Origin of the sequence: Peptoniphilus mikwangii, from assembly GCF_000468535.1 — a bacterium.
In the GTDB taxonomy this organism is placed as follows: Bacteria; Bacillota; Clostridia; order Tissierellales; family Peptoniphilaceae; genus Anaerosphaera; species Anaerosphaera mikwangii.
The window spans coordinates 692057-749727 of sequence record NZ_AUQY01000002.1 but is presented as its reverse complement, the minus strand read 5'-3'; the positions used below and the strand labels follow the sequence as shown (position 1 = coordinate 749727).

Below are 57671 nucleotides of genomic sequence, written 5' to 3'. Positions count from 1 at the left end.
TCCAACAGAATTTGATTTTGAAGTTAGAGATAAGGATGATAATTATATATGTGAGAAAAACTTAACGCCGATTGAATTTTTCAATAAATATGTAAAGATGAATTTAGATGACTATATTTCAATTATAAATGCACCTACAAAGGATAAGCCGTATAACAGAACATTTACGGTAAAATATCTTGGAAATGTTGTTGAGGGAAATAAAGTAAAATATTTGAATCTGCCTATTGAAGAATTGAAGAAGGCTGCAATATCCCAAATGAAGGATGGAGAACCTGTATGGTTTGGTTGCGATGTAGGACAATTTTTCTACAGATCGGGTTCTGTTCTTGATACAGAAACGATAAAAATGGATGATTTATTTAATGTGGAATTTGATATGACAAAAGAAGAAAAACTTGATTACGGTGAATCTCTTATGACTCATGCAATGGTATTTATGGGCGTTGAAGTAGATGAAGACGGAATAAGTAAGAGATGGAGAGTTGAAAATTCTTGGGGAAAAGACAGCGGAAAAGATGGATATCTTGTAATGAGTGACAGATGGTTTGATCAATATATGTATCAAGTTGTTGTAAATAAAAAATATTTATCGGAAGAAATATTAAAGGCGTGGGATACGGAAACAATTGAGCTTGAACCATGGGATCCGATGGGATCACTTGCAAAGGAAAGATAAAATGTTTTTATTTAACAGAAAAATTTTTAAAGAAGAAGATTATAAGAAAGCTTTGAAGCTTATAGAAGAACTTGTAAAAAAATCACAAGCTGAAAAGGGATGTATAGTATATAAAGCTTTCAAAGATATTGACAATAAATACGGGTTGTGTATTTATGAAGAGTGGGACAGTAAAGAGAGCCTTGAAGCTCATCAAAGTACAGAGCACTTTAAAAGAATCGTTCCACAAATTTCTGAAATTGCATATGAAAGAAGTCCGCTGTACAGATTTGAAGATTTAGATTAATGAGATGTTAGAGGTAAGGTATTTCTTACCTCTATTTTTATATGCAGATAGTATGAACTTAGATAAATCTTAGACTTTTATTTGTTATTATTTAAAAATGTTGCGTATAAGATTTTAATATAAGGGTATATAATTAATTATAATATTGAAAAATTTAGGAGGATATTATGACAAGAATCTTGGGATTTTTTAAAAGACGTAAAAAACCCGTCATTGTCGCGGGAATTTTTTTATTGTTAATAATAGGATTTTTTTCTTTTAGAAATAAAGGAGGAAACTATCAACCTATTTTAAAGAATGAAACTACAGAATTAAAAAAGAAAGAGTTTGTAAGTGCGGTAAATGAATCCGGAAAAGTATTGAGCGAAGATTCAGCGCAAATTTATGCTGAGAAATCACTACCTGTAAAAGAAATTAATATTGAAGTCGGAATGCAGGTAAAAAAAGGTGATGTGATAGCAAGACTTGATGATACAACTATAAAACAGCAGATAGCTATTAAGAGTGCAATGATAGGAGCAACAAATAAGTCTACATCACTTCAAGTTAAAAATGCTCAAGATAAGTTGGATGAGGCGTTAAAAAATAAATCTGACGGTACTAATGGAAGTGTTGTATCTGCAAATAATGCAGTAACTGCAGCTTATGATGCGTGGATTACTGCGGAAAAAACTTATAATAACTATAAAAAAAGTCTTGAAGAAGGATATAATGAACAGCTTGTTGCCAATAAGAGCACAATGGATTCATTACAAAATGGAGCGAATAGTGCAGGATTAAACTATGCTCAATCTAATGACAGATTGAATAAAGAAATTCAGTCACTTAACGAAAGCGGAAGACTTGCTTATATGAAATCGGTAGAGCTTGGAAATTTGAAGGCGAGAGATTCGGAAAATGACAGAAGAATTGCCGAACTTCAGAGAAAACAGGAAACATTAAAAGCGCAAAGTACGGCACCTCAAATTGATCCGGTGTTATCTGCGAGACTTACTCAGGCTAATTCGGATATGGTTAATCTGAAAAATAGATTAGAATTTGAAAAGCTTAGAGTTCCGAAAGATGAAAATGAAATAAATATTTTACAATTAAGTGTAGAGAATCAACAAAAGCTAATTGATTCAATTCAGGCAGAAATTAAAAATTCAATGATAGACAATTCCTCTTTAATTAAAGAGCTTGAGAATGTTACAAATCAAATTTCTGAATTAAATACTATTTCAAAAGATTTGAAGGCGAAAATAGTTGAGCTTGAATCAGATATTAAAAAATATCAGGCAGAGGTAGAAACAGGTAGAAAGACAATTGATGAAAAGAAAAAAGACTTTGAACAACAAAGGCTTGCGCTTGAAAATGCAAACAAAAATATTTCATCAAATGTAGAACAAAAAAATCTTTCAGATAAATCAAGACAAGATATGCTGAAGTCTTATAGAAAGAATGCTGATGATTTAAAACATGCATATGAAAATGCGATAAAAAATGTAAAAGTTGCTGAAGTTGCACAGGATAATGAGATAAATGCATTGAAAAACAACTTAAAAACAGCGGGTGCTAATGGAGATACTACTGTAAATTCAATTGAACTTAAAAATTTATATCAAGATTTAGAAAGAACAGTTATAAAGGCACCAATGGATGGAACAATTACAGAAAAGAATTTAATACAAGGGCAAGTGCCGACAGATTACGTTGCAAAAATTGAGACAATAGACAGAACAATAGTGGAAAGTCAGATAAAGGAATTTGATTTAAATAGAGTAAAGGTTGGAATGAATGTAGAGATAACAAGTGATGCATTTGGTAAAGACAAAATATTCAAGGGGAAAGTTGAATCTATAAATCCTACTCCATCAAAGAAGAGGGACCAATCTCAAAATTCAAATGAAGTTGTATATACTACAAAAATTTCGTTTGATGATACATCAGTAACAGATTTAAAACCCGGTATGAGTATTAGAGTTAAATATGTTATGGAGAAAAAACAAAATGTATTTGTAGTTCCATCTGATGCAATATATGAGAAAAATAAAAAATCATTTATATTAGCCGTTGACGGAGACAGTGGAGTTTTTAAAATCAGAGAAATTGAAGTAACCGTTTCATCCGGAAATGATTTTGAGTCTGTTATAGAGTCTAAAGAATTAAATGAGAAAATGAGAGTTATAAATTCTCCTGATAATTATAGTGCAGGTGTAGATGTAAATGTAGTAGATATGCAAACAGGTGTGTAATATGCAAAAAATAATAGATATGAAGGGTATTGTGAAGAGATATTATATTGGCGAGCCCAATGAACTTGAAATACTTCACGGGATTGATATAGAGGTTTTTGATTCGGATTTCATATCAATTGTAGGAGCATCCGGTAGCGGTAAGTCTACTTTGATGAATATAATAGGTCTTTTAGACAGGGCCACAGAGGGCTCATATATACTTGGAGGACTTGACATAAATAAGGCGGTTGATACTGAGCTGTCAATAATCAGAAATAAAAAAATAGGATTTGTATTTCAAAATTTTAACCTTATACCAAGACTTTCTGCACTCGGTAATGTTGAATTACCCATGTTATATGGTAAAGTACCCAAAGCTGAAAGACAAGAAAGAGCTATGGAACTGTTAAGGCTTGTTGAAATGGATACAAGGGCAAATCATAATCCGAATGAATTGTCAGGAGGACAAAAACAGAGAGTTGCGATAGCAAGAGCCATGGCAAATAATCCTGAAATTATTCTTGCTGATGAACCAACAGGAGCGCTTGATTCAAAAACCGGAAGAATAGTAATGGATTTATTTCATAAATTAAATGATGTTCAAAAAAAGACAATTATTTTAATAACTCATAATAGAGAACTCGCAGATGAAACTCCAAGGATTTTAACGATGTCTGATGGAAGAATAGAGGTGTCTAAATGAGTATATTTGAAAATATAAAGATAGCTATTGAAGGGCTTAGGTTAAATAAAATGCGAAGCTTTTTAACTATGCTGGGGATAATAATAGGTATATCTTCGGTAATAGGGATTTGGACAATAGGTCATGCAATGTCAAATTCTGTATCAAAAGGCTTCGACTCATTTGGGAATACGGTTATAAGTGTATCTGTTACTGCGAGAGAAAAAGATCAGAATTTTGATTATACGCCCGATATAAATGACAGAGATAAAATTAAACAATATCAAATTGATGAAATGTTAAATAGATATTCGGATTATATAAAGTCAATAAGTATTTCGGGTATGGGAGCATCGGGAAAAGTTTTTGCGGGTAGAGTAAAATCAAATGTAAGAATAGAATCAGTAACAGCCGGGGCAAAGGATGTAAACAATTTAAAGATGGTGTCGGGAAGATTTATTGATGATAAGGATGTGAATCAACAAAAAGAAGTTGCTGTAATTTCAGACAAAGTTGTAAATAAAATTTATGGCGGGAAAGTTGAAAATGCACTTGGGTCAGAAATTGAGATAAATACAAATAATTCCGGAATACGAACATACCTTGTAGTAGGGGTATATAAATATGAACCTATAGATTTTGGAATTTTTGGAGGAGATACCTCGGGAGAAACAACAAACGTATATATTCCTATGACAGTAGGCAATAGGCAATTTGGAACAAGTAATACAGTAACTGAATCTTACCAGACAATTAATGTAAATGCCAAGAGCCGAGAAGTCATATCACAAACTTCAGCTATGATTGAAAAGTTTTTTAATGATAATTACTATAATGAAAATGAAAACTATAAGGTAACTTGTCAAACAATTGAATCTCAAATATCACAGATAAATAAAGTTATGGGAACAATAAAACTTGCAATAGGAGCAATAGCTGCCATATCTCTTATTGTAGGAGGCATAGGAGTAATGAATATATTACTTGTATCAGTTACGGAAAGAACAAGAGAAATTGGAATTAGAAAAGCGCTTGGGGCTACAAATTCTGATATAAGAGGTCAATTCATTATAGAGAGTATAATAATTTGCTCAATAGGCGGCTTAATTGGGATTCTATTTGGAACATCTTTGGGATATGGAGGAAGTATTTTATTAAAATCGCCTACACTGCCATCAGCCGTATCAGTTTTAGTTGCAGTAGGATTTTCTATGGTAATAGGGATATTTTTTGGATATTATCCTGCAAATAAAGCTGCAAAATTAAATCCGATTGATGCATTAAGATATGAATAGTTATTTAAAATTTAATATATCAAAGAAAGAAAATAGAATAAAAAATTCGGTTGTCAAATAACAACCGAATTTTTTATATAATGATATATATAGTTGAAAACAGTTGAATTAGTATTTTCAATATTCTCATATTATTAAATATGACTGCAGCTAAAATAATTTCAACTATACCAAATTGTAATTATTTTAGTTCAAATTATTAATTAAAATAAGTAGTAATATAAATTAAAATATATAGTATAATAAACTTTGAGCGTAATTTTAACTATTTTTAATGAGGAGAAGTATAATGAGAGAATTAAGACAATTTTTAGAGAGAAAAGACATTGAAATATCCATAAAGAGATATGGAATTGATGCTTTGGGTGCGATGGCACAAGGGCTATTTTGTTCATTACTTATAGGAACTATTATAAATACCATAGGAATGCAGTTTAAAATTCCATGGCTTATGACAACTGTTGCGACGATAAACGGAACAGATTATACAATCGGATCACTTGCTTCGGCTATGAGCGGTCCTGCTATGGCTGTTGCGATAGGTTATGCACTTAAATGCCCTCCGTTGGTTTTGTTTTCACTTATTACTGTAGGATTTTCTTCAAATGCTTTAGGAGGAGCGGGAGGTCCGTTGGCAGTTTTATTTGTTGCGATAATTGCAGCTGAATTCGGAAAGGCGGTATCAAAAGAAACAAAGGTGGATATTTTAGTTACACCTATAGTTACTATAGTAATAGGAGTTGCATTATCCGCATGGTGGGCACCGGCACTTGGCAGTGCGGCTATGAAAGTTGGGAATGTAATAATGTGGGCTACAAATTTAAGACCGTTTTTAATGGGAATACTGGTTTCTGTTTTGGTTGGTATAGCGCTTACACTTCCAATATCATCTGCTGCAATTTGTGCGGCTTTAGGACTTACAGGTCTTGCCGGAGGAGCGGCACTTGCGGGATGCTGTGCACAAATGATTGGATTTGCATTTATGTCATATAGAGAAAATTACATAGGAGGATTAGTTTCTCAAGGAATAGGAACATCAATGTTGCAAATGGGAAATATAATTAAAAATCCTAAGATTTGGATCCCGCCTATTATAACATCGGCAATAACCGGACCGATAGCAACTTGTATATTTAAGCTTGAAGTAAATGGACCGGCAGTGGCGTCGGGTATGGGAACTTGCGGTTTTGTAGGACAACTTGGAGTATATACAGGATGGCTGAAGGATATTGAAGCGGGCATAAAAACAGGAGTAACTACAAATGATTGGCTGGGGCTGATTTTAATTTCTTTTGTACTCCCGGCAGTGATATCTGTTTTAATATGTAAAATTTTGAGAATTATCGGTTGGATAAAAGATGGAGATATGAAATTAGATTAATAATATCAAACAAATCAAAGAAATAAAAATATATGTCTAAATAAATCTTAAGAGCTTTTGGAAGCTTTTGAAGAAACATCAGATGATGGCAAATATATTTGAATAGACTTGGAGAATATTATCTAAGCGAACGGTGATGATATATGATAATTTTCACAAGATCTAAGAAAATGTGAACAAAGAAGTACTTTCAAAAGATTTGCATTATTGTGTGGTGATGGTAGCCATAATATTGCAATTGGAATGATGTATATTGCACTTAATTAATTAAAAATATTAAAATAAATAACTGTCTGTAAAGCGGATAGTTATTTATTTTATATTTGAAAAAAATGAATTATATTTAGAATATTAACAATTTCTTTTAATTTTTATTACTGATTTTATTTTAATATTAAGGTATAATTTTATTGAGGTGTAAAATGAATAATATAAAAATAATTGCAACTGCAAATTTTGGGCTTGAAGCTGTTTTGAAAAGAGAGCTTATAAATATGGGATATGAAAATCTTGAAGTAAGCGATGGAAGAGTAAGCCTTATCGGAAATTTGACAGATGTGGCAAAGCTGAATTTAAGACTTAGAACTGCAGAGAGAGTATTAATTGAGCTTGGTACATTTGAAGCGTATACATTTGAGGAGCTTTTTGACAACACATATAAAATATCGTGGGAAAATATAATTTCGGAAAAGGGAAATTTTTTAGTACAAGGCAGAAGTGCAAAGTCAAAGCTGTATTCAATATCGGATTGTCAAAGAATAGTTGAAAAGGCGATAATTAAGAAACTTCAAACGAAGTATGATATATATCGTTTTGAAAAATCTGAAGAAAGGTACAAAATAGAGGTTTCAGTTTTTAAAGACATTGCAAGTATAACTCTTGATACATCCGGAGACGGACTTCATAAGAGAGGTTATAGAGAAGTATCATATAAAGCTCCGATATCGGAAACTATAGCAGCAGCTATGGTTATGTTGAGTTATTGGAAAGAGGATAGAATTTTATGCGATCCGTTTTGTGGAAGCGGAACAATACCGATTGAAGCTGCAATGATCGGAAAAAATATTGCACCCGGAATTTCAAGACATTTTGACAGTGAAAAATTTATATTTATGGATGAAAAAATATATAAAGAAGAGAGAGCAAAGTGTTATAGTGAAATAGATTATGATAAAAAGTTACAAATATTTGCAACAGATATTTCGTATAAGGCGATAGAAGTTGCAAAGAACAATGCGGAAATATTAGGACTTGATGAAGATATAAAATTTTTTGTAAAAGATATAAGAGAATTGGACTTACCTGACGATTATGGAGTGATTATAACAAATCCTCCTTACGGAGTTAGAATTGGAGGAGACGAAGTAAAAGAGCTTGAAGAAGAACTTGGTAAATTGTATAAGACAATTCCGACCTGGTCGTTGTATGCAATATCATCAGATGAACAATTTGAAAAGAACTTTGGCAAAAAATCAGATAGAAATAGAAAATTATACAATGGAAAAATAAAGACATACTACTATCAATATTATGGACCACGTCCAAAATAGATTAATCAGAGATAGTATGAGTGAGGTATTAATCATGAACAAACCATATAAAGATTCAATTTTAAATAAAGATAAACTGAACTATAAAATATTAGATGGCATAGTTGATTTAGTTCGTGTACTTAATACTGATAATGATGTTGTATTTGCAAACAAAGCCATGAGAGAAATGCTCGGTCATGATAATAACAATATGGTATGTAAGCTCAATGAATCTATATTAGACCCGAGAATAACAAAGAGAACACTTGAAACGGGGGAAGTGATACAGAGAGAAGAAATGATTGATAATAAATATTTTTCTGTAAAATGTTCTCCGGTAATAGGAATGAATAATGAAATACTCGGAGTAGTTGAAGTATTTAGAAATATTTCAATGGAACGAAAGCTTGTTTCGGAAATAATTGAAAAGAATGAAATGATGACAGTCGAAATGACACATGCACAAAAAATTCAACAGGCGCTTTTACCTGAAAAGGGAATGTTTGAAAATTTAAAAATAGACTATATATACAGACCGTCAAATATGCTTAGTGGAGATATGTTTGATATTATAAAGATAAATGATGACAATGTCGGTATATATATTGCAGATACGGTAGGACATGGTTTTGCATCATCAATGGTGACAATGTTTATACGACTTGTAATGAGAAACATACCGAATTCAAAGTTACTTTATCCGTCCAAGACATTAACTGAGATATGGAATAGATTTTCCGCCCTTAAACTTGATATAGAACTATACTTTACATGCTTTTATGGAGTATATAATATAAAAACAAATAAACTGACATATTCAAATGCAGGACACTTTCCATATCCGATAATATTTAGAGGCGATGAGATAATAGAACTTGAGGCTAATGGATTTCCTATAACAAGATTTTTAAAAGGAGTAACTTATGCTGATGACAGTATAAAATTAAGTGAAAATGACAAGCTTTTATTTATGACTGACGGTATAACTGAAACTAAAAATAAGAACTCAACTCCGTTTGGAACATCAAGGGTAAAAAAAATAATAACGGAAAATAATGGAAGTGAACTTACTGCACTTGAAAAAGGTGTATACAAATTTATGTGGGGAGAGCAAAAAGATGATATAACAGCTCTCTTGATAGAATTACAAAATCTACAAGAAACAGAAAAATAAAATAATATTAATATAATTTATAATCTATTATTTTAAAAAAAAGACATCTGCTTGAAACGCAGGTCTTTTTTTTATGTTAAATTAATGGATGTCAGCATAGGATATTTAAAAATACTTTTTGAATCGAAATATAAAATATACTTGAATGATGATAAAAGTTTTATTAAACATAATAAATATTGATAATCATTATTGATATTGACTGATTATGATAGTATAATAATTATGTTGTAAAAAAAGCTGAGGGGAAATTTTAAGCAAAAATTTATATTCGGAGTTTGATATTTTAAATTAAAATCAGAATGTTAAATAAACAGACAGCTTATTATGGAGATGATAAAAATTGCAATACTCTATTTTAAAAAATAGAAATATAATAATGGACAGAAGGTTAAATCCACTTAGCATTATTTTGATAAATGCTTTTATTCCTGTTGTAAATACTCTTTTTCCAACGAGCAAAGCTATATTTTTAGATTTAGCTGTTGCCTTATTTATTTTGTTTTTTACAGGATTATACAGCAAAGCTATAAAGGCAATCCTTTATTTAACTGTATTTTTCGGTTTATATGTTGTTAGTTTAAATTATTTTAATAGTGAAGTTATAATATCTTTTTTTAGAATGACTACTTTATTTGTGCCCTGTATTGTTTTTGCATACTTATTAATAACACAATATAATTCATCGGAGATATTATCAAGTTTACAAAAATTAAAGCTTCCTAAAATATTTATAATCGGGCTTACTGTTACGATAAGATACATTCCGACATTTAGAAGAGAATTTAAGACAATAAAAGAGGCTATGAGTATAAGAGGTGTGGATTTTTCCATAAGAAGACCGATAAGAACTTTTGAATATTTAATTGTACCGCAACTTTTCAGATGTTTAAGTTTAAGTGGTGAATTGACATCAGCCGGACTTACCAGAGGAATTAGTGCTCCTAATAAGAGAACAGGTTTTTTTGATAGGAGATTTAAATTTTTAGATTTTTTAATTTTTTTTATATTGATTATGGGATATGTATTAATTATAGGTGAAGTAATATGATTGAAAATGTAATAGAATTAAAAAATTTAAGTTTTAAATATTCGGAAGATAAAGTCAATGCTATAGATGGAATAAATTGCACTGTGGATAAGGGAAAGGTTATATTCATAGCCGGAGATAGCGGTTCAGGGAAATCGACTTTACTAAATATAATAAATGGTATTATTCCTGAAGTTATCGAAGGAGATTTAAACGGGAAAGTATATATAAATAAAGCGGAAAATTTAAAGATATATGAACGGAGTTTGATTTTAGGAAATGTATTTCAGAATCCGAGAAGTCAATTTTTTACAACAAATACTACATCCGAATTAGTTTTTGCTATGGAGAACTATGGGAAAAGTTATGAAGAAATGAAAGAAAGGCTTATCCGGATAGTAGATGAATTTAAAATTGAGAAATTGCTTGATAGAGATATATTCAGTATATCCTCAGGTGAAAGACAATTTTTAGCATTACTTACAGTTCTTATTATGAACCCGAATGTAATTATATTTGATGAACCGTCGGCAAATCTTGATTATGGGAATGCAATGAGACTTAAAAGGCAAATAGAGGAACTTAGAGAAAGTGGAAAGACAGTGGTAGTTGCAGATCATAGATGTTTTTATTTGAGGGGAATAATAGACAAGGTTCTTTTAATTGAAGATAAAACTGTAATAGAATTTGGTTCGGAAGAGGAATTTTTTAATTGTGCTTATGGCAAAAGAGTTTTTGATTTATTTACTCATAAATATAAAGAGAGAAAAATTGTTAAATCAGAAATTGAAACTGTAAAACTTCAGGATGTTTATTATAAAAATATTTTAGAAAACATTAATGTTTCTTTTAATAAAAATGAAACGACTGTAATTGTGGGGACCAATGGAGCGGGAAAGACTACACTTGCAAAATTGATTTCTAAAATAGAAAAGGCGGATAGAGGTAAAATAGAAATTGAAAATAGAGCATTATATATAATGCAAGATGCGGATTTTCAACTTTTTGGGGCAACTTGTTTAAAGGAACTTGAAATAACAAGTAAAAATGAAGCAGAAAATATGGAAATATTAAGATTATTAAATCTATATGATGTAGCTGAAAAACATCCTCAGTCTTTAAGCGGAGGACAGAAACAGAGGTTGCAGATGGCAATAAGCCTTGTAAGTAAAAATGATGTTATCATCTTAGATGAACCGACGAGCGGGCTTGATAAAAATTCTATGAATAGAGTTATTAAGTTGATTGAAAAATTAAAGCAAAATCGAACATTAATTATAATATCCCATGATTATGAATTTATAAGAAAGAGTGCGGATAGAGTAGTTTATTTAAAAGATAAAAAAATAGAAGAAGATTTTTATTTAGAACACGAAAATGTTGAAAGATTAAATAATATTTATAAACAAATGGAGGAGTATTATGAATAAAAAATTAAAGATAAAAGATGTTTTATTAATTGCCTTATTAACAGCGGTTTATATGATTATATATATGGCAACAATGGTGATTATTACACCTCTTGGTGCTTTAGGACATGCAATAAGTCCGGGTATATGTTCCTTATTTTCAGGTATTGTAATTTATTTCATGTCAAGAAAAATTGGAAAAATGTGGCAATATAGTTTAATGACTTTATTAGTTATGGCGAATTTTGCACTTATGGGCGGTGGATACATACCTTGGTTGATTTCATCCGTATCTATGGCGGTAATCGCAGATTTTATAGCATCAAAATCAAGAGATGTAAGTGTATTTAAAGTTGCAACGGCATCGGGTATTATGCATGTGGGGCAAGCGTGGGGAGCAATAATTCCATCGATTTTCTTTGTAGAAAGTTATAAAGAAACTTGGATTAAAAGAGGACAAACACTTGAATCGATGAATGAGCAGATAAAATATACGGCAGGTATTTGGGGAATTATATCTACAGTACTCGTATTTGTACTTGCATTTATAGGAGTTTATATCGGGTATTTAATTCTAAGGAAGCATTTTAAAGAAAATTAAAGATAATTATTAAAAATTTTAAAATACAGACAAGTAATATTTGTCTGTATTTTAATTTATATTTTAGTATTAACTTTTAATTTTTGCTAAAAATTTATGCATATAGTATAATCATTTGTAATATAAAGTGTTAAAGGAGGAGGCTATATTTAAAATGGATATCTTATTTCTACAAGTAGTTTTATATTGCTTATTATTCACATTATTAGTGGCTTTATCATTTAGAGGTAATGCGATTAATATTGTATATTTTTATCCTAAATCCGTTATAGATAAGGTTGTTGAATTTGGTTATACAGATTATAAAACAATTAAAAGAAATAAGATTATATTTTATTCTTTATTTATTGTTTTAATGTTTGGAAGTTTGATATTAATTGTTGGCTCATGGAATGGAATCAATGATTTTAAACAAGCATTTATTCAATTAAATATTTTTCTTCAATCTTGGAATATCTATGATGGATTAGTTATGGATATTTTATGGACCAGTAATAGCAAGAGTTTAAAAATCAAAGGTATAAAGGATAGTGAATATATACCTGGAGTTATAGATGTAATTAAAAAGAGAATTATCTTTATTCCTGTTTTATGGGTAGCATCTTTAATCTTAGCTAAATTCATAGTATTTATATATTAAATTATTTGGAAGTATAGAATGAATAGCTTTTTTTAGAATGAATCAATGAAATCATAGAAAAGATATATGGTTATGACAAGAATAAGATTGAGATTGTTTGGAAATTTGATGGATGAATTTTTGAAAATAATAGTAACATAACAGGCGGATATTATTGGATGAAAATTGAAAAAACATGTATCAGGTACTTGACACAAGGGTGAAATCTAAACAGAAAGGAGGAGCTATGTTTAAAATTTTATGTAAAGATGATTTAGATATTTTAATCAAAAATTATATTTTATTTCAAAATTCAAGAGGAGATTCATGGACTGATGAAACGGCAAGGAAGAGAATAAGTCAAATCTTAGATACTACAGATTCACTTTTTGTAGGTATATTTGAAGATGATTTGTTAAAAGGATTTTCCATGGGATATTTTAAACAATTTGATGATATCTTATTATTTTATTTGGAAGAGATTATGATTTTTAATGAATATCAAAATAACGGATTGGGAAATAAATTGATGATTGAAATTGAAAGAATTGCAAAAGAACGAGGAGCTTCAAAAATCAGTCTTTTAACTACTGAAGATGACAGACATCAAAGATTTTACGGAAGGCTTGGTTTTAAAAGGTCGGGGCTTTTAGTTCCCATGAATAAGAATATAGGTAGGTAAATATGAAAAAGATAAATATTTTTTTTATAATTGTATTAGTTATTATAGGTATAATTATTTTTTCATTTATCAATAGAGATACCGGCGAAAAAGATGTAGTCGCCTATAAACCTGTAATTTATTTATATCCTAAAGAAAAAATTGATGTAACTGTAAGATTGGATTACAATGGAAAATTGACATCTACATATCCTAAATATGAAAATGGGTGGAATGTAACGGCATATCCGGATGGTAAATTGATAAATCATTCTGATGGTCGTGAGTATTCATATCTGTTTTGGGAAGGAATACAAGATGTGAAATATGGCATGGAAAGGGGATTTGTCGTCAAAGGGGAAGAGACAGCTCAATTTTTACAGAATATTCTGGGAAAAATGGGTTTGACCCCTAAAGAATATAATGAATTTATTGTATATTGGTTACCTAAAATGGAGATAAATAATTACAATTTGATAAATTTCCAAGAGAAAGCTTATACTGATAATGCAAAACTTGAAATAGTTCCAAATCCGGACAGCATTATTAGAGTATTTATGACATATATGCCTCTTGATAAGAAGATTGAAATTGAAGAGCCTGTTATTAAATCCTTTAAAAGAAATGGATTCACAGTTGTAGAATGGGGCGGAACAGAACTTAACAGGTAGATTGTAAATTTAAATTTGTATATTACAATAATAAGCACAAGATAAAAAACCTTCGGTGAGAAACCGAAGGTTAAAATTTTTCATTGTGAATTTTTGTTGCTATATCAAATTTTTCTCTTTTTTTAACTTTTTCATTTCCATATCCGATTGGTATCATACATAATGAACTGAATTTTTTAGGTATGTCAAATAATTCTCTAAGAAAAGCTTGAATTTCGTCCCCTTTTGACGTTTTTCCTTCTTTTAAGTCAACCCAACATGTGTTAAGTCCGTTTTCCTGTGCTAAAAGTTGAAGATAACTTGCTACTACACTTCCTTCTTCAATCCATGTAGGAGCCAATTCTCTATCTACAAGTATTAAAATTACTTGAGGAACTTCTGCGATATATCTTGTTCCGAATGTTTCAATTTCAGATAATTTTTTAAGGCTTTCCTTATCTTCAATAATCAGAAATTGAACAGGATGTGAGTTTGCATAAGAAGGACCCATCAGAGAGTACATTAATATTTCTTCAAGTGTTTCTCTATCAACTTTTTCGTCTTTATATTTTCTTATGCTTCTTCTTTCTAAAATAGTGTCTTTTAACATATAATCACCTCGTAAGTTATAATAAAGTATTTTATCATATATAAAATTTTTGTCTAATTAAGTTTATGATTTTAAGGTATAATATTATTATGAAAAGGTATATAGAATATGAAAATTGTAAAATTTGTCCAAGAAATTGTGGCGTGAATAGATATAATAAAACCGGGTTTTGTAAGATGCCTGCGAATTTATATGTTTCGCATACGAGTCTTCATATGTGGGAAGAACCTCCCATAACAGGGAAAAATGGCTCAGGAACTATATTTTTTACAGGCTGTAATCTAAGATGTGTATATTGTCAAAATTATAAAATTGCAATAGAAAATTTTGGAAAGTGTATTGATGAAAGTGAACTTGCAGATATTTTTTTAAAGCTTCAAAATAAGGGGGCACATAATATTAATCTTGTAACTCCATCGCACTATATATTAAATATTGCCGATGCAATAGATATTGCTGAAATGAGAGGACTTAATATTCCGATAGTTTATAATACGTCATCTTACGAAAAAGTTGAAAGTTTAAAGTTGCTTAGCGGAAAGATTGATATTTATCTTGCAGATTTAAAATATTTTGATAAAAAACTTTCTGAGAAGTATTCAAAAGCTGCTGATTATTTTGAGATTGCAAGTAATGCTATTGAGCAGATGTTTAATCAGGTTGGCAGATTTGAGTATGATGGAGAACTCTTAAAAAGAGGACTCGTCATAAGACATCTTCTTTTACCTGAACATATAGAAGATAGTAAGAAAGTTGTCAAATATTTATATGATAAATACTCCGATGATATAATTTTTAGTATTATGAGTCAATATACTCCTGTCAGAAAGCTCAAGTATGATAATTTAAATAAAAGGGTTGATGAAAGAGAATATAATGAACTTGTCGATTTTTGTATAGAACTTGGAATTGAAAATGCTTTCATACAAGATGGTGAATCTGCAACCGAAAGTTTTATCCCAAATTTCAATGTAAATAAGGTATAGATAAAAATTTTCAATTAATTCGTGAAAAAGGCTTGCAAATGTTTTTTTGATATGATATTATTACATTGTGAATATTTCCACGAACAGTGGATATTCTTCAATCATCTTTTTTCTTCCCAGCTATACATAAAAAGACACCGACGGGGTGTCTTTTTTACTTGCAATAAAAAACTCCTGCATTGCAGGAGTTGTAATAGAAAATTATCAACAAATATAATTTCCACAGTTAATAATAATCTATTCCCAAGGGTTTAAACCATTTTAATATAAATTTTTAAAAATGTAAAGTTAAAATTGACCCTTAACTGAAACTTCACCACTTGATAAACTAATTATGGAGCCGTCTTCAAGTTCAACTATGAGATTGCCGTTTTCATTTATATCAATAGCCGTTGCTTCATATTTTTTTGAATCTTTTTCAAAACTTACACTTCTTCCGAGAAGTAATGAATTGTCCTTATAGATTTTTAAAATTTCTTCTCTTTGTTGCTCATAGCATGCTTTGTAAAATTCATTGAGTATTTCGCCTATAAATTCATTTCTAAGCAAGTCTTTTGGGAGAAGTGATCCTACAATTGGACGAAGCTCTTTAGAAAAAGCACTTAAGTCTGTTGAAAAGTTAAGTCCTATTCCGATTATTATTGATTTAATCTGTTTTGATTCAAAATCATAATCTGCTTCTGAAAGTATTCCACATATTTTTTTATGGTTTAGGAAGATATCATTTACCCATTTTATTTTAGGTTCCTTATCAGTTTTGGATTTTATTGCATTTACAACTGCATTTGCTGCGCGTACTGTTATTAAATCAAATGAATTTATTTTGAAGTTATCTTTTGGAAACAGAATTATTGTCATGTAAATTCCGCTTCCCTTAGGAGAAGAGAAGCTTCTTCCTTTTCGCCCTCTTCCTTTTGTCTGCTCATCTGAAATTAAAACCGTAAAGTTTTCAAGATCCTTAGAATACAGAAGTCTTTTGGCTTGAGTATTCGTGGAATCTATTGTCTCATAACAATATATATCAATGTCCTTAAGTTGCGGTATTAAATAATTTTTTATTCCGAAAGAGGATAATTTATCACATCGTTCATCAATTTTATATCCTTTATTTGTTGAGCTTTTAATTTCATAGCCCTGTTCTTTTAATGATTTTACAGCTTTCCAAATTGAAGTCCTTGATAGAGACAGTTCTTTTGCCAATACTTCACCTGACATATATTTATCTCTATTTTCTTCGAGGATTTTTAAAATATTATCTTTAGTATTCATTGTATCACCTCATATTTAGAATACTATCACATATTATATTAACGGTAAACAATTAAAACTTATATATCATTTCAGTCTCAGCAATATATTATGTAATTTTGTAAATCTTGACAAAGAATAATAAAAAGGTTAAAATTATTATCTAAGTGTGGAAAGATGGTCGAGTTGGCTTAAGGCGCTCGCCTGGAAAGCGGGTATACGTTAATAGCGTATCGGGGGTTCGAATCCCCCTCTTTCCGCCATAAACCATGATAGATGGGGAATTAGCGATGCCCTGTAACCTGCAATCGCTACAGCAGGATTGAATTCCCATCGGAGGACTTAAATTGTGCAGCCTGCCCCAAGTGTGTGGCGTTGATAATAGGGTCCTGCGCAACGTATGCTTGTGAACCGTGTCAGGTCTTGACGGAAGCAGCACTAAGCAAGATTTTATGTGTGCCGCAGGGGTGCCTTATTTGAGTTAACTGCTTGGGTACCGTGTGTAGTTTAATTTCGATGATGGGTTCATGGTTACATATTATGCCTGATAGGGCATATTTTTTTGCGTTTTTTTAATAAAAAGTGCATTTATTATATATCAAAAAATATAAGTTATATTTGATAATATTTTTTAAATTTACTGTTAAATTTTATAAAAAAATATGTTATAATACTTTTGAAGTTAATTATTAATATCAATTTAGCAAAACAATTTTTAAAATTGTTTTTTTTAACGTCAGATATGATAATACATATCATTGTGGGGGTGGTATAATGCTTAACCTTCTAATGGTTCCTAAAAATATAGATTTTAAAATTGTAAAAATTCGTGAGAAGAAAATAAAGAGATTGAATTATGAAAGACATTTGATTAATTTAGGTTTTGTAGAAGGAGCTAAAATTTCTGTTGTTAGTGAAACAAACGGAAATTTAATTGTTAAGCTTAAAGATTCAAGAGTTGCAATTGGAAATGATATTGCAATGGCTATTATGGTTGAAGAAATAAAGGAGTGATATTATGACACTTAAGGATGCTGTAGTTGGAAGTTATTATAAAATTATCAAAATAAATGGAGCAGGTCCGTTGAAGAGAAGAATTATGGATATGGGAATAACTAAGGGAACGGAAATATATATCAGAAAAGTAGCTCCGTTGGGAGATCCAATTCAGATAAATTTAAGAAATTATGAATTAAGCATTAGAAGAGTTGATGCAGAATTTATTGAAATAGAAAAAGTCGTTAAGTAGAGGGGGATATTATGACTATTACAATAGCATTAGCAGGAAATCCGAACAGTGGTAAAACTACATTGTTTAATGCCTTAACCGGTTCGCATCAATATGTAGGTAACTGGCCGGGAGTAACTGTGGAAAAAAAGACCGGGGAGTATAAAAAAAATCGAGATATAAAATTTACAGATTTACCGGGAATTTATTCTTTATCACCATATACTCTTGAAGAGGTTGTTTCAAGAGATTATTTATTAAATGAACATCCGGATGTAATTATAGATGTAATAGATGCATCAAATATTGAGAGAAATTTGTATTTGGCAACTCAGTTATCAGAACTTGGAATACCTATCATATTGGCATTAAATATGATGGACGTTGTGAAGAAAAATAATGACATCATAGATACTGAAAAACTTGAAAAGCTTTTAAACTGTAAAGTTGTTGAAATTTCTGCACTTAAAAATTTCAACTTGGATTATTTAATTAAGGTTGCAACAGATGAAGTTGAAAACAGGAATAATGTAAGTGAAATAAAGGCATTTTCTGAAAATGTTGAAGGATATATTTCAGAGATTGAAAATTCAGTAAATTCTATAAGAAACAATCCGGCTAAAAGATGGATTGCTATTAAATTGTTTGAAAGAGACTTGAAAATATCTTCTGAAATTTCAATTACAGATACTGAAAAGGAAAAAATTGAGAAAATTATTTCCGGGGCAGAGACTGAACTGGATGATGATGGAGAGGGAATTATTACAGATGAGAGATATAATTTTGTAACGGAGATTGTATCACAAACCGTAAAAAAAGGCAGAGAAGGTCTTACAGTATCTGATAAGATAGATAAAATTGTAACTAACAGATTTTTGGCGCTTCCGATTTTTGCCGTTATTATGTATGGAATATATTATCTTGCTATAACAATAGTAGGAGGACCTGTAACTGATTGGACAAATGAAGTGTTATTTGGTGAAATAGTTGGCGGAAATGCAAGTGCAGCTCTTGAGTCAATAGGCGTTGCAGAATGGTTAAATTCACTTATAACAGAAGGTATAATAGGCGGTGTAGGCGGCGTACTTGGATTTTTACCTATAATTGCAACTTTGTTTTTATTAATTTCAATTCTTGAAGATGTTGGATATATGGCAAGAATTGCATTTATTCTTGATAGAATTTTTAGAAAGTTCGGTCTTAGCGGAAAGAGCTTTATACCTATTTTAATGGGAACAGGATGTTCTGTTCCGGGGATTATGGGAACAAGAACTATTGAAAATGATAATGACAGAAGGATGACTATTACAGTTGCATCATTTATGCCGTGCGGAGCTAAAACAGAAATTATAGCAATGTTTGCCGCCGTATTGGGAGGTCATGCTTGGTATGGACCTATTTGGTATTTTGGAGGAATTGTTGCAGTAATTATTTCAGGTCTTATATTAAAAAAGACAAATAAATTTCATGGAGATCCTGCACCGTTTGTAATGGAGCTTCCTGAATATCACATGCCGAGTATAAGGAATATAACTAAGGCTACTTTAAACAGATGCAAAGCTTTTATAATTAAAGCGGGAACTATAATTTTACTTTGTACAGTAGTTATTTGGTTTTTGAAAAATATTTCTGTTAATTTTGAATTTAGAGAATTTGCCGATTCATCAACTGATTCAATTCTTTCATTTATAGGAAAGAAATTACAGTGGATATTTGCTCCGCTTGGATTTGGAAATTGGATGGCAACTGTAGCAACAATTCTTGGACTTGTTGCTAAAGAGGTAGTAGTTGGAACTTATGGTGTTGTTGCGGGGCTTGGAGAGGTAGCTGCAGATGATCCGGGACTTCTTGGGGTAATCAATGCAAACTTTACAACAGTTTCCATATTATCATTTATGTTTTTCAATCAATTGACACTTCCTTGTTTTGCAGCTATGGGAGCAATTAAAGAAGAAATGGGAGATAATAAGTGGTTTGGATTTGCAATAGGATATCAAATGTTATTCTCATATACAATAGCTCTTATGATTTATCAATTCGGAAGAGTAATTGAAGGAGAACCGTTTACGGCTTGGACAGCAGTTGCATCAATAATATTGGTGATATATCTTTATCTATTATTTAGACCTAATAAATATGAAAGTAAAAAAACTGAAGTCAGAAGAAGTGTTGAGGAGGCATAGAGTATAATATGAATAAACCTACTATAATAGCACTGATAATTGTTTTAATTGTTATAGTACTTGCTATAAAGCACATTAAAAATTCAAAGGGTTGTGATTGCGGCTGTAAATCATGTAATAATAGCTGCAAACCGAAAAAATAAAACTTAAAAATAGGTGCCTATTAGGGAATATCCGATAGGCACCTATTTTTTTTAGATTATTATGATAATAATTTTCAAATTATAGTAAATAATCAAAATATAGGGAAATAAATTGAGATTACAGTTTGGTATAATTCAGATGAGCTTGATGTTTATTCAGGCTAATTAAAAAAGGAGATAAGAAAAATGAAGAAAAAACAAGTATTCGGATTTTTATTCATTGTTCTGGGAGTGTTGTTGGCGCTTACACCTACATTTTTAGCTACTGTTTGTCCACCTAAAGAAGATGGTCATTTTATGAAATGCCATTGGATGGGCAATGCTGTAATAGCATTAGGTATAGCTATTGTTATATGCGCCGTAATTTTTTTATTTGTAAAAGATGAGCGCATTTCATTGGGAATGATACATTCAAATATTATCTTAGGTGTTCTTGCTTTGTTAATGCCCTTAAAAATTATAGGTTGTTGTCAGATGCCCACTATGCATTGTAATACACACACGAAACCTATGGTTTGTCTATTAAGCGGTATTTATATATTACTTAATATTATTTATTTATTTAAGAAAGATAAGGCTAACTCATAGTGGTGATTTAAGATTGAATAGGATGTAAGGTATCTTTTTAAATCTTTTAGCCAGTGTGAGTTTTGTTTTGATACAGTTAGGGAGAAGTATATGTTTTTATTAGAAACTAAAAGTCTTTCTAAAGAGTTTTCTCGTGGAGGAAGAAAGTTTCGTGTGGTAGATGGAATTAATTTTACTTTGAATAAGAATGAAATGGTTCATATAATAGGTCGTTCGGGAAGCGGAAAGACGACATTTTTAAATTTATTGTCGGGAATTTTAAATCCAACTTCAGGAAAAGTCTTAGTTGAAGGAAAAAATTTAGAGTCGATGGATGATGAACAAAGAAGTTTGTATAGAAATTCGTTTATAGGATATGTTCCTCAATCATTGGGTACGCTTCCGAATCTTACTGTGCTTGATAATGTCAGAATGCCACATTATCTGTTTAAAAGAGATGGGGACGGTATTGAAAGAGCATCAATGCTTTTAGACTGGATGGGAATTTTAAGTTTAAAGGATGAATTTCCAAATAAATTATCCGGCGGAGAAATAAAGAGAGTGTTACTTGCAAGAGCTCTTATGAATAGTCCTAAAGTGATAATAGCAGATGAACCTACATCTGATTTGGATTTTGACACTACAAAGGAGATAATGAATTTGTTTTCCGAGATAAATAAGGAATCAATATCTCTTATAATTGTTACTCATGAAATAGATATACTTAAGTATGGAAATAGAGTTCTTGTGATGAATGACGGTAAATTGTCTGAAAGATAGCCGGTGTGTGAAAAGAGGAATTAAAATGAAAAAAAATCTTTTGAAAATTAATGTAGTCTGCTTTTTATTGATTATGGTTTTTATGTTTGGAAGTATTACGGATGTAAATGCAGAGACAAAGTATGAAAACTGGGTTCAGGTTGCAGATGCAATGAGTGAACATCTTAATAATGCAGTTGATATTTATGAAAAAGGCGGAGATACGGCAGCAAAGGATGCGATAGATTCTATTAATATTGCATATTTTAAATTTTATGAAAAAATAGGTTTTGAAAAAACTGTAATGTCGAGGATTTCCGGTAAAAGAGGTTCTGATGTGGAGCATCAATTTTATTTGGCAAAAAAGTCTATTAAAGGAGGTTCTTCATTAGACGAAGTAAAAGAAGAAATTGATACTTTAATTACAATGCTTCATGAGGATGCTCATGAACTTGACGGAACTACCGGTTCCGAAAGTGATACCGGCTCTGAAACCATTGCAGGGTTCAATACATTTATTTCGGTTTTAGGTCTTACTCTCAGAGAAGGACTTGAGGCTATCTTAGTTGTTGCGGCAATAGCTGCATATTTAGTAAAGACTAATAATAAAAATTATTTGAAAAGTGTTTACATGGGAGCAGTTTTAGGAATTATATTTAGTGTAATTTTAGCTGTTATGTTTAATGTAATCGCAGATAAACTTGGGGAAAGTACTTCGGGTGTCGGACAAGAAGTATTTGAAGGTATTGCTATGTTTGTAGCAGTTATCGTGTTGTTCTATGTTAGTAATTGGATGCTTTCAAAATCAGAAGTTGAAGTTTGGAATCAATATATAAAAACTAAGGTAGAACAGTCGATTACTAAGGGAAATATGATTACTTTAGCTTTCACTGCATTTTTAGCAGTAGCAAGAGAAGGGGCGGAGTTAATTTTATTCTTCCAAGGTATGCGTTCCAATATTTCCAATAACCCGTCATATATGTGGGGCGGACTTGCAGTGGCAATAGCAGTTTTAGCTGTAGTATATTATGCGATTGCAAAGCTTAGCGTAAGGCTTCCGTTAAAACCTTTCTTCACAGCTACAAGTTGGCTTATGTTCATACTGTGTATTTCGTTTATTGGGAAGGGAGTTTTTGAACTTCAAGAGGCTGGAGTTATAGGAAGAACTATAATAACTGCAATGAACGGATTTACAATTGAACTTCTTGGCGTTTATGATCGTGTAGAAACTTTGGTTCCACAAATAATTTTATTAGTAGTAACTATAATTTCTGTTATATATCAAAATAAAAATAACAGGAAGAAGAGGGCTGAGCTTGAAGCTGCTCAGAATAAACAATCTTAAAGGAGGATTATTTATGTTAAAAAGAAAGAACTCAATAATGGCTTTAGCTGTAGCTTTAATACTTGTATTCGGAGCGACAGCTTGTGGTAAGAAGGACAATAGTTCGACTACAAATGAACCAAAAAACAAGATGGAAGAAAATGTAGAAAAAAATACAAACAAGGCTGAAGAGTCGGCAGCACCTGGAGAAGATGCAGGATTTGATGAATTTCCAATTGGTGATGAACAAGAACATGGTCCACTTGTTGTAGCAGGTGTTTATTTTCAACCTGTAGATATGGAACCGGCAGGAAACAGTTTATCAAAAGAAGAATCTGACTGCCATATTGAAGCAGATATAAGTGCTTCTGCAGAAGGAGCAACTCTTGGATATGGAGCAGGAGATTTCGTTCCTTGGCTAAAAGTTAAAGCATTGATTCAAAAAGAAGGATCTGATAAGGTTCAAGAGGTTGCATTTATGCCTATGAACGCATCAGATGGTCCTCACTATGGAGCAAACATTAAATTTGAAGAAGGTTTAGGAAAATATAATGTTAAATTTGTAATCTCTGCTCCGGGAAATGATTACTTATTACACGTAGATAAGGAAACAGGTGTTACAGGAAGATTCTGGACAGAACCGATAGTTGTAGAATGGCCTGACTTTGAGTGGGCAGGACCACAATGGTAAAACTTTTGCCTTGGTTTTAAAAGGTTAAATACGAATTTGAAATAGAGGATCGGAAGTTTTTTCGATCCTTTATGACATTGTAGGGGGTGATCCTATTTTAAAGATATTTATTAAAGTTATGGAAGCCGGTATAGCTTTTTCATTAACATTATCAATATTACTTGCATATTATAGAACTGACAGAAGAGAAACTAAAAAATGGGTAGTGGGAATAAGTGTAGTGCTTGGATTTATTGCAGCTATAATATCAGCAGTACTGCGTTCTATTCCAAATTTATTAAATCGAACATCTCTTAGCTTTTGGAGTATGGTTCCGGTTGTTATTTCACTTATTTTTATTTTAATATTTATAATTTTTGAAAAGTCGTTCAGAAAAAAAATAGGCAAGCTCTATGAAAAAATATATACTATTTTATTGATGCTCTATATAATAAGCTCATTTTTCTATTATTTACCGCCTGTATTTGTTCAAATGAATAATTTTGTATATTATGGTGAAAGTGCAGTAAGTACAATGGTGTTATTTCGTGTTATAGGATATGTATTCGGAATCACAATGATGATTTTATCGGCAGTTGCATTATATAGTACAGGAATCAGATTGGAAAGCAAACAACTTGAAAGAATTGTATTGGTAACTTTGATTATAAGAGGAATAAATCAAGTCATAATAATTGTTCAACGATTGTATTCATTGGGATTGATACCGAGAAGAGCTTGGATATTTAAAATGATTGCTGCAATTATAAACCATGAGAGTTATATAACATTTGCTATGATGATGTTTCTTGTTTTAGTTCCATTGACATTATGGAAAGGCAACATAAAGATTAAAGAATCGTATAGAAATAATGCGGAACTTAGAAAAATAAAGTTTAGAATGAGAAATTGTAGACACTGGGCACAATTTTTCCTAATATTAATTGTAATAAATATTTTATCACTTACAGTTATAAAAAATTATGCCGGAAGAGAAGTAGCTCTTTCAAAGCCTGAAGAATATCAAATGGAGGAAGGGCTTATAGTTGTTCCGCTTGAAATTTTAGAGGATAATCATTTGCACAGATATATATATCACTCTGTTGACGGTGTAGATGTCAGGTTTTTCTTAATAAAAAAAGCACAAAATTCCTATGGGGTAGTTTTAGATGCATGTGAAATTTGCGGACCGTCGGGATATTTTGAGAGAAATAATGATGTTGTCTGCAAGCTTTGTGATGTAGTTATGAATAGGGGAACTATCGGATTTAAGGGTGGCTGTAATCCAATACCGTTTCCTTATGTTGTTCATGACAAAAAGATAAAGATACAGACTAAAGATTTAGATGCTATGTCGTATGTATTTAAATAGTGGGGAGGCAAAGCTATGTTTTGGAGAATGATAAGAGGTGCACTCTTTCGTCAAAAGGGAAAAATGCTCATGATTGCATTTACTATTGCACTTGGAGCAAGTCTTTCTACTTCTATGCTAAACACAATGCTTGGTGTTGGTGATAAAGTAAACAGAGAATTAAAGGCCTATGGAGCAAACATAAATGTACTTCCGAAGGAAGCATCCCTATTAGACGATATATATGGTATGGAAGAAAAGAAGAGTACAGTTCAAAAATATTTAAAAGAAGATGAACTTGGAAATATAAAAACTATATTTTGGGCATATAACATCGTAGATTATACACCATATTTCAATGTATGGGTTGATGTAAATAATGAAGTTATTGATACAAAAATGGTTGGTACATGGTTTGACAATCATATGGATCTTCCTACAGGAGAACAGATTGATACCGGAATGATAAGATTAAAAAATTGGTGGGAAGTTCAAGGTGAGTGGTTAAGTGATTCTGACGAGGACAGCGTTATGCTCGGAACAGTATTTGCTACAAGAAATGCATTTAATCTTGGAGATGAACTTGAAATAAAAACTGATAATATGACCAGAAAATTGAAAGTCAAGGGAATTTTTAATTCAGGTAGTGATGAAGATCAATATATATTTGTGCCGCTAAAAGTTGCTCAGGATTTTGCAAATAAGAAAAATGTTGTAAATAGAATTGAGGTAAGCGCTCTTACTACACCGGATAATGACTTAGCGAGAAAAGCGGCAAAAAATCCTCTAAGCCTTACTATTAAAGAGTGGGAGGTTTGGTATTGTACTGCTTATGTAAGTGCGATATGCTACCAAATTCAAGAGGTAATGACAGATTCGGTAGCAAAACCTATTAGACAGGTCGCTGAATCTGAAGGAGATATTTTAAATAAGACTACACTTTTAATGGTTCTTATAACAGTACTTAGTCTTATAGGATCTGCACTTGGTATTTCAAACCTTGTTACAGCGGGAGTTATGGAGAGAAGTGCTGAAATAGGACTTCAAAAAGCAGTTGGTGCAAGTAATGGGAAAATTATAGGAACTATACTGACGGAAATAATACTCACAGGAATTGCGGGAGGAATTGCGGGATATTTTGTTGGATTGGGACTTACTCAGATAATAGGATATAAGGTTTTCGGCTCTGCCATTGCACCTGCGCCTATGGTTATTCCTATAGTAGTAATATTAATTTTATTAATTACGATTTTAGGTAGTATTCCATCTATTAAGTATCTTTTAAAATTAAATCCCACAGAAGTATTGCATGGAAGATAGGAGGGAGAAGCTATGAAAAAAAGGACTATGTATTGGAGAATGGTGCTTGGTTCACTTGCCAGAAGACGTTCGAGAATGTTTACGGCACTTCTTGCTATCGCGATGGGAGCTACAATTTTATCAGGACTTGTTACAATATATTATGATATTCCAAGGCAAATGGGAAAAGAGTTTCGATCCTACGGAGCAAATATGATTGTAATTCCGACTGACTCAGATAAAAAAATTACTAATGAGCAGCTTGAGGAAATTAGAAGGATAATTCCTGCAAATAAATTGGTGGGAATTGCACCATATATATATCAAAATGCAAAGATAAATGAACAGCCATATATGATTGCAGGAACCGATTTAAAACAGGCAAGAGAAAACAGCCCGTATTGGTTAATTCATGGAAAATGGCCTGAAAAATCAAGAGAAGTTTTACTTGGGAATGAAATTTCAAAGGTGATAGGGCTTTCAGCAGGAGATAAGGTTACGATTAATACACCGAAAGATGACGGAGAATTAACTGCAACGGATTTTACTATAACAGGAGTAGTAACAACCGGCGGGAAAGAAGAAGAGTTAATTTTTACATCACTTGAAGACCTAAAAGCTATAATATCGGAAGAAAATTTGGATGTTGTAGAATGTAGTATCGAAGCAGAACAAGGAGAGATACAGAAAATTGTAAATGACATTGCGGCTGCTGATAAAGAACTTACTCCTCAGATGGTAAAAAGAGTTACTGAATCACAAGATATTGTACTAACAAAGTTACAGGCATTGATATGGATAGTAACAGTAATTGTTCTTTTTATAATAATGATTTGTGTATATACTACAATGATGGCGGTAGTAATGGAAAGACGTAAAGAGATAGGTCTAAAAAAAGCGTTAGGTGCTTCAAATAAATCTGTTGTGACAGATTTTTTGGGAGAAGGAGTAATTTTGGGAATAGCCGGAGGTGCACTTGGTGTAAGTCTGGGATATGTATTTGCCCAGCAGGTAAGTATAAGTGTATTTGCTCGTAAAGTAAGTTTTTTATGGACGTTAATACCACTTACAATTATTGTTTCAGTGATAATAACTGTACTTGCGTGTATGCTTCCCGTAAGCAAGGCGGTAGATGTTGAACCGGCATTGGTATTAAGAGGAGAATAGGGGGAATATAATGAATATACTTACACTTAAAGATGTATCTAAAATATATGGAGAATTAAAAGCTCTTGACAAAATTAACCTAAATGTTGAAAAGGGAGAATGGCTTGCCATAATGGGACCGTCGGGAAGCGGAAAGACAACTATGATGAATATTATAGGTTGTATGGATAAGCCGTCAATCGGAGAAGTGGTTTTGGAGGGACAAGATATTTCGAGATTGTCACCTAAAGAGCTCACTGTTATAAGAAGAGACAAAATAGGGCTTATATTTCAGCAGTTCCACTTGGTAAATTATCTTACTGCACTGGAAAATGTAATGATGGCACAATATTATCATTCCATGCCTGATGAAGAAGAAGCTATGATGGCTTTAGAAGCGGTGGGACTTAAAGACAGAGCAAAACACCTTCCAAATCAGTTGTCAGGTGGAGAACAGCAAAGAGTTTGTATAGCAAGAGCATTGATAAATCATCCGGCACTTCTTTTGGCTGATGAACCTACCGGAAATTTGGATGAAAAAAATGAATATCTTGTAATGGATATTTTTGAAAAACTTCACAATGCAGGCAGTACAATTATTGTGGTAACACATGATCCTGAAGTTGGAGATGAAGCGGAGAGAATGGTAGTTTTAGAGCATGGAAAGATTGCACGAGAAGAAAAGAAAAAAAGGCAAAGACCGATTATTACAACTAATGAATTAAAGGAGTTTATCTGATGAAAAAATTAGCATTATTGATGATTTTAATTTTTGTGTTAGCAGGATGCGGAAATAATAAAGAACAAGAAGAAAGCACAATTTCATATAAAGACGGAGAATATACTGCTCAAAGCGATCCTGATGATTGGGGCGGAAAAATTGTATTAAGACTTACAGTAAAAGACGGCAAGATTGAAACTTGTGAGCAGGATAATTTAGATTCCTCCGGACAGGAAAAAAATGAAGAATATGGAAAAATTGACGGAAAAATTTCAAATCCGGGATTATATAAAATTGCTCAAGGAGCAGTAGAGGCAACTAAGGAATATCCGAATATGCTTATAGATAAACAAGATATAAACAAAGTAGAAGTAATAAGCGGTGCAACGGTATCTCATAAATGTTTTACAGATGCAGTAAATCGTGCACTTGAAGATGCTAAGGAATAAAAAATGAAAGAGTTAAATGTAATTGGATTGGCAAAAAAGAATATTGCCAATAAACCGGCAAGGACATATGGGATGATGGTATTGACCGGGATTTTGTGTTTCATTTTGTTTATGAGCAGTTTTTTAATACTCAGTTTAAAAAACGGGATGACATCACTGTCAAATAGAATGGGAGCGGATATTATTGTTGTACCAGAGGGATATGACAGTAAGATCACAGGAGCAATATTAAGAGGGGAGCCTAACAGTTTTTTTCTTGATGAAGCTGTAACAGATAGAGTAAGAAGTATTGAAGGTGTGGAACAGGCATCACCTCAATTATTTCTGGCAACACTGTCTGCGGGGTGTTGTTCGTTTCCGATTCAGATAATAGGAATTGACTTTGAACAGGACTTCATTGTTTCTCCATGGCTTGAAAAACAAGTTAAACTTCCTTTAAAAGAAGGACAAGTAGTTGTTGGGAATAATATAGTAGGAGATTATCAATCAAATGTAAGATTTTTTAATCAACCGTTTGAAATACAGGGTCGTCTTGCAAAAACGGGTATGGGATTCGACAATACTGTTTTTATGACAATGGAGGAAACAAAAAGACTTGCAAAAGAATATGAAAAAATCTTAGGACATCCTATTTCAAAACAAGAAAATTTAATTTCGTCTGTAATGGTAAAAGTTAAAGGAGGAGTAAATCCTAAAGATGTTTTTAAGAAGCTGGCAGATGAATTTAAGGGAGAACAGATATATCCGCTGCTCGCTAAACAGATGATGACACAGGTATCAGATAATATGCAGAGCTTATTGACATATATATATGCTCTTATAGCACTTTTATGGATATTGGCTTTCTTTATTTTGACTTTGGTATATTCCATTTCAATTAAAGAAAGAAAACGTGAATTTGCAATGTTTAGAATTTTGGGGGCAACAAAGAAAAAGCTTAAATCGATATGTCTTGCAGAAATTTTAATGATAAATATGACAGGAGCGGTGTTCGGTTCAGTATTTTCATTTATAATATCATTATTATTCGGTAAGGCACTTAGCTTATCATTTAAAATGCCATTTTTATCGCCGAATATAATAGGTTTATTTTCAGTGCTTTTATTTACAATTTTGGCAGGTTCGCTTCTCGGACCGTTGGCGTCCATAGTAGCACTAAATAAAATGGAAAAACAGGAAATGGGATTACTTCTTAGAGAAAATGATTGAAAATTATAGCATTTAAATAAGGATAACTTTTTATTGAAAACGGTAAAGAGTTATCCTTATTTAAATATAATAAATTTAATATTTCTGACATTTTATGTTTGGAAAATTAAGTATAAAAAATTTTAAAAATCGTAACATATGTTACGGAAATATTGCCGTAAATAATATACTATATCAATAATGAGAGGTGTATTATGAATTTAAATAGAGATGTATATTCATTATGTATGGAAAACAGCGAGTTAAAAGACTTTTTAATAATGAAAGGTTTTGATAATTTAAAAAATCCTGCTGCATTTAAACTTATGGCAAAAATGATTAAGCTGAAAGATGCATTAAAGATAAAAGGAATAAGCGCAGAACTTTTTGTAGAAGAATATGAAAGATATATCGGAAAATTTGAAATGCAAGAGGAAATACTGAACAACAATACTGCAAAATATACAGTAGCAGGAGCGGTTCCATGTCCTATCAGGGTTCCTCTAATTGATTTATTAAATGATTATAATGAAAAAAATGATATTTTTAATATAAAATATGATTTTAGAAGTGCAAATTTAGGACTTGATTTTGTAATTGACAATTTAAAGAGCGGGAAGGATCTTCCTGATTTAATTACATCTGCCGGATATGAATTAATTTTAAATAAAGAGATTTCAAATAGAATAGAAAGTGAATACTATGCTCCGGAAATTGAATTCAACAGTGAAATTTTAGAGCGAATTGAAAATATTAAAGACCCTGAAAACCGATTTAATATAATAGCAATAGTACCGGCGGTATTTATAGTTAATAAGAGAGAGCTTGCGGGTAGACAAATTCCAAAATCATGGAGTGATGTATTGTCGGAGGAATATGCACAGTCGATGACAATACCTGTTGGAGATTTAGATTTATATAACGCACTTGTACTGACTATATATTCAAAATATGGTGAAGATGGACTTATGAAGTTGAAAAATGCAGTTGCATCAAGTATGCATCCTTCACAAATGGTGAACGGAATTAGAAATAAGACTGCTTGTGTTTCAGTAGCGCCATATTTTTTTGCAAGTTTGGTTCAAAGTGATGAGCTTGAGGTTATTTGGCCCGAGGACGGAGCGATAGTAAGCCCGATACTTATTTGCGTAAAAAAAGGAAGTGCAGAGTATATTAAAGCTACATTAAACTATCTTTTATCTGAAGAGGTTGGAAGTGTATTTTCAAATAACGGAAAGTTTCCTGTTACTACAAATAATTTAAAAAATCAGTTCTCCAAGGAACAAAAACTTATATTTGCGGGTTGGGAATTACTAAATAACATAGATGAGCATATTGAGATTATAAATAAATATTTTAAATTGGGTGATTAAATGAAGATGATTACATTTTCCGGACCTCCAAGTTCGGGTAAGACATCTGTGATTATAAAGACAATTTCAAATTTAAAGAGAAAAAATATAAAAACGGGAGTTGTGAAATTTGATTGTCTTTATACGGATGATGATTTGATTTATGAAAAGGCAGGTATACCTGTGAAAAAAGGATTATCTGGCGGACTTTGTCCCGACCACTTTTTTGTTTCAAATATAGAAGAGATAATAAATTGGGCTAAGCTACTTGAACTTGATATGTTGATTACAGAATCTGCGGGGTTATGCAACAGATGTAGCCCATATATAAAAAATATACTCGCAATTTGTGTTATAGATAATCTTTCGGGAATAAATACTCCATTAAAAATAGGACCTATGTTAAGATCTGCAGATATAGTTGTAATAACTAAGGGTGATATTGTATCACAGGCGGAAAGGGAGGTATTTGCCTCTAAGGTTCAGACTGTAAATCCAAGGGCTGTTGTAATTAATGTAAACGGACTTTCAGGACAGGGGGGATATGAATTATCATATCTAATTGAAAGCAGAGCAAATGATATTGAAGATGAGAAAAATATGAAGCTGAGATATCCGATGCCGACGGCATTGTGTTCATATTGTTTGGGAGAAACAAGAGTCGGAGAAGATTATCAGCTTGGAAATGTTAAAAAAATTAAGTAGGTGCTAAATGACTATTAGGGAAATTTTAGATAAATATCCTTTTATGGATAACTTTTTTTTATCAAATGAATTAAATATAGAAAATTCTAAAGAGAAAACTTTTCATGAATATCTTTGTTCGCTCACAGAACAGCAAGTGGAAGAACTTGGTGTACCGATAGAGATAATAGAAGATAATTTTAATGAATTCTTAAATCAGATGCTTAGATTTTTAGGTGAGGACAATCAGCTTAAATCACTTACAATTCTTTCGGGATATGACAAGAATGGGAAAAAAGAAAGTTTTGATAAATTAATTCTAAAGCCATCTGATGTTGTCTCAATTGTAGGGCCTACCGGAAGCGGAAAGAGCAGACTTCTTGCCGATATAGAATGGATTGCAAGAGCAGATACACCCACGGGAAGAAAGATCTTAATAAATGATGAGGAAATTCCAACGGAAAAAAGATTTTCGGGAAATGAAAAATTAGTTGCACAACTTTCGCAGAATATGAATTTTGTTATGGATTTAACTGTTAGAGAATATATTGAACTTCATGCTAAATCACGACTTGTTGATCCTGAAGATAAAATGGATTTAATAATAAAAGATGCAAATAATCTTTCAGGGGAGGGGTTTGATCTTGACACCTATATAACTTCGTTATCCGGTGGGCAGTCAAGAGCACTTATGATAAGTGATACTGCAAACCTGTCATCAAGTCCGATAGTTTTAATTGATGAAATTGAAAATGCAGGTATAGATAGAAAATCGGCAATAGAGTTATTGATGAGAAGAGATAAGATTGTAATAATGGCAACACATGATCCTATGCTTGCACTTATGGCAGATAAGAGGATAGTGATAAAAAATGGAGGAATAGATAAAATAATAGAGTCGACTGAAGATGAAAGACAAATTTTAAGAAAGTTAAGTGAAATTGACAATTTTGTAAATGATTTAAGAAATAAATTAAGACACGGAGAAAAATTATATTGATTAAGAGTATGGCTAATGTCATGCTCTTTTAATTTACATTTATATAAATATTTACTATAATATAATTAATTATACTTAAAATTAAAAGTAGTTATATCAGGAGGAAGAAATGGAAGAAGTAAGAGTTAGATTTGCACCAAGTCCGACCGGTTTTTTACATATAGGAGGACTTAGAACAGCTCTATATAATTATCTATATGCAAGAAAAAATAACGGTAAATTTATACTTAGAATTGAAGACACCGATAGAACAAGATTTGTTGACGGAGCAATAGAAAACCTTGTTAATGCACTTAAATGGGCGGGAATAGATTATGATGAAGGTGTATTTTTTGAAAATGGTGAGGTTGTCGAAAAGGGAGAATATGGTCCATACATTCAATCAAAGAGACTTGATATATATAAAAAATATGTTGATGAACTTATAGAAAAAGATATGGCATATTATTGTTTTTGTACAAAGGAAAGGCTTGACCACGTAAGAGAAGAACAGAGAATTAAGGGACAAGTTCCTAAATATGACGGTTTTTGTCGAGGAGGTTCTTTAGACGAAGCTAAGAAGAGAATTGCAAACGGTGAAGACTATGTAGTAAGATTAAAACTTCCAAGAAATACAAATATTACATTTGAAGATGCTGTAAGAGGTAAAGTTACAATAAATACAGATGAGATTGACGATCAGGTCTTAATGAAATCTGACGGATTTCCTACTTATCATATGGCTGTAGTAGTTGATGACCATTTAATGGGAATTACCCATGTAGTAAGAGGGGAAGAATGGCTTCCTTCAACTCCTAAGCATGTATTTCTATATGAAGCGCTTGGCTGGAAAGCTCCACAGTTTGTTCACTTACCTACAGTTTTAAATAAAGATAGAAAAAAACTTTCTAAAAGACAGGGAGATGTTTCGGTAGAGGACTTTAGACAAAGAGGATATCTTCCTGAAGGACTTGACAATTATCTTGCACTTGTAGGATGGAGTCCTGAAGACGGCGAAGAAATTATGACGCTTGAGCAGATGATAGAAAAGTTTACATTTGATAGAGTTGGAAAGAGCGGAGGAATATTTGATAAAGAAAAATTGAACTGGGTAAATGCACACTATATCAAAGAATATTCCACAGAAGAAATAGCAAAGCTTTCTGCTGCATACATGGTTGAGGCAAATTTGATGACGGAAGAAGAAATAAACAAAAAATGGGATTGGTATGTCCTTTTGATTGAAACGGTAAAAGAAAGCCTCAGTGTTCTCTGTGAAGTTCCTGAAAAAGTTAAGTTCTTATTCGGAGATTTAGACATAACAGAAGATGATGCAAAAGAAGAACTTTCGGGAGAACAGGTTCCACAATTAATTGAAGCATTTAAAGAACAGCTTGATACAGTTGAAGAAGTAGATCTTGAATTTGCAAATACAGTTATGAAGAAAATTCAAAAAGCTACCGGAATAAAAGGTAAGCAATTATTTATGCCTGTCAGAGCGGCAATATCAGGAAATGTTCATGGACCTGAATTGAAAAACATAATTTACTTACTTGGTAAGAACGAATTATTAAGTAGACTTGAAAAAGCAAAGAATTATACAAAAAATATAACAGAGTAATTATAATACCCCTTTTGTTAGATAAAAACCTAATGAAAGGGGTTTTTATGACCATCTCATAAGAATATTTTCTTCAATATTATTAAAATTAGATTTATTAAGTAAACAGTCAGAAGCTTATCGGGACTTGGAAAAAAATTTAACTTAAGAGTATATTTATTGACAAGCATATCAATTGTGATATACTTTAAGTGGGAGCAAAAACTAATATATGGGACAAAAATGGTGATAGTATGGATTTGAAATTATTGACACAATTTTTACCTGAAGTTCATGATTTATTTATAACGAGATATGAAATTTTGAGCTATATAAGTAGAAATGGCAAAGTGGGCAGAAGAACTATTGCACAAAATATGAATTTGTCAGAGAGAGTAGTCAGAGATGAAATTGACAAGTTGAAAAGTCAAGGGCTTATTTTTGTAAATTCATCGGGGATTGAAATAGAGCCTAATGGAACAAAACTGCTTTCAAAATTTGAAATGGATTATAGAGAACTTAATAACTTAAGATCACTTGCGACTCAGGTTGAAAGTATGCTTAATGTAAAAAGTGTCATAGTTGTGGAAAGCGGTTTTGAGCATACAGAAACTGTGAAGAATCTTGGCATCCAAGCTGCAATCATATTTGAGAATATGATGACTGAAGGAGATTTAGTAGGAGTTACCGGAGGGGAGACAATTTCAAATGTTGCGGATGAAATAACATCAAGAGAACAACCATATAATGTTACAATACTTCCGGCAAGAGGTTCTGTGGGAAATCAAGCAAGGTTTCAGGCAAATACAATTGCATCAAGAATTGCAAATAAACTGAACGCAAAATTACAATTATTGCCGATACCGGAAACCGTATCAAAAGAGGCTATGAAAATTTTTTTAAGCGATGATGAAATGCGGGAAGCATATGAACTTTTGAAAAATTTGAATATGCTTGTATTCGGTATAGGCAGAGCAGATGTTATGTTAAAGAGAAGAGGAATGAGCGAGGAGAAAAAAACGGAGGTTTTAAATCTTGGAGCTGTATCTGAAGCGTTTGGAAATTATTTTAACATAGAAGGACAGAGGGTTTATTCACAAGAAAGTGTCGGCATAAGTCTTGAAAAATTTTTGAGCATACCTAAAATTTTAGGCGTTGCAGGTGGAGAAGAAAAGGCAAGGGCAATAATAAGTATTTCGATGCTTAGACCGGATATGGTCTTAGTTATAGATGAAAGTTTAGCACACAGTATTATAAAAATATTAGGAGGTAATTATGTCAGTTAAAGTTGCTATTATGGGTTTTGGAAGAATTGGTAGAGACGTATTGAGAGGATGGTCTTTGAGAGAAAATACAGGATATGAGATTTGTTATATTGCAGATTTAAAAGCTACTGAGAGAATTAAAGAGCATGCTCATCTTTTTGAATATGATTCAATTTACAGAAGATATCCGGGCGAAGTAAAGGTAGTTGAAGACGGATTTACAATTAACGGAAAGAAGATTACAGTTCTTGACGGGAAAGCTCCTGCGGAAATGAACTGGGGAGAACTTGGGGTAGATATTGTAATAGAATCAACAGGGGCCTTCACTCAAAGAGAAAAAGCTGAAGGTCATATAGCGGCAGGAGCTAAAAAAGTAATAATAACTGCACCGGCTAAGGGAGAAGATATTACAATTGTAATGGGAGTAAATGACAATAAGTATGATAGTGCGGTTCATAACATAATTTCAAATGCATCATGTACAACTAACTGTTTGGCACCGGTAACAAAAGTAATTCTTGAAAATTTTGGTATTGAAAGAGGTCTTATGACTACAATTCATGCTTATACTAATGACCAAAAAATTCATGATGCAATTCATAAAGATATGAGACGTGCAAGAATGGGAGCGGAAAATATGGTTCCTACTACAACAGGAGCGGCACAAGCAGTTGCTAAAGTAATTCCTGAAGTAGAAGGTATATTGACAGGGATGGCAGTTAGAGTTCCGGTACCTACAGGTTCAATAGTAGATGTTACTTTTGAAATTTCAAAGGCAGCTACTGCAGAAGAAATAAATGCAGCTATAAAAAAAGCGACAGAAAATGAATTAAAGGGTGTATTGGAATATTCTGAAGAAGATTTAGTTTCAAGTGACATAGTTCAAAATCCGCACTCTTCGATTTTTGACGCTAAGCTTACACTTGTGAAAGACAGACTTGTAAAATGTATATCATGGTATGATAATGAATGGGGTTACTCTCAAAGAGTTGTTGATTTAACAGCAAAAGTTGCAGGACTGTTATAATAATATAAAGCAGAGCGAGAGCCTTTGGGTTTTCGCTTCTTCTTATAGGAGGTAAGTATGAAAAAAACTTTAAAAAGTTTTGATTTTAGAGATAAAAAAGTACTTGTAAGAGCGGATTTTAATGTACCGCTAAAGAATAATATAATTACTAATGATGATAGAATTGTAAAGAGCATTCCGACAATAGAATATATTATTGGAAATGGAGGAAGTGTAATATTATTAAGTCACCTTGGAAGGCCTAAGGGTAAGTATGCTGAGGAATTTTCACTACTTCCGGTGGCAAACAGATTAGAGGAGATTTTAGGTAGAAAAGTTAAATTCATTGCATCAGAAGAAGTTGTTTCTGATAGTGTTATTTCAGAGATTAAGGAATTAAAAGCAGGAGAAGTTGCACTTCTTGAAAATACAAGATTTGTGGCGGGAGAAGAAAAAAATGATGATGAATTTGCAAGAAAACTTGCATCACTTGCAGATATTTATGTAAATGATGCATTTGGGACAAGCCATAGGGCTCATGCTTCAAATGTAGGCGTCTCAAAATATCTACCATCAGCATTAGGTTTACTGGTGGAAAAAGAAGTTAAGTATATAAGCGGAACTTTAAAGAATCCTCAAAGACCTTTTATAGCAATAATCGGTGGTGCGAAAGTATCTGATAAAATAGGCGTTATAGAAAATCTACTTGATAAGGTTGACAAAATAGTAATTGTGGGAGCTATGGCATATACTTTTTTAAAAGCACAAGGATATGAAACGGGAAAGTCACTAGTTGAAAACGATAAACTTGAACTTGCATCAGCTTTAATAAAAAAAGCTAAAATTAAAAAAGTTAAATTAATTTTACCGATTGATTCAATAGTTGTACCTGAAATAAAAGAAGGTGTTGTAAGCAAGGCAGCAGATTATAATTTGATGCCGAAAGATTTGATGGGCGTAGATATAGGTCCTAAGTCGATAAAACTGATTGTGGAAGAATTAAAAGATGCCAAGACAGTAGTTTGGAATGGTCCTGCAGGGGTATTTGAGATAGATGATTTTGCAAAAGGAACATTTGCCATAGCAAAGGCATTAGCAGAACTTGACGGAGCAATTACAATAATTGGAGGAGGAGATTCTGCCTCTGCAATAGAAAAATCCGGAGTTGAAGATAGAATTTCGCATATTTCAACAGGTGGAGGAGCAAGTCTTGAAATGCTGGAGGGTAAAAATTTGCCGGGTATTGATGCAATAGAGGAGGAGTAATTTTGAGAAAGACATTTATAGCAGGAAACTGGAAGATGAATTTAAATAGAACTGATACTGTTAAAATGCTTGAAGAACTTGTAAAGATAAAATTAGATGATGATATCGATGCGCTTATTTGTCCGCCGTTTACTTCAATTTGTGCGGCAAGCGATGTTCTGAAAAATTCAAAGATAAAACTTGGAGCACAAACAGTAAGTGAATATGATGACGGAGCATACACAGGAGAAGTTTCTACAAATATGCTTAAAGATCTCGATGTAAGCCATGTCATTTTAGGGCATTCCGAAAGAAGAAGTTATTTCGGAGAAACAAATAAAATAGTAAATGCGAAAATCAAAAGAGCACTATCTGAAGGACTTGATGTTATTCTTTGTGTAGGAGAAAATCAAGCTCAAAGAGAAGAAAACATACATGAAGAAGTAGTAAGAGAGCAGGTTGAAAAATCTCTTGAAGGAATTAGTGAACATATTGAAAAAATAACAATAGCTTATGAGCCGGTATGGGCAATTGGGACGGGAAATACATGTAAATCCGAAGATGCTCAGTCAATGTGTAAATTTATAAGAGATACTTTTAAAAATATGTTTTCTGAAAAATTGTCAGAAGAAGTGAGAATTTTATATGGCGGTTCCGTTAAACCGGCTAATATAAAAGAACTTATGCTAAATGAAGATATAGATGGTGCTTTAGTAGGTGGAGCAAGTTTGAAGAGTGAAGATTTTTCAAAACTTGTTAATTATAATGCTTAAATAATGGAGAGGTATAAGAATGAGCTATATAAGTGATGTATATGCAAGAGAAGTTTTGGATTCAAGAGGAAATCCTACAGTTGAAGTAGAAGTTTATACTGAAGAAGGCGGTTTTGGAAGGGCTATAGTTCCAAGCGGAGCATCTACAGGAGTGCATGAGGCTGTTGAACTTAGAGATGGAGGCGACAGATATTTAGGCAAAGGAGTTTTAAAGGCCGTTACTCATGTGAATGAAATAATAGCGGAGGAGATTCGTGATTTTGATTGTTTTGATCAAGTTGGAATAGATGAATTTTTAATTGAACTTGACGGTTCCGAAAACAAGGGGAAAATAGGAGCGAATGCAATACTTGGAGTATCTCTTGCAGTTGCAAGAGCTGCTGCTGATGAGCTTGGACTTCCGCTATATGAATATATTGGAGGAGTTAACGCAAAGACACTTCCTGTACCTATGATGAATATTTTAAACGGCGGAGAACATGCCGATAATAATGTTGATATTCAGGAATTTATGATAATGCCGGTCGGAGCAAAGAATTTTGCTGAAGCGCTTAGGATGGGAGCTACAATATATCATAATCTTAAATCTGTATTAAGAGATAAAAATCTTTCAACAGGTGTTGGAGATGAAGGAGGATTTGCTCCTAACTTATCAAGTAACAGAGAAGCTCTTGATGTGATAGTGGATGCAATAAAAAAAGCCGGATATGTTCCCGGAGACGATGTAGTTCTTGCACTTGATGTTGCCGCTTCTGAAATGTACGAAGACGGAACATATAATATGAAGGGCGAAGGCAAAAAATTTAATTCAGCTGAGCTTGTCAATTATTATAAGGAACTTATAGAAAACTATCCTATAATTTCAATTGAAGACGGTCTTGCAGAAGACGATTGGGCAGGTTGGAAATATATGACAGATGAAATCGGTTCAAGAGTACAACTTGTCGGAGACGATCTATTTGTAACAAATACCAAGAGACTTGAAAGAGGTATAAAAGAAGGTGTTTCAAATTCAATTTTAATTAAGTTGAACCAAATAGGAACCCTTACAGAAACACTTGATGCGATAGAACTGGCAAAAGAAAATAATATGACTGCGATTATTTCACATCGCTCAGGAGAAACTGAAGATTCAACTATTGCAGATTTAGCGGTTGCTACAAATGCAGGTCTTATAAAAACGGGAGCCCCTGCCAGAAGTGAGAGAGTTGCAAAATATAATGAACTTTTAAGAATAGAAGATCAACTTGGAGATTGTGCAAAGTATAGAGGACATAAGAGTTTTTATAATTTAAAGAAATGAGTGTATATTTAATAAGACACGGTATAGCACAAAATTTTGCAGATACCGATTTTGAAAGAGAACTGACAACAGAAGGCAGAATAAAACTCAGGGATACATTTGAAGTTTTTGCGGATGAAATTGGTAAAACTAAAATTAAAGTATATTCTTCTCCTTTGATACGTGCAGTACAAACAGCTGAAATACTTTGTGATTTTTTGAATTGTGAGTTTGAAATATCGGACTGGCTTGGATATGAGAGCTATGTAGACAGAGTTAGAAAGTTGAAAGAAGACAAAGATATAAATTATATTTTAGTCGGACATGAACCTAATATTTCGGATTGTATATACAGAATCACCGGAAAAGTTGAAATTATTTCAAGGGGTTCAATTCACATAATAAAAAATGCAGAAATTAAGTAGACTTTTAGTATAGTTTTATGCTATAATGAGAAAAATTGAATTCCGGTATAATTTACTATGAATTCAAAGACTTTTGGTAGATGTTAGGCTAGACTTTAATTTAGAGGTTTTTGCCTGTAAGTTAAAGTCTAAAATTATGTCCAAAAGTTGAAGTAATAATGGAGAAGGAGTTGGAGAACAAATGAAAAAGAGCGAAAACCTGAAAAAATTGATTTCATTTTTATTAGTTTTTGTAATACTTTTGGGATTTTTGCCAACACAAGTTGTACTGGCGGAAGGTACAAAGATAAACGGTGAAGTTACAGAATTTACAGTTACAAACGCGGATGGCTTTGTAGAACCGAATGGTTACATTGCCAATCAAATATTTAGGTTGAATTATAAATGGAAGGCAACAAACGGTGATAAATCATTGAATGAGGGTGACTATTTTGAAATGGATTTGCCGGAAAAGTTTAACTTTCCAACAGAGGCACATTATTGTAATTTTAATATAGAAGAAGGCGGAAAAGTAGTAGCCCAAGTTACAATTACGCCAAAACAGCCGGGCGGCGGCAAAATAAGAGTGACTTTTACGGATTTTGTCAACGGTAAGGCCGGCATTACCGGAGAGATGCACCTGACTGCAAGATGGAATCAAACCGAATATCCGATTACAGTACCGGTCGAACATGAGATCGTAGTTGGTTCAATTACAGCAAAAATTAAGATAAAACCGTATATTCCACCGAATTATGCAACTGAAGTTATTTATAAGACTTCAGGACAGACTCTGACAAGCGAAGGTTGGGTTCGATGGAGAATCAGAGTGAATGCAAAACAGGGAAAATTAACGAATGCGGTTATCAAAGATACATTGAAGGTGGCAGATCCGGGAAGTCCCGATGGCATAGAGTATGTGGATGACCAATTTATGCTATATGAATTGGTATGGGAAAACGGAAATCTTGTTGAGAAGAATCCGCAGAACATAAGCAATCAGATTAATCTTTCCGCTGATAAACGTTCATTTACGTATAATTTTGGAGATCTTGACGGAAAAGGATATATAATACACTATCGCACAACCTATAAACAAGGCCTTTTACTACAAAACAAGGTAGTGCTTACAAGTGATGAAGAAAACCCTAATCCATCATATGGTCAATTTGTAGATGCTCAAAGCGGAGGGGGAATTCAAGGTCTTCTAAGCCGGATTAAAATCACAAAAGTTGCGGCGGATGACGACATGGTCAAACTGGAAGGCGCAAAATTTAAAATCACGAGAAAAGCCAGTGGTAAGTTCATCGAGCTGGTTACAGGTAAGAACGGAGAAGCGGTCAGCATGCCGCTTATTCCGGGCGAATATGAGATTGAAGAGACCGAAGCACCTGCTCATTATGTGAAGGATGAAAAGAAGTATACGGTTACGGTTACGGCTGATCAGGCCACTGAGCAAATAATTAAAAATGAGCCGGAAAAAACTGAAGTTAAAGTAAAAAAAGAATGGATAGGTTTTGAGGGATCTGCTGTTACAGTTGTTTTATATGCCAATGGAGTAAAGGTTGGAGAACAAAAATTAACAGCACCGGGATGGACATATACCTTTGAAAATCTCAGAAAGTATGATAAAAATACGGGGGACGAGATCAAATATACGGTGACGGAAGAACCTACGCCGACGGGTTATGAAAGTTCGATTAAGAAAGAGGAAAATGTTGAAAACAGCTTTGTAATCACAAATAAGCAAAAAACAATAGACATAAAGGGCGAAAAGACTTGGGATGACAATAACAACGAGGCAAATAAACGTCCCCAATCGATTACGGTAATTCTTTCTGCAAACGGGCATCCTATTCAAAACCCGGAAGTAAAGCCTGATGCAAACGGCAAGTGGACATACAGCTTTGAGGGATTGCAAGAATATGATGATCAGGGCAACAAAATTAACTACACCATAAAAGAAGAACCTGTTCCGGGTTATACTTCTGAAGTTAAAGGCTATGATATCATAAACCATATAGTCGGAAAGGCGAGTGTTAGTGTAACTAAAATATGGGAGGGTGTAACAGGAAACCATCCTACTATAAAATTACAACTTTTAAAGAATGGAAAGTCTGAAGGTGCTCCGGTTGAACTTCCAAACGGAACTACTGCTCATACTTGGAAAGATCTTGAAAAAACAGATGCGGCAGGGAAAGAGTATATTTATACTGTGCATGAAGTCGGAGAAAAAGACGGTAAGGTTAAGCTTGGAAACAACTGGTACAAAGTATCTTATGAAAAAGATTCTACAGGAAATTTCATTGTTAAAAACATTTACAACGAAACACCTACAAAGAGAACAGTATACAAAGTAACGGGCACAATACCGAGACTGAATAAAAAAGATCACTTTGCATATATAGTAGGGTATCCGGATAATACATTCAGACCTGAGAATACAATTACAAGGGCAGAAATGAGTGCAATATTCGCAAGACTGTTAGAAAATCAAATCTTCCTCGGTAAAACAGAAAGCTCACCATACACAGATGTAATGATGGGACAATGGCATACAGAATACATTTTAAAATTGTCAAAGCTTGGAATAATAAAGGGTTACGAAGATGGAAGCTTCAAACCGAATAATCCGGTAACAAGAGCTGAATTTGCGGCAGTAGCATCAAGATTCGTAGACAATAAAAAACAAGTGGCAGCTTTTACAGATGTAAGCAGTCACTGGGCAAGAGAAAGCATAGAAAAAATAATGGGTCAAGGCTGGATAACAGGCTATGAAGACGGAAGTTTCAAACCGGAACAAGCTATAACAAGAGCTGAAGTAGTAAGCATAGTAAATAAAATGTTAGACAGAACAGCAGACAAGGAATATGTAGATAATCATACAGTAGGATTGCTGACATACACAGATTTGACAAAAGATCATTGGGCATACTATCCGGTAGCAGAGGCAAGTAACGGACATGAATATGAAAGGACATCGGATGGAAAAGAACATTGGATAAGACATTGGACAGCATGGGAACAAGCAGGTAGAATACAACCTAAGTAGTATATAAATAAAAGCAGGATGATTTAAATCATCCTGCTTTTTGTATGGCTGTTATTTTTCATAATTTTTTAAGAAAATTTTTCTTGAAACATCTGTTAAATTAAATCTAAAATATCGGAGTATTCACGATTTAGAGATTCGGCAACTGCTTTATAAGTTATTTTTCCGTCGTAAGTGTTTATACCTTTTTTTATATCATCATGTTTTTTAACAGCTTCAACCCATCCCAAATCAGCTATAATCTTTGCGTATTTTGTAGTGGCATTTGAAAGTGCATAGGTGGATGTTCTTGCTACAGCACCCGGTATATTAGTAACTGCATAGTGAATTACACCATGTTTTACAAATGTAGGATTATTATGTGTAGTAGCTCTACCGGCAGTTGTTTCTGTTGAACCGCCTTGGTCAATGGCAACATCTACTATTACACTGCCTGCTTCCATTGTTTTAACCATTTCTTCCGTTACAAGTTTAGGAGCTTTACGACCGGGAATAAGTATTGTGCTTATTACCATATCCGCAGATTTTACTGCACTTGCTATATTGTGCGGTGTTGAATAGAGAGTTTCAATAACTCCTCCGAAAATATCACATAAGACACCGAGTCTTTCAACATCAATATCAATTACAGTTACTCTTGCTCCCATGCCTACAGCCATTCTTGTAGCGGCGGTTCCTACTACACCTGCCCCGATTATTACAACATGTGCAGGAACAACACCCGGAACACCTTGAAGTAATACACCTTTACCTCCTTGAGGTTTGGTTAAAAATTTAGCACCTTCCTGAACAGCCATTCTGCCGGCAACTTCACTCATAGGTTTTAAAAGCGGAAGTAGTTTTCCGATTTGAATAGTTTCAAATGCTATTGATATACATTTTTTCTTTAATAATTCATTAGCAAGCTTTTCATCAGCTGCAAGATGTAGATAAGAATAAATTATAAGACCTTCTCTTAAATATTTAAACTCACATTCAATAGGTTCTTTTACCTTGTAAATCATTTCTGATTTAGTCCAAACTTCTTCGGCTGTATCAAAAACTATTGCACCGTTTCTTTCATAATCTTCATTTGAAAAGCCTGAGGCAAGTCCGGCGTCTTTTTCCAAATACACTTTGTGTCCGGACTTTATTAATTCATTTACGCTATAAGGAGTACATGATACTCTACTTTCTTGTTCTTTAATCTCTTTTAATACACCTATTATCAAGTGACTCACCTCTTAAAAAATATTTAATATATTATATCAATAAAGTGTTCAATAAAAAAGAAAAAATTTACTTATAAATAAAAATTTTTAATAATGTTAATATATATTTTAAATTTCACCTAAAATTCCTATTAGATAGTAAAAATATTTGATACAATATAATTATAAAATTTAGTAGAGGTAAAAAATGAAAACATCTTATATATTAATGATAGTTACAATAATTTCAAAAATTTTCGGACTTGCCAGAGAAAAAGCTCTTGCATATTTTTTTGGAACAAGTTTAGTTGCAGATGTGTTTATAGTTGCTTTTAGAATACCTATGACATTTACAAACGTAGTTAGCGGAACAACTGCAAATGGATTTATTCCGATTTATAACGATATTGCTCAATCAAATGGAGAAGAAAATGCTAAAAAGTTTACTTCCAATTTATCTAATATAGTATTTTTATTTACGTTTGTGCTTTCTATTTTTGGAATTATATTTGCAAAGCCGATAGTAAATATAATGGCAATAGGTTTTGATACGCAAGAACTTGAACTTTGCATATTTATGACAAGAGTTTCAATGTTCAGCATTTGCAGTACAAGTGTATTTTCAATATTTAAAGCATATCTGCAAATTAAAAAAAGTTTTGTGGTTTCAATATGTCATTCCATAATTATGAATTTAATAATAATGGCATCTATGGCGTTTGCATATAAGTTTGGCAAGGAATATTTGGCGTGGGGAATACTTACTGCATTTATATTTCAATATGTAATTTTTTTGCCTTACATAAGGAAACATGGATATAGACATTTTAAGTTGATTGATTTTAAAGATGAAAACTTTATAAAGATGCTTAAAATAATACTTCCTGTATTAATTTCAACATCTGTAATTGAACTTAACTTTATAATATCAAATTCACTTGCATCATCTCTTCCGGGAGCAATTTCTAAGTTAAATTATGCATATAAGTTACAGAGTTTTGTAACCGGAATAGTAATAACTTCAATAACAACGGCAGTATATCCTGAAATGGCAAGACTTGGAGCTAAAAAAGACTATGACGGATTAAAGCTTTCCATTGCAGATTCAATCATAACTATGCTGCTTTTAGTTGTGCCTGCATCGGTAGGATTGTTTTTATTTTCAGAACCTATTGTGAAGATTTTATTTGTAGGAGGAGCTTTTTCAAAGCAAGATGCAACTTCAACGGCAATTATACTTTCGTTGTATGCAATAGGCATAATAGGAATCGGTTTTAGAGAAATAATTTCAAGAGTTTTTTATACGATAATGGATGCAAAAACTCCTGTAATAAATTCGGTTGTTATGGTTGCAATAAATGTTGTGTTAAGTTTTATATTAATAAACAGTTTGGGGCCAAGAGGTCTTGCTCTTGCAACAAGTATTTCTTTTATGGCAGGAGCAGTTTTGATACTTATAAGTCTTAGAAAAAGAATGGGAAGAATATTTAGTGCCGATACTGTACGGGAGATTATAAAAATTATTATAGCAACTGCTGTGATGGGAATAGTTTCAAAATTTTGCTATATATTTCTAAGTAAGGGTATGGGAAATTTGATTGCATTTCTGATTTCGGTAATTGCGGCAGGAACAGTATATTTAATAATGCTTGTATTACTCAAGGTTAAAGAAGTTAGAAATATAATTGGAAAGATAAAGAAATAGAACTTTAGTTTTGCTATATAATTTTATTTGATTGATGTTATTATAATTCGGGTAAATTATAAATATTAGGAGGTATAAAGATGGAACTAAAAAACGGAAAAAACAGTATTTATATTGGAAATAGTGAAGAAGATTATGAAGCTACTATTCAATTTAGAAAGATAAAAGATGGAGTTGTAGAAGTATACCATACAGGAGTCGGAGAAAAATTAAAGGGACAAGGAATAGCGGGGAAATTGGTAGATGCGCTTGTTGAAAGAGCAAAGGAAGAAAATTTCAAGGTGATTCCTACATGCTCCTTTGCAGATAAGAAGATGAATGAAAATTGTGAATATAAAGAGTTTATTTATAAGGAATAGGAGGGCTTTCTAAAACAGAAAGCCTTTTTATAGGAATGAAATATAAATAATTAAGTCTGATCGGGGTGAAAAAATGAAGAATGCAGTATATAGAGAAAACGGATTGGAATATGTATTTTTAGATGAAAGTTATTTAGAGGAGCTGCTTGACTTTACAGATGATGTATGCAGTCGAATAGAGGATGTAAAGACATTTGCGAGAGATACGCGTGAAGATTTTATGTATGTATTTAGCGGAAACGGAAAGATTTTAGGAGTATTCTTAGATGATAAACTGGTTGCATATAGAAATATGGGGATAATACCATATGAAGAAAGTCTTGCGGTTGGAATAAAACCGGTAGAAATACCGAGAGAAAAAATAGTTCAGCATGATGCAGTTCTTGTTCATGAAGTCGCAAGAGGGAAAAACATTCAGAATATAACCAGAAAAATATTGGAAAAGAGCCTTGAAAACGAAGGATATAATTACTATATGTCAACAGTAGCACCCTCTAATATATATTCGCTCAGAAACACCATTAATAATGGATTTGTAATAGTAGGTTTGGAAAATAAATATGCTGATGAAGAAAATGTAGATGGTCTTATACGATTTATTTTTTATAAGTCAAAGCATGAAAAATTAGAATATTCAAAAGAAGAAGTATTTATTCCTATACACAACTATGAAGAAATAAGAAATATTTTAAGTCAAGGATATGTTGGAACAGAGTTGGAAAATGACAAAATAAAATTTGTAAAATTAAATAAAAAAGTTACAAAATAGAAAAATAGTTAAAGCATTGTCAAACTATATTGAAATTAATATTCAAAATGTCTATCATAAGAATAGAAAGTGATAAGGAGGTAACAATATGAAAAAAATTATAGCATCAGCGCTTATATTATCTTTGGTTCTTATACCGGCAGTTAATACTCATGCTGTAGAAATTAAAAACAAAAGTAGCATGGTAATGGAAAATGAGGAAAGAGAAACTGAACAATATATTTCTTATGATGGAGAAATAAAAAGTATAGAAAAAAATGATAACGGGTTATCACTTAAGACAGAGCTTAAAAATGATAAGGGTGAAAAGATAGAATATATTTTTAATGTTGAAAAAAACACAAAAATATTCAATGATAAAACATTAAAGAGAATAGAGGCAAAAACTCTTAAAGAGGGAGATAAAGTAACTGCATTTCATTCTGCGGACATTGCTATAGCTGCGATTTATCCCGCAAGAATACCTTCTGAAGTATTAGTATTAAATGCAGATAAAAATAACTTAGAAAAATCAATTTGTAAATTCAATAAAGATTATGTTTGTAAAGATGAACTACAAATAACCGGTTTTAAGAATACGGAAATAGTTTGGCAAGATGGAACAAAGGCGACAAAGGAAGATATAGTAGATAAAAAAGTATTAGTATTGTATGATAAGGCTACACTTTCATTACCTGCTCAAATAAATCCTTTAAAAATAATTATTTTAGAGGATAAAGCTGAAACATTGTATAAAAATGAAATTCAGGTTGGAAAAAATAAAATCGGTTTTAATTCTGAAATATTGGAAAAAGATGGAGTTAAACTATATCCGTTAAGAGAAATATTTGAAAATATGGGTGCAAAAGTAGATTGGAATGCAAAAGAAAGAGAAATTACGATAAAAACAAAATCCAAAGATACAAAGATAATAAATTTAAAGAAGAATACATTAAAAATAAATAATAGAGAAATAGAATTAGTTATGGAATATACAATTGAAAATGGGAAAATATATGTTCCGATTGGAATGTTCAGCACAAACTGATAAAATTATGTCAAATAGAAGTTTTATTTAGTTTTGCTTTTTAAATGAAAAATGTAAAGACTTGGAAATTTATCCAAGTCTTTTTATTATACGTTTGTTTTTATAAAAATAATGTCAATATTTTAATAAATATGGTACTATTATTATAATAAATAAAAAGGAGGGAACCTTATGAAGAATAAGAGAAGGTATTTATCTTTAGTATTGACATTAGTATTGGTATTTTCTACTTTTACTGGAGTATTTGCTAAAGAGGTGGAAGATTCTGTTGTTAAACTTCAAGAAGTAAAGCTTCTTGATAAAGAAAACAACACTGAAGCTAAGTTACATAGTGATCTTACAAGAGCTGAAGGACTTACAATGGTACTTAAAGCTATTGGATATTCACAGGAAGTAGCTGAGGGTGAAAAGTATGTAAAGCTAAATCCGTTTAAGGATGTGGCAGATTGGTTTAAGGGATATGCAGGACTTGGATATGATTTAAATCTTACAAAAGGTAAGAGTGAGGATGCCTATGATCCTAACTCAAATCTAAGTAAAAGAGAATTTATAGCATTTATATTAAGAGCACTTGATTATAACAAGGACAAAGCATATAAGGATGCAGACCAAATTGGAAAGAAGATAGGTTTATTATCTGCAGATGATGATATAAATTCAAAGATAACAAAAGCACAGGCAGCGAAGTATATCTTTAGTGCACTTAACAAGGAATTACAGGATGGAACAGGCTATACACTTGGAGAATATCTTGTAAAGACAAAAGTAGTATCGGAAGAAAAAGCTAAAGAGGTAGGAATAGTTCTTGGTGCAAAAGATGACAAGAGCATTAATATTTTGTATTTTAACGACTTTCATGGAAATATAGCAGAAGAAATTACAGGTAAAAAGAGAAATATGGGTATGGCAAAAATGGTTGGATATGTAAATGAATTCATTGAAAAACATCCAAATACAATAGTTCTTTCAGGTGGAGATAACTATCAAGGAACTGCGGACTCAAATTTAACAATGGGTAAACCTGTTACAGCAATGATGAAAGGAATGAATACAACAGCATCAGCGGTAGGTAATCATGAGTTTGATTGGGGTTCGGATAAGATAGCTGACTGGGGTAAAAATGGAAACTTTGATTATCTTGCATCAAATATCTACGATACAGCAAAAAATACACCGGTAGATTGGGCTAAGCCATATATGATAATTCAAAAAGGAAATATAAAGATAGGATTAATCGGACTTGCTCATCCTGATACGCCGACACTTACAAAAGCTGAATATGTAAAGGGATTTGAATTTAGAGACCCTGTAAAATCAGCACAAGAGTGGGTAAACTTTTTACAAGAAGGAAAAGCTAAGGAAGGTAAACCTGATGTAATTATAGCACTGACTCACATTGATTCAGATCAATCAAAGACCGGAGAAATAACAGGAAATGCTACAAAACTTGCAACTGAAGTAAAGGGATTAGATTGTATATTATCAGCACACTCTCACAGAACTGTAAGCGGAAAAGTAAATGGAGTACCTATTTTACAAGCATATTGCTATGGTAGGGCGATTGGACAGGTGAATATTAAAGTTGACAACGGTAAGGTTAGTTCAATAGACACTCAAATATTCCAAGGAAATCAAATTAAAGACAAAATAATAGTTGATACACAAACAGATAAATTCTATTCAGATCTTCAAAAAGAACTTGCACCGATAAAGGGAGAAGTTCTTGGAGAAGCAAAGGGTGAATTTACACATGACAGATCAGCAAAAGGTACAGTATCACTACTTGGAAGATGGGCTTGTGAAGTAATGGCTGAAAAGACAAATGCTCAAATAGGAATTCAAAACGGTGGCGGATTAAGACGTACACTTAATGCAGGCAAAATAACAATGGGTGATTTATATGAAATTATGCCATTTGATAATTATCTTGTAGTAATGGATTTACCGGGAGATGCTTTAATAAAGGCAATAGATCACGGTATTAATATGCCGGAAACAACAGATGGAGCATTCAGCGGTTTGAAAGTGGAATATGATGCAAGCAAGCCTTATGAACAAAGAATAACAAAGATAACATTAACAGACGGAACTCCTATAGATCCGCAAAAAACATACAAGGTAGTAGTTAATGACTTTATGTTTACGGGTGGAGACGGATATGATTTTACAAAGGCTCAAAATGTAAATGAAACATATATTCCGATTAGAGACGTATTGGTAGAAAGTATAAAGCAAAGCAAAACTATAACTCCAAAAGCTATAGATTTTATTTTAGATGTAACATCTGCAAAAAAAGCAGCTTAAGTTTTAAAAATAAGAAAGTCCATACTATATGGACTTTCTTAATTATAGGATGAATATGAAAAAGACGATAATATTACTGGTGTTATTTTTACTTGTACCATCATTAATATCAGCAAAAGAACTGTCTTCGGATGAAGAAATCAGAAGCTATTATGAAAGTCAAATGAATGACAATAGTTATACGGTGGCAAAAGCAAAAATAGAAAAAATAGTATATGATGATACAAAGGAAGTAAGAGAAATTCCGATAGAAGCAGATATAAGATATCAGCATCTTGAAATAGAAATACTTACAGGAAAACATAAAGGAGAAAAGCTCACTATAAGACATACGATAGAAAGAATTATGCCGGGGTATTACATATTTAAAGATGGAGATAAAATACTGCTTAGGATAACAGAAGATGACGACATAATAGATACAGTTAAGATACAAGAAAAAGTCAGGGATACAAAAATATATTTTATAGTTGGATTATTTGTCATATTACTTTTGGTAATAGGAAGAATGAGCGGATTTAAAACTTTGATATCATTGATATTTACAATAGCAATAATAATATTCGGATATATTCCTCTCATAATAAATGGATTTAATCCAATACTTGCGTCTCTTATAATATCGATAATTTCAATATCTATAACACTGCTTATAATAAGCGGAAAAAATAAAAAGACTTATGTTGCAATACTTGGTACATCACTCGGGGTAATAGTATCCGGGATATTAGCATATATGTTTGGAAAATTTGCATGTTTAACGGGATTATCAAGTGATAATGCAATAAGTCTTGCATATATACCACAATTTAGAAACCTCAATTATCAGGGAATATTATTCGGAACTATTTTAATAGGTGCAATAGGTGCAATAATGGATGTTTCAATTTCAATAGCATCAGCTCTCTGGGAACTTAAAGAAGTTAATCACAATATAACTAAGAAAGAGATGATGTCATCAGGAATGAATATAGGCAGAGATATAATGGGTTCAATGTCAAATACGCTTATACTTGCATATGTCGGTACAACATTGCATTTAATAATACTTTTTATAGTGTATAGAATATATTTTATAGAAATAATAAATTTAGATTCAATAGCAACAGAGATAATTAGAGCAATGGCAGGAAGCATAGGTTTGATTATAACAATACCGCTTACTGTATTAGTTGGAGCAAATATATATTTGAACAATAAAAAAGAGAAGGAATAAATCTTCTCTTTTTTTTGTTAATAAATTTAAGATATAAGGCTAAATATTTAGTATTTTATTCAGAATTCCTGTCAAAATATATTCAAATCTGATAGGGTATAATAAAATTGTTAAAATAAAAAATGGCTTATTTACAAGTATACAAGTAAATAGCCATACATAAATGGTGCCAAAGGCGGGACTTGAACCCGCACGGTGTTGCCACCGCCAGATTTTGAGTCTGGTACGTCTGCCAATTCCATCACTTTGGCTTATAACTATTATAATTTATCATTTTTTTGCAAATAAATCAAGAGAAATATTTGCAAGTATTTCTGACATTATATAAACTTTAATGTATAATTGTGTTAGGGAGTGATATTGTGAAAAAGAAAATACTTATTATAGATGGTTCATCTCTTTTTTTTAGAGCTTTTTATGCTTTGCCGCTTTTAAAAACTAAGAGAGGAATTTATACAAATGCAATATATGGTTTTATTATGATGCTTGAAAATGCAATTTCAAAAATAAATCCAAATAATGTTGTAGTATGTTTTGATATGAAAGGTAAAACTTTTAGATCTGATATTTACAAGGATTATAAAGGGACAAGACAGAAGACTCCATCTGAACTTGAACAACAATTTCCGATTGTAAGAGAAATTTTAAGTTTAATGAATATTAAAACTTTAGAGTCACCAATTTATGAGGCGGATGATATAGCGGGTACAATTTCATTAATTGCATCGGAAAATAATTATGAGTCGATTTTGCTTACCGGAGATAAAGATTATTTTCAGCTTGTTGATGACAATACAAAAGTTTTATTGACCAGAAAAGGAATTACGGATCTTGAAATAATTTCTGTAGAAAGTATTGAAGAAAGTTATGGAATTAATCCAAAACAATTTATAGATTTAAAAGGACTTATGGGAGATAATTCGGATAATATTCCGGGAGTACCCGGAGTAGGAGAAAAAACTGCGCTGAAATTAATTCATGAATATTCAAATATTGAAAATTTATATGACAACATAGATAATATTTCAGGGAAAAAGTTGAAAGAAAACCTTGAAACTAATAAAATGCAGGCGTTTATGAGCAAAAAGCTGGGAACTATTGTAAGAAACGTTCCTCTAGATATGGAAATAGACGATTTTGCATATGCAGACTATAATTTTGATGAGCTTTCAAAATTATATAGAGAATATGAATTTAATTCTTTATTACAAAGATTGCCGGTTGAATATCAGAAAGAGAATATAGTTGAAACATCAAGTGACGATTTTGAGTATAGAAATATGAGTATAGATGATATTATCTTTGAAATTAAAAATTCAAAGTCTTTTGCGTTTAAAATAATATCTGATGGTAAAATCTATGAAGGAATTATGCCTAATTTTATTGCAATTAAAGTTTCAAATGAAGCTGCATGCATAATAAAAATTGATTGTAAAGAAGATATTTTAAAATTTAAAGATGTTTTTGAGGATGAAAACATAGAAAAATTAGGACATAATTTAAAAGAAGATATGATTACTCTTTTGAATTTTGATATTAACATAAAAAATTATACTCATGATAGTGAAATTGCAGAATATATTTTAAATTCCACAGAATCGAATTATGATATAAATAATATTTCAAACACATATTTCAGCAGAGGTTATAAGGATTTGGAAGAATTACTTGGAAAAGGTAAAAAGAAGATAAAATTTTCTGATTTAAAATATGATGAATTGTGTAAATATTTTGCGTTTTACTTGAATAGTGTATATAAATTAAGAGATGTACAACTTGAAAAAATAAGAAAGCAGGAAATGGATGATCTTTATTTTGAAGTTGAACTTCCGCTCATAGAAGTTTTAAGTTCCATGGAATTAATTGGAATTAGGACAGATAATGCTATTTTAGATGAAATTGGAATTGATTTAGATAATAAAATTTTAAACCTTGAAAATGATATTTATGAAAAGGCGGGGGAGGAGTTTAATATAAATTCTCCTAAGAAATTAGGATTTATATTATTTGATAAACTCGGATATCCTGTTCTTAAAAAAACTAAAACAGGATATTCAACTAATGCAGATGTACTTGAGAAGTTAAAAAAAGATGGAGATATTATAGATGATGTACTTGAGTATAGAAAGCTTGCAAAATTAAAATCAACTTATGTTGAAGGATTAAAAGAGTTAATAAATGTTGCAACAGGTCATATACATTCTCATTTTAATCAAACGATAACTTCTACAGGAAGGATATCATCAACAAATCCCAATCTTCAAAATATTCCGATAAAGACGGATGAGGGCAAGCTTATAAGAAAAGCATTTTTATCGTCAGAGGGGTGTGTGCTTGTTGATGCGGATTATTCACAGATAGAGTTAAGAGTGCTTGCCGATATTTCGAAAGATGAGAATATGATAAGTGCATTTGAAAATGATGATGATATTCATAGAAGAACTGCTGCCAAGGTTTTTGGAGTTGATTTTGAAGATGTAACACCGTCGTTAAGATCAAGAGCAAAAGCCGTCAATTTCGGAATAGTGTATGGAATTTCAGATTATGGTCTATCACAAAACCTAAATATTCCAAGAAAGCTGGCGCAGGAATATATTGAAAATTATCTTTTAACCTATGACGGAATAAAAAATTATATGACTGAAGAAGTAAAACTTGCAAAGAAAAATGGTTATGTTAAAACTATTTTAAATAGAAGGAGATATATTCCGGAGCTCTCCGCAAAAAACTTTAACATTAGAAGTTTTGGAGAGAGGATTGCAATTAATACTCCAATTCAGGGATCGGCAGCGGATATTATAAAAATTGCCATGGTTAAAGTTTACAGGGCATTAAAAGAAAATAATTTAAAATCAAAATTAATATTGCAGATTCACGATGAGTTAATAGTAGATGCAAGAGAAGATGAAGTTGAAACAGTGAAAAAACTAATGCGAAATATAATGGAAAATGCAGTTGAGATGGTTGTTAAATTAAAAGTGGACATGCAGACAGGAAGTAGTTTATATGACTCAAAATAAAAAAGTTATTGCAATAACAGGAAGTATTGCAACCGGAAAGAGTTTAGCAACAGATATTTTAAGAGAAATGGGCTACTTTGTAGTGGATGCAGATAGTATAGCGCATGAAATTTTAGAAGAAGATTTGATTTTAAATGAAATAAAAGATGCTTTTGGAGTTGAGTTTTTTAAAGATGGTAAATTAAATCGAAAGAAATTAGCGGATTATGTTTTTGGAAATAAAGAAAGGCTTGAGATTCTAAATAACATAACACACAAAAGAGTCTTTGAGAAAATAAATTTTGAAATAAAAAAAAGCAGCGAAAAACTTATATTTGTAGATATACCTTTATTGATTGAATTGAGAGGAGAATTATATAAGTATGATTTCAAGCCTGATATGATATGGCTTATATATTCAAACAAGGCGGTTCAGCTTAGAAGGCTTATGCAAAGAGATTCCATAGATGAAGTCTATGCATTAAGAAAAATAAATTCACAAATGAGTGTTGAAGAAAAGAAAAAATATTCAGATATAGTTCTGATTAACGAAAATAGTGTTGAAGATTTAAAAATACAAATTTTAAATGAAATAGAAAAATTAAAATAAAAGACTCGGAGTATATCCCGAGTCTTTTTTATATAAATTAAAAATATGTTTTTGTATCACCCATTTTATAAAACATAATAAAATATGAATAATATGGTGCGGAGAAAGGGACTTGAACCCTCACGCAATTACTTGCACATGCCCCTCAAACATGCCTGTCTGCCATTCCAGCACCTCCGCAATGTATTAATTATACATCATTACGAATAAAAAATCTATTTTTAAATTCAATTATATGTGAAAGCGATTTTATGATTTCGCAGTGTAGAATTATTTAATAAAAAAATAACAAAGTTTTTTTGCTGTCAAATGGCTGAATTTGAACAAAGTCATATAGCTTTATCAATTTAGTATAAGGGTAAATTTGTTATTTTTTCAATATATTCAATATACATTATAAAAAATAAGTGTTATAATAAAATTATTGTGAAGCAATTATAAATTAATTTAAGAGGTGAAGTTTATGAGTTCAAGGAATCTCACATTTTCTGTGGGTGGAGTTCATATGGACGAACATAAAACTTTAACTGAGCATGTGCCAATTGAGAGAATGCCTGATCCTGAAATTGTTTACATACCAATGAGTCAGCATATAGGCGCACCATGTAGTCCTGTTGTAAAAAAAGGAGACATAGTTAAAGTCGGACAGGTTGTAGGAAATTCAGAAGCATACATATCAGCAGCAGTACATGCCTCTGTTTCCGGTACTGTTAAGTCTATTGAAAAAATGTACACTGCAGATGGAAGATATTGTGACTGTGTAGTTATTGAAAACGACGGTAAGAATGAGGTTGTTGAGCCTGAACCTATGCTTAACTACAGAGAAAAATCTATGGATGAAATTATTTCTTTTGTTAAAAACAAAGGTCTTGTAGGTATGGGAGGAGCAGGTTTTCCGTTACATGCAAAGCTTAGAAGTGAAAATCCCGCGCTTGATGAATGTGTTATAAATGGAGCGGAGTGTGAACCTTTCTTAACTTGTGATCATAGAATTATGGTTGAAAAGACTGAAGAAGTATTATCAGGTCTTGAAATATTTGCAGATTTCTATAATAAAGTTTCGTATATGGCAATTGAAGAAAATAAGCCTGATGCGATAGAAATAATGGAAAAGAAAATACATGAGAATCCAAAGTGGAGTAATTTGAAGGTTGTTGGTTGTCAAACAAAATATCCTCAAGGAGATTCAAAAAGACTTTCAGAGGCTGTACTTAATAGAATAGTGCCGCAAAACGGTGTAACTAATGATGTTGGTGTATTTTTGACAAATGTTGGAACTACGCTTGCTTTTTATGAAGCTATGATAGAGGGAAGATCATCTTATGAAAGAGTTATAACTGTAAGCGGATCCGGAATTAATATTCCAAAAAATATTTTAGTTAAGATAGGTACTCCTGTGAAAGACATAATAGATTTTTGTGGTGGGTTAAAGGATAATTTCATAGAAATAATTTGTGGAGGTCCAATGACCGGAAAATCAGTGTTTGATTTAAACAGTCCTATAACAAAAACCACTTCAGGTCTATTAATTTTTACGGATGAAGAAATAGAAAACACAAAAGAAACACCTTGTATAAGATGTTCAAGATGTGTAGATCATTGTCCTGCAAACATTAACCCTACAGATATAAATGCTGCAATCTTAAAAGGAAATGTTGATTTTTGTGATGAACTTCATGCAGATCAATGTATGGAATGCGGAATTTGTTCATTTGTTTGTCCGGCAAAGAGAAATCTTACTCAATCTGTAAAGCTTGCAAAAC

General features: G+C 32.0%; 52 protein-coding genes, 3 tRNA genes and 1 other RNA gene (2 of these 56 running past the window's edge). 51 read left to right on the top strand and 5 right to left on the bottom strand.

The features are described 5' to 3' along the window. From M915_RS03965 to M915_RS03900, 14 genes are all read left to right on the top strand, one after another. Window positions 1-679, top strand: partial view of a C1 family peptidase gene (locus M915_RS03965; protein WP_036729537.1) — the 3' portion only. It extends 659 nt beyond the left edge of the window; 679 of the gene's 1338 nt are visible here — the last part of the coding sequence; its start codon lies off the left edge, out of view; the stop codon is at window positions 677-679. Window position 680: 1 nt separating this feature from the next. After that, the gene (locus M915_RS03960; RefSeq protein WP_036729534.1) at window positions 681-965 is read left to right on the top strand and encodes a putative quinol monooxygenase; all 285 of its coding nucleotides are present in this window, start codon (window positions 681-683) and stop codon (window positions 963-965) included. Window positions 966-1132: 167 nt separating this feature from the next. Continuing rightward, a complete protein-coding gene (locus M915_RS03955; protein WP_036729532.1) occupies window positions 1133-3199 on the top strand; it encodes an HlyD family efflux transporter periplasmic adaptor subunit in 2067 nt (688 codons plus the stop codon). Window position 3200: 1 nt separating this feature from the next. Then, window positions 3201-3884, top strand: coding sequence for an ABC transporter ATP-binding protein (locus M915_RS03950; protein WP_036729529.1), 684 nt, complete (start codon window positions 3201-3203; stop codon window positions 3882-3884). Continuing rightward, entirely contained in the window at window positions 3881-5158 is a 1278-nt protein-coding gene (locus M915_RS03945) for an ABC transporter permease (protein WP_036729527.1), read from the top strand. Before M915_RS03950 ends, M915_RS03945 begins: the two co-directional genes overlap by 4 nt. Before the next feature lie 289 nt (window positions 5159-5447). After that, window positions 5448-6539, top strand: a complete 1092-nt coding sequence (locus M915_RS03940; protein WP_036729524.1) for a PTS transporter subunit IIC — start codon at window positions 5448-5450, stop codon at window positions 6537-6539. Window positions 6540-6961: 422 nt separating this feature from the next. Next, window positions 6962-8089 carry a THUMP domain-containing class I SAM-dependent RNA methyltransferase gene (locus M915_RS03935; protein ID WP_009221879.1) on the top strand — a complete coding sequence of 376 codons (1128 nt, stop codon included), beginning with the start codon at window positions 6962-6964 and terminating at the stop codon, window positions 8087-8089. Between the two features lie 34 nt (window positions 8090-8123). Continuing rightward, the gene (locus M915_RS03930; protein WP_009221880.1) at window positions 8124-9245 is read left to right on the top strand and encodes a SpoIIE family protein phosphatase; all 1122 of its coding nucleotides are present in this window, start codon (window positions 8124-8126) and stop codon (window positions 9243-9245) included. 343 nt (window positions 9246-9588) lie between these two features. Next, a complete protein-coding gene (locus M915_RS03925) occupies window positions 9589-10296 on the top strand; it encodes an energy-coupling factor transporter transmembrane component T (protein WP_235043759.1) in 708 nt (235 codons plus the stop codon). Then, window positions 10293-11705 carry an ABC transporter ATP-binding protein gene (locus M915_RS03920; protein ID WP_036729522.1) on the top strand — a complete coding sequence of 471 codons (1413 nt, stop codon included), beginning with the start codon at window positions 10293-10295 and terminating at the stop codon, window positions 11703-11705. Before M915_RS03925 ends, M915_RS03920 begins: the two co-directional genes overlap by 4 nt. Then, on the top strand, window positions 11698-12285 hold the full coding sequence (locus M915_RS03915; protein WP_009221883.1) for an MptD family putative ECF transporter S component: 588 nt from the start codon (window positions 11698-11700) through the stop codon (window positions 12283-12285). Before M915_RS03920 ends, M915_RS03915 begins: the two co-directional genes overlap by 8 nt. Before the next feature lie 154 nt (window positions 12286-12439). After that, window positions 12440-12925, top strand: a complete 486-nt coding sequence (locus M915_RS03910) for a hypothetical protein (RefSeq protein ID WP_051259784.1) — start codon at window positions 12440-12442, stop codon at window positions 12923-12925. A gap of 226 nt (window positions 12926-13151) precedes the next feature. Next, a complete protein-coding gene (locus M915_RS03905) occupies window positions 13152-13586 on the top strand; it encodes a GNAT family N-acetyltransferase (protein WP_009221885.1) in 435 nt (144 codons plus the stop codon). 2 nt (window positions 13587-13588) lie between these two features. Then, window positions 13589-14236 (top strand): hypothetical protein, encoded by a 648-nt coding sequence (locus tag M915_RS03900; RefSeq protein WP_036729519.1) that lies wholly within the window; start codon window positions 13589-13591, stop codon window positions 14234-14236. Between the two features lie 70 nt (window positions 14237-14306). Here M915_RS03900 and M915_RS03895 read toward each other — a convergent pair whose 3' ends face one another. Continuing rightward, window positions 14307-14825, bottom strand: a complete 519-nt coding sequence (locus M915_RS03895) for a nitroreductase family protein (protein ID WP_009221887.1) — start codon at window positions 14823-14825, stop codon at window positions 14307-14309. Between the two features lie 89 nt (window positions 14826-14914). Between M915_RS03895 and M915_RS03890 the strand changes: the two genes are divergently transcribed. Then, window positions 14915-15811, top strand: a complete 897-nt coding sequence (locus tag M915_RS03890; protein ID WP_235043758.1) for a radical SAM protein — start codon at window positions 14915-14917, stop codon at window positions 15809-15811. A gap of 288 nt (window positions 15812-16099) precedes the next feature. Here M915_RS03890 and M915_RS03885 read toward each other — a convergent pair whose 3' ends face one another. Further along, window positions 16100-17080 (bottom strand): biotin--[acetyl-CoA-carboxylase] ligase, encoded by a 981-nt coding sequence (locus M915_RS03885; protein WP_009221889.1) that lies wholly within the window; start codon window positions 17078-17080, stop codon window positions 16100-16102. A 150-nt stretch (window positions 17081-17230) separates the two neighbouring features. Here M915_RS03885 and M915_RS03880 point away from each other — a divergent pair. The 27 genes from M915_RS03880 (at window position 17231) to M915_RS03760 (ending at window position 43729) form a co-directional block, all read left to right on the top strand. Beyond that, window positions 17231-17322, top strand: a tRNA-Ser gene (locus M915_RS03880). A 4-nt stretch (window positions 17323-17326) separates the two neighbouring features. Continuing rightward, window positions 17327-17590, top strand: an RNA gene (gene ffs, locus M915_RS07410) — signal recognition particle sRNA large type. 243 nt (window positions 17591-17833) lie between these two features. Continuing rightward, a complete protein-coding gene (locus M915_RS03875) occupies window positions 17834-18073 on the top strand; it encodes a FeoA family protein (RefSeq protein ID WP_009221890.1) in 240 nt (79 codons plus the stop codon). Between the two features lie 4 nt (window positions 18074-18077). Continuing rightward, window positions 18078-18308: a FeoA family protein gene (locus M915_RS03870; RefSeq protein WP_009221891.1), complete on the top strand. Its 231-nt coding sequence runs from the start codon at window positions 18078-18080 to the stop codon at window positions 18306-18308. Window positions 18309-18319: 11 nt separating this feature from the next. Then, window positions 18320-20470, top strand: a complete 2151-nt coding sequence (gene feoB, locus M915_RS03865) for a ferrous iron transport protein B (protein WP_036729509.1) — start codon at window positions 18320-18322, stop codon at window positions 20468-20470. 8 nt (window positions 20471-20478) lie between these two features. Continuing rightward, on the top strand, window positions 20479-20613 hold the full coding sequence (locus tag M915_RS07405; protein WP_081689735.1) for a FeoB-associated Cys-rich membrane protein: 135 nt from the start codon (window positions 20479-20481) through the stop codon (window positions 20611-20613). Between the two features lie 186 nt (window positions 20614-20799). Next, a complete protein-coding gene (locus tag M915_RS03860) occupies window positions 20800-21201 on the top strand; it encodes a DUF4418 family protein (protein WP_036729507.1) in 402 nt (133 codons plus the stop codon). A 90-nt stretch (window positions 21202-21291) separates the two neighbouring features. Further along, window positions 21292-21960, top strand: coding sequence for an ABC transporter ATP-binding protein (locus M915_RS03855; RefSeq protein ID WP_036729503.1), 669 nt, complete (start codon window positions 21292-21294; stop codon window positions 21958-21960). A 25-nt stretch (window positions 21961-21985) separates the two neighbouring features. Further along, entirely contained in the window at window positions 21986-23284 is a 1299-nt protein-coding gene (locus tag M915_RS03850) for an FTR1 family iron permease (protein ID WP_036729500.1), read from the top strand. 13 nt (window positions 23285-23297) lie between these two features. Next, on the top strand, window positions 23298-23954 hold the full coding sequence (locus M915_RS03845) for an iron transporter (RefSeq protein WP_036729837.1): 657 nt from the start codon (window positions 23298-23300) through the stop codon (window positions 23952-23954). 118 nt (window positions 23955-24072) lie between these two features. Then, window positions 24073-25305: a Fe-S-containing protein gene (locus tag M915_RS03840; RefSeq protein WP_051259783.1), complete on the top strand. Its 1233-nt coding sequence runs from the start codon at window positions 24073-24075 to the stop codon at window positions 25303-25305. 15 nt (window positions 25306-25320) lie between these two features. Further along, on the top strand, window positions 25321-26604 hold the full coding sequence (locus M915_RS03835) for an ABC transporter permease (RefSeq protein WP_036729495.1): 1284 nt from the start codon (window positions 25321-25323) through the stop codon (window positions 26602-26604). 12 nt (window positions 26605-26616) lie between these two features. After that, window positions 26617-27750, top strand: a complete 1134-nt coding sequence (locus tag M915_RS03830) for an ABC transporter permease (protein ID WP_009221899.1) — start codon at window positions 26617-26619, stop codon at window positions 27748-27750. Between the two features lie 10 nt (window positions 27751-27760). Further along, entirely contained in the window at window positions 27761-28468 is a 708-nt protein-coding gene (locus M915_RS03825) for an ABC transporter ATP-binding protein (RefSeq protein WP_036729491.1), read from the top strand. Further along, the gene (locus M915_RS07555) at window positions 28468-28899 is read left to right on the top strand and encodes an FMN-binding protein (RefSeq protein ID WP_009221901.1); all 432 of its coding nucleotides are present in this window, start codon (window positions 28468-28470) and stop codon (window positions 28897-28899) included. Before M915_RS03825 ends, M915_RS07555 begins: the two co-directional genes overlap by 1 nt. A gap of 3 nt (window positions 28900-28902) precedes the next feature. Continuing rightward, window positions 28903-30108: an ABC transporter permease gene (locus M915_RS03815; protein WP_009221902.1), complete on the top strand. Its 1206-nt coding sequence runs from the start codon at window positions 28903-28905 to the stop codon at window positions 30106-30108. A gap of 194 nt (window positions 30109-30302) precedes the next feature. Next, the gene (locus M915_RS03810; RefSeq protein ID WP_036729489.1) at window positions 30303-31460 is read left to right on the top strand and encodes an ABC transporter substrate-binding protein; all 1158 of its coding nucleotides are present in this window, start codon (window positions 30303-30305) and stop codon (window positions 31458-31460) included. Beyond that, complete coding sequence (locus M915_RS03805) at window positions 31461-32144, top strand: GTP-binding protein (protein WP_009221904.1); 684 nt, start codon at window positions 31461-31463, stop codon at window positions 32142-32144. It abuts the gene before it with no gap. Between the two features lie 7 nt (window positions 32145-32151). Beyond that, on the top strand, window positions 32152-33123 hold the full coding sequence (locus M915_RS03800; protein WP_009221905.1) for an ATP-binding cassette domain-containing protein: 972 nt from the start codon (window positions 32152-32154) through the stop codon (window positions 33121-33123). Window positions 33124-33232: 109 nt separating this feature from the next. Next, window positions 33233-34723, top strand: coding sequence for a glutamate--tRNA ligase (gene gltX / locus M915_RS03795; protein ID WP_036729486.1), 1491 nt, complete (start codon window positions 33233-33235; stop codon window positions 34721-34723). 233 nt (window positions 34724-34956) lie between these two features. Continuing rightward, the gene (locus tag M915_RS03790; RefSeq protein WP_235043757.1) at window positions 34957-35988 is read left to right on the top strand and encodes a sugar-binding transcriptional regulator; all 1032 of its coding nucleotides are present in this window, start codon (window positions 34957-34959) and stop codon (window positions 35986-35988) included. Continuing rightward, window positions 35978-36994, top strand: a complete 1017-nt coding sequence (gap, locus tag M915_RS03785; RefSeq protein ID WP_009221908.1) for a type I glyceraldehyde-3-phosphate dehydrogenase — start codon at window positions 35978-35980, stop codon at window positions 36992-36994. Before M915_RS03790 ends, gap begins: the two co-directional genes overlap by 11 nt. A gap of 57 nt (window positions 36995-37051) precedes the next feature. Further along, window positions 37052-38239: a phosphoglycerate kinase gene (locus M915_RS03780; RefSeq protein ID WP_036729481.1), complete on the top strand. Its 1188-nt coding sequence runs from the start codon at window positions 37052-37054 to the stop codon at window positions 38237-38239. A gap of 2 nt (window positions 38240-38241) precedes the next feature. Then, window positions 38242-38991, top strand: a complete 750-nt coding sequence (tpiA, locus tag M915_RS03775) for a triose-phosphate isomerase (protein ID WP_036729478.1) — start codon at window positions 38242-38244, stop codon at window positions 38989-38991. A 19-nt stretch (window positions 38992-39010) separates the two neighbouring features. Continuing rightward, on the top strand, window positions 39011-40294 hold the full coding sequence (gene eno, locus M915_RS03770; RefSeq protein WP_036729476.1) for a phosphopyruvate hydratase: 1284 nt from the start codon (window positions 39011-39013) through the stop codon (window positions 40292-40294). After that, window positions 40291-40698: a SixA phosphatase family protein gene (locus M915_RS03765; RefSeq protein WP_036729474.1), complete on the top strand. Its 408-nt coding sequence runs from the start codon at window positions 40291-40293 to the stop codon at window positions 40696-40698. The genes eno and M915_RS03765 overlap by 4 nt, the downstream gene beginning before the upstream one ends. A gap of 181 nt (window positions 40699-40879) precedes the next feature. After that, window positions 40880-43729, top strand: a complete 2850-nt coding sequence (locus M915_RS03760) for a Cna B-type domain-containing protein (RefSeq protein ID WP_036729472.1) — start codon at window positions 40880-40882, stop codon at window positions 43727-43729. A 95-nt stretch (window positions 43730-43824) separates the two neighbouring features. Here M915_RS03760 and ald read toward each other — a convergent pair whose 3' ends face one another. After that, on the bottom strand, window positions 43825-44940 hold the full coding sequence (gene ald, locus M915_RS03755; protein WP_036729468.1) for an alanine dehydrogenase: 1116 nt from the start codon (window positions 44938-44940) through the stop codon (window positions 43825-43827). Window positions 44941-45127: 187 nt separating this feature from the next. On the opposite strand from ald, the gene murJ reads away from it, so the two are divergent. From murJ to M915_RS03725, 6 genes are all read left to right on the top strand, one after another. Then, complete coding sequence (gene murJ, locus M915_RS03750; protein ID WP_036729465.1) at window positions 45128-46624, top strand: murein biosynthesis integral membrane protein MurJ; 1497 nt, start codon at window positions 45128-45130, stop codon at window positions 46622-46624. An 80-nt stretch (window positions 46625-46704) separates the two neighbouring features. Continuing rightward, window positions 46705-46983, top strand: a complete 279-nt coding sequence (locus tag M915_RS03745) for a GNAT family N-acetyltransferase (RefSeq protein WP_009221916.1) — start codon at window positions 46705-46707, stop codon at window positions 46981-46983. A gap of 73 nt (window positions 46984-47056) precedes the next feature. Next, on the top strand, window positions 47057-47752 hold the full coding sequence (locus M915_RS03740; protein WP_036729463.1) for a hypothetical protein: 696 nt from the start codon (window positions 47057-47059) through the stop codon (window positions 47750-47752). A gap of 88 nt (window positions 47753-47840) precedes the next feature. Next, entirely contained in the window at window positions 47841-48779 is a 939-nt protein-coding gene (locus M915_RS03735) for a copper amine oxidase N-terminal domain-containing protein (RefSeq protein ID WP_036729460.1), read from the top strand. A 171-nt stretch (window positions 48780-48950) separates the two neighbouring features. Further along, window positions 48951-51083 carry a 5'-nucleotidase C-terminal domain-containing protein gene (locus tag M915_RS03730; RefSeq protein WP_200860577.1) on the top strand — a complete coding sequence of 711 codons (2133 nt, stop codon included), beginning with the start codon at window positions 48951-48953 and terminating at the stop codon, window positions 51081-51083. Between the two features lie 55 nt (window positions 51084-51138). Beyond that, on the top strand, window positions 51139-52299 hold the full coding sequence (locus M915_RS03725; protein ID WP_036729457.1) for a YibE/F family protein: 1161 nt from the start codon (window positions 51139-51141) through the stop codon (window positions 52297-52299). Between the two features lie 164 nt (window positions 52300-52463). On the opposite strand, the gene M915_RS03720 is transcribed toward M915_RS03725, so the two are convergent. Next, window positions 52464-52550: transfer RNA gene (locus M915_RS03720), tRNA-Leu, on the bottom strand. Window positions 52551-52661: 111 nt separating this feature from the next. On the opposite strand from M915_RS03720, the gene polA reads away from it, so the two are divergent. Together polA and coaE are read left to right on the top strand one after the other, a co-directional pair. After that, entirely contained in the window at window positions 52662-55319 is a 2658-nt protein-coding gene (gene polA / locus M915_RS03715; protein ID WP_036729455.1) for a DNA polymerase I, read from the top strand. Continuing rightward, on the top strand, window positions 55306-55908 hold the full coding sequence (coaE, locus tag M915_RS03710; RefSeq protein WP_009221922.1) for a dephospho-CoA kinase: 603 nt from the start codon (window positions 55306-55308) through the stop codon (window positions 55906-55908). Before polA ends, coaE begins: the two co-directional genes overlap by 14 nt. Before the next feature lie 94 nt (window positions 55909-56002). Here coaE and M915_RS03705 read toward each other — a convergent pair. Beyond that, window positions 56003-56088, bottom strand: a tRNA-Leu gene (locus M915_RS03705). A 283-nt stretch (window positions 56089-56371) separates the two neighbouring features. On the opposite strand from M915_RS03705, the gene rsxC reads away from it, so the two are divergent. Beyond that, window positions 56372-57671: the 5' portion of an electron transport complex subunit RsxC gene (gene rsxC, locus M915_RS03700; protein ID WP_036729452.1), read on the top strand. 29 nt of this gene lie beyond the right edge of the window; the window shows 1300 of its 1329 coding nt (coding positions 1-1300); its start codon is at window positions 56372-56374; the stop codon falls past the right edge of the window.

Bases quoted from the DNA above. Each gene is read 5' to 3' on its own strand.
- M915_RS03960 (WP_036729534.1), top strand. From the start codon at position 681: ATGTTTTTATTTAACAGAAAAATTTTTAAAGAAGAAGATTATAAGAAA.
- M915_RS03955 (WP_036729532.1), top strand. From the start codon at position 1,133: ATGACAAGAATCTTGGGATTTTTTAAAAGACGTAAAAAACCCGTCATT.
- M915_RS03950 (WP_036729529.1), top strand. From the start codon at position 3,201: ATGCAAAAAATAATAGATATGAAGGGTATTGTGAAGAGATATTATATT.
- M915_RS03945 (WP_036729527.1), top strand. From the start codon at position 3,881: ATGAGTATATTTGAAAATATAAAGATAGCTATTGAAGGGCTTAGGTTA.
- M915_RS03940 (WP_036729524.1), top strand. From the start codon at position 5,448: ATGAGAGAATTAAGACAATTTTTAGAGAGAAAAGACATTGAAATATCC.
- M915_RS03935 (WP_009221879.1), top strand. From the start codon at position 6,962: ATGAATAATATAAAAATAATTGCAACTGCAAATTTTGGGCTTGAAGCT.
- M915_RS03930 (WP_009221880.1), top strand. From the start codon at position 8,124: ATGAACAAACCATATAAAGATTCAATTTTAAATAAAGATAAACTGAAC.
- M915_RS03920 (WP_036729522.1), top strand. From the start codon at position 10,293: ATGATTGAAAATGTAATAGAATTAAAAAATTTAAGTTTTAAATATTCG.
- M915_RS03915 (WP_009221883.1), top strand. From the start codon at position 11,698: ATGAATAAAAAATTAAAGATAAAAGATGTTTTATTAATTGCCTTATTA.
- M915_RS03910 (WP_051259784.1), top strand. From the start codon at position 12,440: ATGGATATCTTATTTCTACAAGTAGTTTTATATTGCTTATTATTCACA.
- M915_RS03905 (WP_009221885.1), top strand. From the start codon at position 13,152: ATGTTTAAAATTTTATGTAAAGATGATTTAGATATTTTAATCAAAAAT.
- M915_RS03900 (WP_036729519.1), top strand. From the start codon at position 13,589: ATGAAAAAGATAAATATTTTTTTTATAATTGTATTAGTTATTATAGGT.
- M915_RS03895 (WP_009221887.1), bottom strand. From the start codon at position 14,825: ATGTTAAAAGACACTATTTTAGAAAGAAGAAGCATAAGAAAATATAAA.
- M915_RS03890 (WP_235043758.1), top strand. From the start codon at position 14,915: ATGAAAAGGTATATAGAATATGAAAATTGTAAAATTTGTCCAAGAAAT.
- M915_RS03885 (WP_009221889.1), bottom strand. From the start codon at position 17,080: ATGAATACTAAAGATAATATTTTAAAAATCCTCGAAGAAAATAGAGAT.
- M915_RS03875 (WP_009221890.1), top strand. From the start codon at position 17,834: ATGCTTAACCTTCTAATGGTTCCTAAAAATATAGATTTTAAAATTGTA.
- M915_RS03870 (WP_009221891.1), top strand. From the start codon at position 18,078: ATGACACTTAAGGATGCTGTAGTTGGAAGTTATTATAAAATTATCAAA.
- feoB (WP_036729509.1), top strand. From the start codon at position 18,320: ATGACTATTACAATAGCATTAGCAGGAAATCCGAACAGTGGTAAAACT.
- M915_RS07405 (WP_081689735.1), top strand. From the start codon at position 20,479: ATGAATAAACCTACTATAATAGCACTGATAATTGTTTTAATTGTTATA.
- M915_RS03860 (WP_036729507.1), top strand. From the start codon at position 20,800: ATGAAGAAAAAACAAGTATTCGGATTTTTATTCATTGTTCTGGGAGTG.
- M915_RS03855 (WP_036729503.1), top strand. From the start codon at position 21,292: ATGTTTTTATTAGAAACTAAAAGTCTTTCTAAAGAGTTTTCTCGTGGA.
- M915_RS03850 (WP_036729500.1), top strand. From the start codon at position 21,986: ATGAAAAAAAATCTTTTGAAAATTAATGTAGTCTGCTTTTTATTGATT.
- M915_RS03845 (WP_036729837.1), top strand. From the start codon at position 23,298: ATGTTAAAAAGAAAGAACTCAATAATGGCTTTAGCTGTAGCTTTAATA.
- M915_RS03840 (WP_051259783.1), top strand. From the start codon at position 24,073: ATGGAAGCCGGTATAGCTTTTTCATTAACATTATCAATATTACTTGCA.
- M915_RS03835 (WP_036729495.1), top strand. From the start codon at position 25,321: ATGTTTTGGAGAATGATAAGAGGTGCACTCTTTCGTCAAAAGGGAAAA.
- M915_RS03830 (WP_009221899.1), top strand. From the start codon at position 26,617: ATGAAAAAAAGGACTATGTATTGGAGAATGGTGCTTGGTTCACTTGCC.
- M915_RS03825 (WP_036729491.1), top strand. From the start codon at position 27,761: ATGAATATACTTACACTTAAAGATGTATCTAAAATATATGGAGAATTA.
- M915_RS07555 (WP_009221901.1), top strand. From the start codon at position 28,468: ATGAAAAAATTAGCATTATTGATGATTTTAATTTTTGTGTTAGCAGGA.
- M915_RS03815 (WP_009221902.1), top strand. From the start codon at position 28,903: ATGAAAGAGTTAAATGTAATTGGATTGGCAAAAAAGAATATTGCCAAT.
- M915_RS03810 (WP_036729489.1), top strand. From the start codon at position 30,303: ATGAATTTAAATAGAGATGTATATTCATTATGTATGGAAAACAGCGAG.
- M915_RS03805 (WP_009221904.1), top strand. From the start codon at position 31,461: ATGAAGATGATTACATTTTCCGGACCTCCAAGTTCGGGTAAGACATCT.
- M915_RS03800 (WP_009221905.1), top strand. From the start codon at position 32,152: ATGACTATTAGGGAAATTTTAGATAAATATCCTTTTATGGATAACTTT.
- gltX (WP_036729486.1), top strand. From the start codon at position 33,233: ATGGAAGAAGTAAGAGTTAGATTTGCACCAAGTCCGACCGGTTTTTTA.
- M915_RS03790 (WP_235043757.1), top strand. From the start codon at position 34,957: ATGGATTTGAAATTATTGACACAATTTTTACCTGAAGTTCATGATTTA.
- gap (WP_009221908.1), top strand. From the start codon at position 35,978: ATGTCAGTTAAAGTTGCTATTATGGGTTTTGGAAGAATTGGTAGAGAC.
- M915_RS03780 (WP_036729481.1), top strand. From the start codon at position 37,052: ATGAAAAAAACTTTAAAAAGTTTTGATTTTAGAGATAAAAAAGTACTT.
- eno (WP_036729476.1), top strand. From the start codon at position 39,011: ATGAGCTATATAAGTGATGTATATGCAAGAGAAGTTTTGGATTCAAGA.
- M915_RS03765 (WP_036729474.1), top strand. From the start codon at position 40,291: ATGAGTGTATATTTAATAAGACACGGTATAGCACAAAATTTTGCAGAT.
- M915_RS03760 (WP_036729472.1), top strand. From the start codon at position 40,880: ATGAAAAAGAGCGAAAACCTGAAAAAATTGATTTCATTTTTATTAGTT.
- murJ (WP_036729465.1), top strand. From the start codon at position 45,128: ATGAAAACATCTTATATATTAATGATAGTTACAATAATTTCAAAAATT.
- M915_RS03745 (WP_009221916.1), top strand. From the start codon at position 46,705: ATGGAACTAAAAAACGGAAAAAACAGTATTTATATTGGAAATAGTGAA.
- M915_RS03740 (WP_036729463.1), top strand. From the start codon at position 47,057: ATGAAGAATGCAGTATATAGAGAAAACGGATTGGAATATGTATTTTTA.
- M915_RS03735 (WP_036729460.1), top strand. From the start codon at position 47,841: ATGAAAAAAATTATAGCATCAGCGCTTATATTATCTTTGGTTCTTATA.
- M915_RS03730 (WP_200860577.1), top strand. From the start codon at position 48,951: ATGAAGAATAAGAGAAGGTATTTATCTTTAGTATTGACATTAGTATTG.
- M915_RS03725 (WP_036729457.1), top strand. From the start codon at position 51,139: ATGAAAAAGACGATAATATTACTGGTGTTATTTTTACTTGTACCATCA.
- coaE (WP_009221922.1), top strand. From the start codon at position 55,306: ATGACTCAAAATAAAAAAGTTATTGCAATAACAGGAAGTATTGCAACC.